Origin of the sequence: Citrobacter sp. RHB35-C17 (genome assembly GCF_013816795.1) — a bacterium.
GTDB classification, from domain to species: domain Bacteria; phylum Pseudomonadota; class Gammaproteobacteria; order Enterobacterales; family Enterobacteriaceae; genus Citrobacter_A; species Citrobacter_A amalonaticus.
In genome coordinates this window covers 4,549,153-4,606,823 of record NZ_CP057150.1, presented here as the reverse complement: position 1 = coordinate 4,606,823, position 57,671 = coordinate 4,549,153, and the positions used below count along the sequence as shown (strand labels likewise).

The window sequence follows — 57,671 nt, the reverse complement described above, 5'->3', positions numbered from 1 at the left end:
AGCGCGAGATTAACCCTGAACTGGCGGAACAGGCCACAACGCAGGATGAAGAGTATCGGTTGCGATCGGTACCTGAAGAGCAGGAAGATGCATCTTATTCCGACGATGACGGGATAAAGCAGCAATCGAATTAGTCCGTTCGGAGTAACCCGGACGGGCAGAAGGGTAGGGCAATGCGCCCCAATCTGTTACACTTCTCGAACAATTTTTTGATGAGCAGGCACTGAGATGGTGGATAATTCACAAGAAACGACGCACTTTGGTTTTCAGACTGTCGCTAAAGAGCATAAAGCGGACATGGTGGCCCACGTTTTTCATTCTGTGGCATCAAAATATGATGTTATGAATGATTTGATGTCTTTTGGCATCCATCGTTTGTGGAAGCGCTTCACCATCGACTGTAGCGGCGTCCGCCGTGGTCAGACAGTACTGGATTTAGCCGGGGGAACCGGCGATCTGACGGCTAAATTCTCCCGTCTGGTCGGGGAGACCGGCAAGGTGATTCTGGCTGACATCAATGACTCAATGCTCAAAATGGGTCGTGAAAAGCTGCGCAATATCGGCGTGATTGGCAACGTAGAATATGTTCAGGCCAATGCGGAAGCGCTGCCGTTCCCGGACAATACGTTTGACTGCATCACTATTTCCTTCGGTTTGCGTAACGTCACGGACAAAGACAAAGCCCTGCGCTCGATGTTCCGTGTCCTGAAGCCAGGTGGTCGTCTGCTGGTGCTGGAATTCTCTAAACCGATTATCGAGCCACTGAGCAAAGCGTACGACGCCTACTCGTTCCATATCCTGCCGCGTATCGGTTCAATGGTCGCCAATGATGCCGATAGCTATCGTTATCTGGCGGAATCCATCCGTATGCATCCCGATCAGGACACCTTGAAAGCGATGATGCAGGACGCCGGGTTCGAAAGTGTCGACTATTACAACCTGACAGCGGGTGTGGTTGCGCTACATCGCGGCTATAAGTTCTGACAGGAGAACGGGGATGCCTTTTAAACCCTTAGTGACTGCAGGAATGGAAAGTTTGCTTAATTCATTCCTGTATCGTTCGTCGGCGTTGAAAACGGCGCGAGCGCGTCTGCTGGGAAAAGTGCTGCGTGTAGAGCTAAAAGGCTTTTCGACATCATTAATTCTGTTGTTCAGCGAACGCCAGGTTGACGTGCTGGGCGAGTGGGCTGGCGAGGCCGATTGTACGGTGATCACTCATGCCAGCGTATTGCCAAAATTACGTGACCGCCAGCAACTGGCTGCGCTGATTCGCAGTGGCGAACTGGAAGTGCAGGGTGATATTCAGGTTGTGCAAAATTTCGTTGCCCTTGCCGACCTGGCGGAATTCGATCCTGCTGAACTGCTGGCGCCTTATACCGGCGACATCGCGGCGGAAGGGATCAGCAAAGCCCTGCGCGGCGGGGCAAAATTTCTCCGTCACGGGATCCAACGTCAGCAACGTTATGTTGCCGAAGCCATTACGGAAGAGTGGCGAATGGCACCCGGACCGTTAGAGGTTGCCTGGTTCGCGGAAGAAACGGCAGCGGTGGAACGCGCTGTCGATGCGCTGACCCGGCGGCTGGAAAAACTGGAGGCTAAATGACGCCAGGTGAAGTACGGCGCCTGTATTTCATCATTCGCACTTTTTTAAGTTACGGACTTGATGAACTCATCCCCAAAATGCGGATCACGCTGCCGCTGCGGTTATGGCGTTACTGCCTGTTCTGGATGCCAAACCGGCATAAAGACAAATTATTGGGAGAGCGACTGAGACTGGCTCTGCAGGAGTTAGGGCCGGTGTGGATCAAGTTTGGTCAAATGCTCTCAACTCGCCGCGATCTCTTCCCTCCGCATATCGCCGATCAACTGGCGTTGTTACAGGACAAAGTCGCCCCCTTCGATGGCAAGCTGGCGAAAGCGCAAATCGAAGAAGCGATGGGCGGACTGCCCGTTGAAGCCTGGTTTGATGAATTCGAGATTCAGCCGCTGGCGTCGGCGTCAATTGCTCAGGTGCATACGGCGAGACTGAAATCGAACGGCAAAGAGGTCGTCATCAAAGTCATACGTCCTGACATCCTGCCGGTTATCAAAGCGGATCTACGACTGATTTATCGTCTTGCCCGCTGGGTGCCGCGCTTGCTACCGGACGGTCGCCGTCTGCGCCCGACGGAAGTGGTGCGGGAATATGAAAAAACACTGATTGATGAGCTGAACCTGTTGCGCGAATCGGCCAACGCCATTCAGCTACGGCGGAACTTTGAAGACAGCCCCATGCTCTACATCCCGGAAGTTTATTCTGACTACTGCAGTGAGAATATGATGGTGATGGAACGCATCTATGGCATCCCGGTTTCCGATGTGGTGACGCTGGAGAAAAACGGCACCAACATGAAGTTGCTGGCGGAGCGCGGCGTGCAGGTTTTCTTCACTCAGGTGTTTCGCGACAGCTTTTTCCACGCGGATATGCATCCCGGAAACATCTTTGTCAGTTATGAACACCCCGAAAACCCGAAATATATTGGCATTGATTGCGGCATTGTCGGCTCCTTAAATAAGGAAGATAAGCGTTACCTGGCGGAGAACTTTATCGCGTTCTTTAATCGTGATTACCGCAAGGTTGCGGAACTGCATGTTGATTCAGGCTGGGTTCCGCCGGATACCAACGTTGAAGAGTTTGAGTTTGCGATTCGTACCGTATGCGAGCCTATCTTCGAGAAACCGCTAGCAGAAATCTCGTTTGGTCACGTTTTGTTAAACCTTTTCAATACGGCGCGTCGATTTAACATGGAAGTGCAGCCTCAACTGGTATTGTTGCAGAAGACATTACTGTATGTTGAGGGCGTAGGACGTCAGCTGTATCCGCAGTTGGATCTCTGGAAAACGGCGAAGCCTTTTCTGGAATCATGGATTAAAGATCAGGTCGGTATTCCGGCGCTGGTCAGGGCATTTAAGGAAAAAGCGCCGTTCTGGGTCGAAAAAATGCCAGAACTCCCTGAACTGGTGTACGACAGTTTGCGCCAGGGCAAATATTTACAGCACAGTGTTGATAAGATTGCGCGCGAGCTTCAGGAGAATCATGTGCGTCAGGGCCAATCCCGTTACTTATTGGGAATTGGAGCCACGTTACTATTGAGTGGGACATTCCTGTTGATTAATCGTCCTGAATGGGGCTATATGCCCGGCTGGTTGATGGCAGGCGGTCTGGTCGCCTGGATTGTCGGCTGGCGCAAAACTCGCTGATTTTTTCATCGCTCAAGGCAGGCCGGGTAACGTATACTACGGCCTTATTAATTCATCATCTATCACAGAGGAACATGTATGGGTGGTATCAGTATTTGGCAGTTGGTGATCATTGCCGTCATCGTTGTACTGTTGTTTGGCACCAAGAAGCTCGGCTCCATCGGTTCCGATCTTGGCGCATCCATCAAAGGCTTCAAAAAAGCCATGAGTGATGATGATGCTAAACAGGATAAAGCCAGTCAGGACGCTGACTTTACCGCGAAGTCTATTACTGACAAACCGGCAGACGCTGCTAAAGAAACGGCGAAAAAAGAAGACGCGAAAAGCCACGATAAAGAGCAGGTGTAATTCGTGTTTGATATCGGCTTTAGCGAACTGTTACTGGTGTTTATTATCGGCCTCGTCGTACTGGGGCCGCAGCGATTGCCGGTAGCCGTCAAAACGATAGCTGGCTGGGTACGCGCATTGCGATCCCTTGCGACCACCGTTCAGAATGAACTGACCCAGGAGCTTAAGCTCCAGGAGTTTCAGGACAGCCTGAAAAAGGTTGAGAAAGCGAGCCTGGAAAATCTGACTCCCGAGCTGAAAGCCTCAATGGATGAACTGCGCCAGGCGGCGGAGTCAATGAAACGTTCCTATAGCGCGAACGAGCCCGAAAAAGCGAGCGACGAAGCGCACACCATCCATAACCCGGTGGTGAAAGGGAACGAAGAACAGCATGAAGGGGTCACGCCCGCTACTGCTGAAGTCCAGGCCAGCGCACCGGAACAGGCTCCTGAGATTGTCGGGGAGACGTCTCCTGCCGTCAACGTGAAGGACGCTGAACCGAAAACCGCTGCCCCTGTTGCTGGCTCCTCCCCTACGTCGAGTGATAAACCGTAAACATGGCTGTAGAAGATACTCAACCGCTTATCACGCACCTGATTGAGCTGCGTAAACGTCTGCTTAACTGCATTATTGCGGTTATCGTGATTTTTCTGGCATTGGTCTATTTTGCCAATGACATCTATCACCTGGTTTCCTCGCCGCTTATCAAACAGTTGCCGCAGGGCGCAACCATGATCGCGACGGATGTCGCATCACCGTTCTTCACCCCGATCAAATTAACCTTCATGGTGTCGCTGATCCTGTCAGCGCCGGTGATCCTTTATCAGGTCTGGGCGTTTATCGCGCCAGCGCTGTATAAGCATGAACGCCGCATGGTGGTGCCGTTACTGATCTCCAGCTCGTTACTGTTCTATATCGGCATGGCGTTTGCCTACTTTGTCGTGTTCCCGCTGGCGTTTGGCTTCCTTGCCAATACCGCGCCGGAAGGCGTGCAGGTCTCGACGGATATTGCCAGCTATCTGAGCTTTGTCATGGCGCTGTTTATGGCGTTCGGGGTCTCGTTTGAGGTGCCCGTTGCCATCGTGCTGCTTTGCTGGATGGGGGTGACGACACCGGAAGATTTGCGTAAAAAACGGCCTTATGTGTTAGTTGGCGCGTTTGTGGTAGGGATGTTGCTGACGCCGCCGGATGTTTTTTCGCAGACGTTACTGGCGATTCCGATGTACTTCCTGTTTGAGGTCGGCGTTTTCTTCTCACGTTTCTATGTCGGTAAGCGACAGACACGGGATGAAGATAACGAGGCGGAATCAGAAGCCGAAGCTGAGAAAGCCGAGAAGACAGAAGAGTAAATTCAACCGCCCGCCAGGGCGGTTGTCATATGGAGCGAAGCATGTTTGATATCGGCGTTAATTTAACCAGCTCGCAGTTTTTAAAAGACCGTGATGAGGTTGTGGCTCGCGCGAGGGCCGCTGGCGTGAAGGGCCTGCTTCTCACCGGAACAAACCTGCATGAAAGCCAACAGGCGCAACGACTGGCGCACATTTATCCTCACTGTTGGTCGACGGCCGGTGTTCACCCGCACGACAGTAGCCAGTGGCAGCCTGCCACAGAGGAGGCGATTGTGGCGCTGGCGTCAATGCCTGAGGTCGTGGCGATTGGCGAATGTGGCCTTGATTTCAATCGTAATTTTTCCACTCCGCAGGAACAAGAGCGGGCGTTTGACGCGCAGTTGCGTATCGCTGCTGAGTTACAGATGCCGGTTTTTATGCATTGTCGTGATGCGCATGCACGATTTCTGACGCTGCTGGATCCGTGGCTGGACAAACTCCCGGGTGCGGTGCTGCACTGCTTTACCGGCACGCGTGAAGAAATGCAGGACTGTATCGACAGAGGATTACATATCGGCATTACAGGCTGGGTCTGTGATGAGCGTCGTGGGCTGGAACTGCGCGAATTGCTACCGTTTATTCCGGCCGAACAGTTGCTGATTGAAACCGATGCGCCGTATCTGTTGCCGCGCGATCTCTCGCCGAAACCCGCATCGCGACGTAACGAACCGGCATATCTGCCACATATTCTTGAGCGTATCGCCCACGGGCGCGGAGACGATCCGCAGTGGCTTTCCGCCACAACGGATGCGAACGTCAGGAAACTGTTTGGAATGTCGTTTTAAGTCGCCGTTAAAGCTTACGGAAACCGGTGTTTTTCACGCTCTGCTTCACCTCTTTATTCAACAGGTTGAGCAGCAGCATGGAACGCGCTTCACCGTCCGGTTCAGTGAAGATCGCCTGCAGGCCTTCAAAAGCCCCTTCCGTGATGACCACTCGGTCGCCGGGGTAAGGCGTTTCAGGGTCGACAATGCCTTCTGGCTTATAGACGGAGAGCTGGTGAATCACCGTAGCAGGGACAATTGCCGGTGATGCGCCAAAGCGGACAAAATGGCTGACGCCGCGCGTGGCATTGATCGTCGTGGTATGAATCACTTCCGGGTCAAATTCCACGAACAGATAGTTAGGGAACAGGGGTTCGCTGACTGCAGTACGTTTTCCACGCACCATTTTTTCCAGAGTGATCATCGGTGTCAGGCAGCTCACTGCCTGTCTTTCGAGGTGTTCCTGAGCACGCTGAAGTTGCCCGCGTTTGCAGTACAGTAAATACCAGGATTGCATAATGGCTCTTATCCGCTTATTCGGGGCGCAAGCATAGCAAATGTAAGGCGTGAAGTTAATTATAATCCCGGTGGCGGCGGTGGGCCGCCAGAGTTCACGCTAATTTAACAAAAATACAGCATCACGATGATGAACGCCGTATAATGAGGCGCTTACGAAGAGGCCACAATGGACGCCATGAAATATCACGATTTACGCGACTTCCTGACGCTGCTTGAACAACAGGGTGAACTCAAACGCATTACGCTTGAAGTGGATCCATATCTGGAAATCACAGAAATTGCCGACCGCACGTTACGTGCCGGTGGCCCTGCGCTGCTGTTTGAAAACCCCAAAGGCTATTCAATGCCAGTGTTGTGTAACCTGTTTGGTACGCCAAAGCGTGTCGCGATGGGCATGGGGCAGGATGATGTCTCTGCGCTGCGGGAAGTGGGTAAATTACTGGCCTTTTTGAAAGAACCGGAGCCGCCGAAGGGCTTCCGCGATCTGTTTGATAAACTGCCGCAGTTCAAACAGGTGCTGAATATGCCGACGAAGCGACTGCGCGGTGCGCCTTGTCAGCAAAAAATCATCTCTGGCGATGACGTCGATTTAAACCGAATTCCCATTATGACCTGCTGGCCAGAAGATGCCGCGCCGCTCATCACCTGGGGGCTGACCGTCACGCGTGGCCCGCATAAAGAGCGGCAGAATCTGGGGATTTATCGCCAGCAGTTGATTGGCAAAAATAAATTGATCATGCGCTGGCTGTCCCATCGTGGCGGCGCGCTTGATTATCAGGAGTGGTGTGCGGCGCATCCGGGTGAACGTTTCCCGGTGTCTGTCGCCTTAGGCGCCGATCCTGCCACCATTCTTGGCGCGGTGACGCCGGTACCAGACACACTCTCAGAGTACGCCTTTGCCGGTCTGCTGCGCGGTACGAAAACCGAAGTGGTTAAATGCCTGTCTAACGATCTTGAAGTGCCTGCCAGTGCGGAAATTGTGTTGGAAGGGTATATCGATCCGGGTGAAATGGCGCCGGAAGGCCCGTATGGCGACCATACGGGGTATTACAATGAAGTGGATAGCTTCCCGGTCTTTACCGTCACGCATATTACCCAGCGTGAAGATGCGATTTACCATTCGACCTACACCGGTCGTCCGCCGGATGAGCCTGCCGTACTTGGCGTTGCGCTAAATGAAGTGTTTGTGCCGATTCTGCAAAAACAGTTCCCGGAAATCGTCGATTTTTACCTGCCGCCGGAAGGGTGCTCTTATCGCCTTGCCGTCGTCACGATTAAAAAACAGTACGCGGGGCATGCGAAACGCGTCATGATGGGTGTCTGGTCATTTTTACGCCAGTTTATGTACACCAAATTTGTTATCGTCTGTGATGATGACGTCAATGCACGCGACTGGAACGATGTGATTTGGGCGATTACCACCCGTATGGACCCGGCCAGGGACACGGTGCTGGTAGAAAATACGCCAATTGATTATCTGGATTTTGCCTCGCCGGTCTCCGGTCTGGGTTCAAAAATGGGGCTGGATGCCACGAACAAATGGCCAGGTGAAACCCAACGCGAGTGGGGACGTCCAATTAAAAAAGACCCCGACGTGACCGCCCGCATTGATGCGATTTGGGATGAACTGGCCATCTTTAATGACGGTAAAGGCGCCTGAGGCGCTCGTTTTGCCCTACAGACCCATAGAGGGAGCGCATGACAACCTTAAGCTGTAAAGTGACCTCGGTAGAAGCTATCACTGATACCGTATACCGTGTTCGTTTAGTACCCGACGCGGCATTTTCCTTTCGTGCCGGTCAATATTTGATGGTCGTGATGGATGAGCGGGATAAACGTCCGTTCTCGATGGCCTCTACGCCGGATGAGCAGGGTTTTATTGAGCTCCACATTGGCGCGTCAGAAATTAATCTCTATGCCAAAGCAGTGATGGATCGCATCCTGAAAGACCATGAGATAACGATAGATATCCCGCACGGCGACGCATGGCTGCGTGACGATGAAGAGCGTCCGCTGATCCTGATTGCTGGTGGTACGGGTTTTTCCTACGCCCGTTCCATTCTGCTGACGGCGCTGGCGCATAATCCTAATCGTGAGGTCACGATTTACTGGGGGGGACGTGAAGAGAAGCATCTCTACGATCTCTCTGAACTTGAAGCGCTCTCTGTCAACCATCCCAATCTGCGCGTCGAAGCCGTGGTGGAACAACCGGAAGCCGGCTGGCGTGGACGTACAGGGACGGTCTTAACGGCGGTGATGCAGGATCACGGAACGCTGGCCGATCATGACATCTACATTGCCGGACGTTTTGAGATGGCGAAAATCGCGCGTGACCTGTTCTGTAATGAGCGCAGCGCACGTGAAGATCGTCTGTTTGGCGATGCGTTCTCATTTATCTAAGAAGAGAAACGAAGAAGAAAAAACCCGCCCCTGACAGGCGGGAAGAACGGCAACTAAATGGTTATACCGTGACGTTTTCGTTGTAGGCCGGATGAGATGCTTTAGCGTCGCCATCCGGCAATCGAGCCGGGGGCGCTTCGCTTACCCGGCCGACAATGAGTGAATATCTTTACACCCGCTCAAACACGGTCGCGATACCCTGACCCAACCCAATACACATCGTCGCCAGGCCGAACTGGACATCTTTGCGTTCCATCAGGTTCAACAACGTGGTGCTGATACGCGCGCCAGAACAACCCAACGGGTGACCGAGCGCGATCGCGCCGCCGTTAAGGTTGATCTTCTCGTCAATCTGCTCCATTAACCCCAGATCTTTAATACACGGCAGGATCTGCGCAGCAAACGCTTCGTTCATCTCAAACAAACCGATATCACTGGCCGAAAGCCCCGCTTTTTTCAGCGCCAGTTTCGACGCCGGAACCGGACCGTATCCCATGATGGAAGGATCACAACCGACCACCGCCATTGAGCGCACGCGGGCGCGTGGTTTCAGACCTAACTCGCGTGCACGACTCGCGCTCATCACCAGCATGGCGGCGGCACCATCGGAGAGTGCAGAAGAGGTTCCTGCGGTGACCGTGCCGCTGACCGGGTCAAACGCCGGACGCAGGGTAGATAACGCTTCAACCGTGGTTTCCGGACGGATCACTTCGTCGTAGTTAAACTGCTTCAGCACGCCATCGGCGTCATGCCCACCGGTTGGGATAATTTCGTTCTTAAACGCGCCGGACTGCGTGGCGGCCCAGGCGCGGGCGTGTGAACGTGCGGCAAAGGCATCCTGCATTTCACGGCTGATGCCGTGCATGCGTGAGAGCATCTCCGCCGTTAGTCCCATCATGCCCGCCGCTTTGGCGACGTTACGGCTCAGACCTGGGTGAAAATCGACGCCGTGGCTCATCGGCACATGGCCCATATGCTCCACGCCACCCACCAGACAGGCCTGCGCATCACCGGTCATGATCATTCGTGCGGCGTCATGCAATGCCTGCATGGAAGAGCCGCACAGACGGTTGACGGTCACCGCCGGAACGGAGTGTGGAACTTCCGCCAGCAGCGCCGCGTTACGGGCGATGTTAAAGCCCTGCTCCAGCGTCTGCTGCACGCAACCCCAGTAGATGTCATCAAGCGCCGCCGCTTCAAGCGCCGGATTACGCGCCAGCAGACTACGCATCAAATGTGCGGAGAGATCTTCCGCACGCACGTTGCGAAACGCGCCCCCTTTCGAACGGCCCATCGGGGTACGGATCGCATCAACAATTACAACCTGTTCCATTGTGACTCCTTAAGCCGTTTTCAGGTCGCCGACCGGACGGGCAGGCTCAACCGGGGGATAATACGGTTCGTTATGACGCGCTTTATTACGCAGACCTTCCGGAACGTCGTATAACGGACCGAGGTGCTGATACTGTTGCGCCATATCGAGAAACTTCGCGCTGCCGAGCGTATCCAGCCAGCGGAACGCGCCGCCGTGGAACGGAGGGAAGCCCAGACCGTAAACCAGTGCCATATCGGCCTCTGCCGGACTGGCGATAATGCCTTCTTCGAGACAGCGCACCACTTCGTTGACCATCGGGATCATCATACGGGCGATAATTTCGTCTTCGCTGAAATCACGCTTCGCGTTACTGACGTCAGCCAGCAGGTCATCAACGGTGGCATCCTCTTCTTTCTTCGGCTTACCTTTGTTGTCTTCTTTATAGCGCCAGAAGCCCAGACCGTTTTTCTGACCAAAACGACTGGCGTCAAACAGCGCATCGATCGCGTCGCGATAATCTTTTTGCATCCGCTGCGGGAAGCCTGCGGACATCACGGCCTGCGCGTGATGCGCTGTATCAATGCCGACAACATCAAGCAGGTATGCCGGGCCCATCGGCCAGCCGAACTGTTTTTCCATGACCTTGTCGACTTTGCGGAAGTCCGCTCCGTCGCGCAGCAACTGGCTGAATCCCGCGAAGTAAGCGAACAGTACGCGGTTTACAAAGAAGCCAGGGCAGTCGTTCACCACAATCGGTGTTTTGCCCATTTTGCTTGCCCAGGCGACTACTTTCGCGATGGTTTCATCGGCGCTTTTCTCGCCACGAATGATCTCAACCAGCGGCATCCGGTGAACCGGGTTAAAGAAATGCATCCCGCAGAAATTTTCCGGGCGTTTCAGCACGCTTGCCAGTTCACTGATGGGAATGGTGGAGGTGTTAGAGGCCAGCACGGTATCCGGGCGAACCTTGTCTTCCGTTTCGGACAGCACCGCTTTTTTGACTTTCGGGTTTTCAACCACGGCTTCGACCACGACGTCCACGCGATCAAAACCGGCATAGTCCAGCGTAGGGTGAATGGTCGAAATCACGCCCGCCATCTTCAGACCGTCAATTTTGCCGCGCTCAAGCTGTTTGTTCAGCAGCTTAGCCGCTTCGGTCATTCCGAGGGTCAGGGATTTGTCGTTGATATCTTTCATGATAACCGGCACGCCTTTCCACGCCGACTGATACGCGATACCGCCGCCCATAATGCCTGCGCCCAGCACAGCAGCCTGTTTTGGCGTCTCAACGTCTTTGGTCAGCTTCTTCGCTTTGCCTTTCACATATTGGTCGTTAAGGAAGATACCGACCAACGCGCGGGCTTCATTGGTGTGCGCCAGCGGAACAAAACTTTTGTTTTCCAGATTAAGCGCTTCTTCACGGCCAAAACGCGCGGCGGCTTCAATGGTTTTCACTGCAGTCATCGGGGCCGGGTAATGTTTGCCTGCCGTTTGCGCGACCATGCCTTTGGCAATGGTGAAGCTCATGGCAGCTTCAATTTTGCTGAGCTTCAGCGGTTCCAGCTTCGGCTGACGCTTCGCTTTCCAGTCCAGATCGCCGCTGATGGCCTGACGTAAAACTGCTTTTGCGCCTTCAATCAGTTTTTCCGCTTTCACGACGCCATCGACCAGACCGATTTTCAGCGCCTGTTCAGCACCAACGTCTTTACCGGCAGCAATGATCTCCAGTGCGCTGTCCGCGCCTAACATGCGCGGCATACGTACGGAACCGCCAAAGCCTGGCATGATGCCCAGCTTTGTTTCTGGCAGACCGATACGCAGATCCGGCGTCGCCAGGCGGTAATCGGTCGCCAGTACGCATTCGCAGCCGCCACCTAACGCATAGCCGTTAACCGCAGAGAGAGTGGGGACCGGCAGATCTTCCAGACGGTTAAAGACGCTGTTGGCGAAATGCAACCACTGGCTGAGCTGTTCTTCGGGAACGAGAAACAGCGAAAGGAATTCGGTGATATCGGCACCGACGATAAAGGCTGCTTTATTCGAACGCAGCAGCAGCCCTTTTAAATCTGTTTGTTTTTCCAGTACGTCCAGCGCCTGGCCGAGGCTGGCGACGGTTGCCGTGTCGAGTTTGTTCACTGAGCCTGGGGCATCGAACACCAGTTCGGCGATGCCATCTTCCAGCCAGTCGAGGTACAGGTTGTCGCCTTTGTAAAGCATGTCAGTCTCCTGAATCCGCAAGGTGATCTGGTCATACCAGATGAAGCGAAGTGTGTATTTTATGTTAATAAAATGCAAATGACTGATTAAAAAAATGCCGATCCGATCACACCTGGTAGAAATCACGCTCTCGTGAATCGATGTGCTAAGATGCGGAGACTTGAGGTCGAAAAAAACAGAAGGATAGAAAATGGAATCACTGGCCGCACTCTATAAAAATCATATCGTTACCTTACAAGAACGGACGCGTGATGCGTTGGAACGCTTTAAGCTTGATGCGCTGCTTATTCACTCCGGCGAGCTGGTTAACGTTTTTCTCGACGATCATCCTTACCCGTTTAAGGTTAATCCGCAGTTTAAAGCCTGGGTGCCGGTGACTCAGGTTCCCAACTGCTGGTTGCTGGTTGATGGGGTGAACAAACCCAAACTGTGGTTTTACTTGCCGGTCGATTACTGGCACAACGTTGAACCGCTGCCGACCTCCTTCTGGACTGAAGAAGTTGAGGTGATTGCCCTGCCGAAGGCGGATGGCATTGGCAGTCAACTGCCTGCCGCGCGCGGCAATATTGGTTATATCGGCCCGGTTCCAGAGCGTGCGTTGCAACTGGAGATCGCCGCCAGCAATATCAACCCGAAAGGGGTGATCGACTATCTGCACTATTACCGCGCCTACAAAACGGACTACGAACTGGCCTGCATGCGCGAAGCGCAGAAAATGGCGGTGAATGGACACCGTGCGGCGGAAGAAGCCTTCCGTTCGGGGATGAGCGAGTTCGATATCAACCTGGCCTATCTGACTGCGACCGGTCACCGCGACACCGATGTGCCGTACAGCAATATCGTGGCGCTGAACGAGCATGCGTCGGTTTTGCATTATACGAAGCTGGATCATCAGGCACCGTCTGAAATCCGCAGCTTCTTGCTGGATGCCGGTGCGGAGTACAACGGTTATGCCGCAGACCTGACCCGTACCTGGTCGGCGAAAAGCGACAATGAGTATGCGCAGTTAGTGAAAGATGTGAATGACGAACAGCTGGCGCTGATTGCCACCATGAAAGCGGGTGTCAGCTATGTGGATTATCATGTTCAGTTCCATCAGCGTATTGCAAAACTGCTGCGTAAGCATCAGCTCGTCACCGACATGAGCGAAGAGGCGATGGTCGAAAACGATCTCACCGGACCGTTTATGCCGCACGGGATCGGCCATCCGCTGGGCCTGCAGGTGCATGATGTTGCGGGCTTTATGCAGGATGACACCGGTACGCATCTCGCCGCGCCGTCCAAATATCCGTATCTGCGCTGCACCCGTGTGCTCCAGCCGGGCATGGTGTTGACCATTGAACCGGGCTTTTACTTCATCGAATCGCTGCTCGCGCCGTGGCGTGAAGGGCAGTTCAGCAAACACTTCAACTGGCAGAAAATTGAAGCGCTGAAACCGTTTGGTGGTATTCGTATTGAAGATAACGTGGTGATCCACGAGAACAACGTTGAAAACATGACGCGGGATCTGAAACTGGCGTAATGGACAGTTGGTTAATCCCTGCGGCGCCGGTCACCGTTGTCGAAGAGATCAAAAAAAGCCGCTTCATTACGTTGTTGGCGCATACCGATGGCGTAGAGGCGGCAAAAGCGTTTGTGGAATCAGTCAGAGCGGAGCACCCGGACGCCCGTCACCATTGCGTGGCGTGGGTGGCGGGAGCGCCGGATGATTCGCAGCAATTGGGCTTTTCAGATGATGGTGAACCGGCGGGAACGGCAGGCAAGCCGATGCTCGCGCAGTTGATGGGCAGCGGCGTTGGGGAAATTACCGCCGTTGTGGTGCGCTATTACGGCGGGATCTTACTCGGCACCGGCGGACTGGTTAAAGCCTACGGCGGTGGCGTAAACCAGGCATTGCGTCAGTTAACGACACAGCGCAAGACGCCATTAACCGAATATACTTTGCAGTGTGAGTACGCGCAGTTGGCTGGCGTTGAAGCACTTCTGGGTCAATATGGCGGCAAAATCGTCACCAGTGATTACCAGGCATTCGTTCGGTTACGGGTGGCGCTTCCTTATGCGAAAGTGGATGAATTTTCAGCAAAGCTGGCGGATTTTAGTCGTGGTTCATTGCAATTGTTAGCGATTGAAGAATAATCCCCACCTCATTTTGAAGAACTAAGGAAGCGGCAGAGATGCATTTTCGCGCCATTACCCGAATTGTAGGACTACTGGTTATCTTATTTTCGGGCACGATGATCCTCCCGGGGCTGGTAGCGCTTATCTATCGTGATGGGGCGGGACGCGCATTTACGCAAACCTTTTTTGTCGCACTGGTGATTGGCTCCATGTTGTGGTGGCCGAACCGTCGTGAGAAAGGCGAACTGAAATCCCGTGAAGGGTTTCTGATCGTGGTACTGTTCTGGACCGTGTTGGGTAGCGTGGGTGCTTTACCCTTCATTTTTTCTGAAAGCCCGAACCTCACGATTACCGATGCGTTTTTCGAATCATTCTCCGGACTGACCACGACCGGCGCTACCACGCTGGTGGGGCTGGATTCGCTGCCGCATGCGATCCTCTTTTATCGCCAGATGCTGCAATGGTTCGGTGGGATGGGAATCATTGTGCTGGCCGTCGCGATCTTGCCGATACTCGGCGTCGGTGGGATGCAACTCTATCGCGCTGAAATGCCAGGGCCTCTGAAAGATAACAAGATGCGCCCGCGTATTGCCGAAACGGCAAAAACGCTGTGGCTGATCTACGTCCTGCTGACGGTCGCCTGCGCGCTGGCGCTGTGGTTTGCCGGCATGCCAGCGTTTGACGCCATCGGACACAGTTTCGCTACTATCGCGATCGGCGGGTTTTCTACCCATGATGCCAGCGTGGGTTATTTTGACAGCCCAACGATTAACACTATCATCGCTATCTTCTTATTAATCTCCGGCTGTAACTATGGTCTGCACTTCTCGTTACTGAGTGGCCGCAGCCTGAAGGTTTACTGGCGTGACCCCGAATTTCGCATGTTCATTGGCGTCCAACTGACACTGGTGGTCATCTGCACATTAGTGCTCTGGTTCCATAACATCTATAACTCCGCACTGACGACGCTCAATCAGGCCTTTTTCCAGGTGGTGTCGATGGCGACTACGGCCGGATTTACCACCGACAGTATTGCGCGCTGGCCGCTTTTCCTGCCGGTATTGCTGCTATGTTCTGCGTTTATCGGCGGCTGTGCAGGGTCAACGGGCGGGGGACTGAAGGTTATCCGTATCCTCTTGCTGTTCAAACAGGGGAACCGCGAGCTGAAGCGCCTGGTGCATCCCAATGCGGTCTATAGCATCAAACTGGGGAATCGCGCGCTGCCGGAGCGTATTCTTGAAGCGGTCTGGGGATTTTTCTCGGCGTATGCGCTGGTTTTTATTGTCAGTATGCTGGCGATTATCGCGACTGGTGTGGACGATTTCTCGGCCTTTGCTTCCGTGGTGGCGACGTTGAACAACCTTGGGCCCGGACTGGGCGTCGTGGCGGACAACTTTGCCAGTATGAATCCAGTGGCAAAATGGATCCTGATTGCCAATATGCTGTTCGGTCGTCTGGAAGTCTTCACTTTGCTGGTACTTTTTACCCCGACCTTCTGGCGTGAATAATGGAGTAACACGTGAAAACACTGATTCTTTTCTCATCTCGCGATGGACAGACCCGGGAAATCGCCGCTTATCTGGCGTCAGAACTCAAAGAGCTTGGCGTTTGTACGGATGTCGTTAATCTGCATCGTACCGAAGAGCCTGACTGGGAACGCTATGATCGTGTAGTTATTGGCGCATCCATTCGTTATGGACATTATCATTCTGCATTTCTCGAGTTTGTGAAAAAACATGCGACGCGACTGAATCACATGCCAAGCGCGTTTTACTCCGTCAACCTGGTGGCGCGTAAACCGGAAAAGCGGACGCCGCAGACCAACAGCTACGCGCGCAAGTTTTTAATGAACTCACAGTGGCGGCCAGACCGTTCTGCGGTTATCGCCGGGGCGCTGCTGTACCCACGCTATCGCTGGTATGATCGCATGATGATTCAACTCATTATGAAAATGTCGGGCGGCGAAACGGATACGCGCAAAGAAGTTATCTATACCGACTGGGAGCAAGTGGCGAGTTTTGCCCGCGAAATCGCCCAGTTAACCCCCGATTCGGTGGTTAAATAAACGCAAAGAATAAAAAATGCGCACTCGGAAAATTATTTTAAATTTCCCCTTGTCAGCCCGAAATAACTCCCTATAATGCGCCTCCACTGACACGGAACAACGGCACGCAAGCCGCCGGGTCAGCAGGGTTCTCCGGTGAAAACCAGTGATGAACACCGACAGAGAAAAGCAAAATAAATGCTTGACTCTGAAGCGGGAAAGCGTATTATGCACACCCCGCGCCGCTGAGAAAAAGCGAAGCGGCACTGCTCTTTAACAATTTATCAGACAATCTGTGTGGGCACTCAGAGTGACATGGATTCTTAACGTCGCAAGACGAAAAATGAATACCAAGTCTCAAAGAGTGAACACGTAATTCATTACGACGTTTAATTCTAAGAGCATCAAACTTAAATTGAAGAGTTTGATCATGGCTCAGATTGAACGCTGGCGGCAGGCCTAACACATGCAAGTCGAACGGTAACAGGAAGCAGCTTGCTGCTTTGCTGACGAGTGGCGGACGGGTGAGTAATGTCTGGGAAACTGCCCGATGGAGGGGGATAACTACTGGAAACGGTAGCTAATACCGCATAATGTCGCAAGACCAAAGAGGGGGACCTTCGGGCCTCTTGCCATCGGATGTGCCCAGATGGGATTAGCTTGTTGGTGAGGTAACGGCTCACCAAGGCGACGATCCCTAGCTGGTCTGAGAGGATGACCAGCCACACTGGAACTGAGACACGGTCCAGACTCCTACGGGAGGCAGCAGTGGGGAATATTGCACAATGGGCGCAAGCCTGATGCAGCCATGCCGCGTGTATGAAGAAGGCCTTCGGGTTGTAAAGTACTTTCAGCGGGGAGGAAGGGGTTAAGGTTAATAACCTTAGCCATTGACGTTACCCGCAGAAGAAGCACCGGCTAACTCCGTGCCAGCAGCCGCGGTAATACGGAGGGTGCAAGCGTTAATCGGAATTACTGGGCGTAAAGCGCACGCAGGCGGTCTGTCAAGTCGGATGTGAAATCCCCGGGCTCAACCTGGGAACTGCATTCGAAACTGGCAGGCTTGAGTCTCGTAGAGGGGGGTAGAATTCCAGGTGTAGCGGTGAAATGCGTAGAGATCTGGAGGAATACCGGTGGCGAAGGCGGCCCCCTGGACGAAGACTGACGCTCAGGTGCGAAAGCGTGGGGAGCAAACAGGATTAGATACCCTGGTAGTCCACGCCGTAAACGATGTCTATTTGGAGGTTGTGCCCTTGAGGCGTGGCTTCCGGAGCTAACGCGTTAAATAGACCGCCTGGGGAGTACGGCCGCAAGGTTAAAACTCAAATGAATTGACGGGGGCCCGCACAAGCGGTGGAGCATGTGGTTTAATTCGATGCAACGCGAAGAACCTTACCTGGTCTTGACATCCACAGAACTTGGCAGAGATGCCTTGGTGCCTTCGGGAACTGTGAGACAGGTGCTGCATGGCTGTCGTCAGCTCGTGTTGTGAAATGTTGGGTTAAGTCCCGCAACGAGCGCAACCCTTATCCTTTGTTGCCAGCGGTCCGGCCGGGAACTCAAAGGAGACTGCCAGTGATAAACTGGAGGAAGGTGGGGATGACGTCAAGTCATCATGGCCCTTACGACCAGGGCTACACACGTGCTACAATGGCATATACAAAGAGAAGCGACCTCGCGAGAGCAAGCGGACCTCATAAAGTATGTCGTAGTCCGGATTGGAGTCTGCAACTCGACTCCATGAAGTCGGAATCGCTAGTAATCGTGGATCAGAATGCCACGGTGAATACGTTCCCGGGCCTTGTACACACCGCCCGTCACACCATGGGAGTGGGTTGCAAAAGAAGTAGGTAGCTTAACCTTCGGGAGGGCGCTTACCACTTTGTGATTCATGACTGGGGTGAAGTCGTAACAAGGTAACCGTAGGGGAACCTGCGGTTGGATCACCTCCTTACCTTAAAGAACCTGCCTTTGTAGTGCCCACACAGATTGTCTGATGAAAAACGAGCAGTAAAACCTCTACAGGCTTGTAGCTCAGGTGGTTAGAGCGCACCCCTGATAAGGGTGAGGTCGGTGGTTCAAGTCCACTCAGGCCTACCAAATTTTCCCTGAATACTGCGTTGTGAAACGACTCGCATACTTTAAGTATGCTTCGCCATTCCACGCCTTGTCTCAGGAAAAATTATCGGTACAGAGGTTCTGACTACACTGTATGGGGCTATAGCTCAGCTGGGAGAGCGCCTGCTTTGCACGCAGGAGGTCTGCGGTTCGATCCCGCATAGCTCCACCATACTGTAGAACGTAATCAAGAAAACTTCAGAGTGTACCTGAAAGGGTGCGCTGCGAAGTTTTGCTCTTTAAAAATCTGGATCAAGCTGAAAATTGAAACGACACACTGTTAATGGTGTGTTCGAGTCTCTCAAATTTTCGCAACACGATGATGAATCGAAAGAAACATCTTCGGGTTGTGAGGTTAAGCGACTAAGCGTACACGGTGGATGCCCTGGCAGTCAGAGGCGATGAAGGACGTGCTAATCTGCGAAAAGCGTCGGTAAGGTGATATGAACCGTTATAGCCGGCGATGTCCGAATGGGGAAACCCAGTGCAATTCGTTGCACTATCGTTAACTGAATCCATAGGTTAACGAGGCGAACCGGGGGAACTGAAACATCTAAGTACCCCGAGGAAAAGAAATCAACCGAGATTCCCCCAGTAGCGGCGAGCGAACGGGGAGCAGCCCAGAGCCTGAATCAGCATGTGTGGTAGTGGAACGGTCTGGAAAGGCCGGCGATACAGGGTGACAGCCCCGTACACAAAATTGCATGTGCTGTGAGCTCGATGAGTAGGGCGGGACACGTGGTATCCTGTCTGAATATGGGGGGACCATCCTCCAAGGCTAAATACTCCTGACTGACCGATAGTGAACCAGTACCGTGAGGGAAAGGCGAAAAGAACCCCGGCGAGGGGAGTGAAAAAGAACCTGAAACCGTGTACGTACAAGCAGTGGGAGCCTCTTTATGGGGTGACTGCGTACCTTTTGTATAATGGGTCAGCGACTTATATTCTGTAGCAAGGTTAACCGAATAGGGGAGCCGAAGGGAAACCGAGTCTTAACTGGGCGTTAAGTTGCAGGGTATAGACCCGAAACCCGGTGATCTAGCCATGGGCAGGTTGAAGGTTGGGTAACACTAACTGGAGGACCGAACCGACTAATGTTGAAAAATTAGCGGATGACTTGTGGCTGGGGGTGAAAGGCCAATCAAACCGGGAGATAGCTGGTTCTCCCCGAAAGCTATTTAGGTAGCGCCTCGTGAATTCATCTCCGGGGGTAGAGCACTGTTTCGGCTAGGGGGCCATCCCGGCTTACCAACCCGATGCAAACTGCGAATACCGGAGAATGTTATCACGGGAGACACACGGCGGGTGCTAACGTCCGTCGTGAAGAGGGAAACAACCCAGACCGCCAGCTAAGGTCCCAAAGTCATGGTTAAGTGGGAAACGATGTGGGAAGGCTCAGACAGCCAGGATGTTGGCTTAGAAGCAGCCATCATTTAAAGAAAGCGTAATAGCTCACTGGTCGAGTCGGCCTGCGCGGAAGATGTAACGGGGCTAAACCATGCACCGAAGCTGCGGCAGCGACACTAAGTGTTGTTGGGTAGGGGAGCGTTCTGTAAGCCTGTGAAGGTGTGCTGTGAGGCATGCTGGAGGTATCAGAAGTGCGAATGCTGACATAAGTAACGATAAAGCGGGTGAAAAGCCCGCTCGCCGGAAGACCAAGGGTTCCTGTCCAACGTTAATCGGGGCAGGGTGAGTCGACCCCTAAGGCGAGGCCGAAAGGCGTAGTCGATGGGAAACAGGTTAATATTCCTGTACCAGGTGTTACTGCGAAGGGGGGACGGAGAAGGCTATGTTGGCCGGGCGACGGTTGTCCCGGTTTAAGCGTGTAGGTGTGTGTTCCAGGTAAATCCGGTTCACTTTAACACTGAGGCGTGATGACGAGGCACTACGGTGCTGAAGTGACAAATGCCCTGCTTCCAGGAAAAGCCTCTAAGCATCAGGTAACATCAGATCGTACCCCAAACCGACACAGGTGGTCAGGTAGAGAATACCAAGGCGCTTGAGAGAACTCGGGTGAAGGAACTAGGCAAAATGGTGCCGTAACTTCGGGAGAAGGCACGCTGATATGTAGGTGAAGCGATTTACTCGTGGAGCTGAAATCAGTCGAAGATACCAGCTGGCTGCAACTGTTTATTAAAAACACAGCACTGTGCAAACACGAAAGTGGACGTATACGGTGTGACGCCTGCCCGGTGCCGGAAGGTTAATTGATGGGGTTATCCGTAAGGAGAAGCTCTTGATCGAAGCCCCGGTAAACGGCGGCCGTAACTATAACGGTCCTAAGGTAGCGAAATTCCTTGTCGGGTAAGTTCCGACCTGCACGAATGGCGTAATGATGGCCAGGCTGTCTCCACCCGAGACTCAGTGAAATTGAACTCGCTGTGAAGATGCAGTGTACCCGCGGCAAGACGGAAAGACCCCGTGAACCTTTACTATAGCTTGACACTGAACACTGGTCCTTGATGTGTAGGATAGGTGGGAGGCTTTGAAGCGCGGACGCCAGTTCGTGTGGAGCCATCCTTGAAATACCACCCTTTAATGGCTGGTGTTCTAACGTGGGCCCGTAATCCGGGTTGCGGACAGTGTCTGGTGGGTAGTTTGACTGGGGCGGTCTCCTCCTAAAGAGTAACGGAGGAGCACGAAGGTTAGCTAATCCTGGTCGGACATCAGGAGGTTAGTGCAAAGGCATAAGCTAGCTTGACTGCGAGCGTGACGGCGCGAGCAGGTGCGAAAGCAGGTCTTAGTGATCCGGTGGTTCTGAATGGAAGGGCCATCGCTCAACGGATAAAAGGTACTCCGGGGATAACAGGCTGATACCGCCCAAGAGTTCATATCGACGGCGGTGTTTGGCACCTCGATGTCGGCTCATCACATCCTGGGGCTGAAGTAGGTCCCAAGGGTATGGCTGTTCGCCATTTAAAGTGGTACGCGAGCTGGGTTTAGAACGTCGTGAGACAGTTCGGTCCCTATCTGCCGTGGGCGCTGGAGAATTGAGGGGGGCTGCTCCTAGTACGAGAGGACCGGAGTGGACGCATCACTGGTGTTCGGGTTGTCATGCCAATGGCACTGCCCGGTAGCTAAATGCGGAAGAGATAAGTGCTGAAAGCATCTAAGCACGAAACTTGCCCCGAGATGAGTTCTCCCTGACCCTTTAAGGGTCCTGAAGGAACGTTGAAGACGACGACGTTGATAGGCCGGGTGTGTAAGCGCAGCGATGCGTTGAGCTAACCGGTACTAATGAACCGTGAGGCTTAACCTTACAACGCCGAAGCTGTTTTGGCGGAATTGAGAGAAAATTTTCAGCGTGATTACAGATTAGATTAACCGGCGAAAGGCGGGTTAATAAACAGAATTTGCCTGGCGGCTGTAGCGCGGTGGTCCCACCTGACCCCATGCCGAACTCAGAAGTGAAACGCCGTAGCGCCGATGGTAGTGTGGGGTCTCCCCATGCGAGAGTAGGGAACTGCCAGGCATCAAACAAGTGAAGAGCCCATCCTGACGGATGGGCTTTTTGCGTTTCTGGATCACCGAATTTTGTAGGCCGGGTAAGGCGAAACCGCCACCCGGCAAGTCGTCAGATCGCACTCCACTCCACAATAAACTTCGCAATCACATCCACATCATTTAAATCCAGCACCGGAACTTCAAGCGGCAATACAACATCACTGGCTACCGCAATCACATGCTCATCCAGCGTTAATTCGCTGAAATCATGCCCGGCATCGCTTCTGAACAGCAGGATCTTAGGCACGGCCTCATGCTTAAATCCCTCAATCAGCACCAGATCCAGCGTGGCATGATCCATCCTGCTGACCAGGTACGCCAGATTCAGTTCGGGTTCTTCAGGTGTCTCAGTCATTAATGCCCAACGTTGCTGACTGGCGACCAGCGTTTGCGCCGCTCCTGCTTTGCGTAGCTCGTAGCTGTCTTTGCCTGGCTTATCCACATCCATATCATGATGCGTATGTTTGATAAGTCCGGGGCGGATCCCGGCGGCGCACAGCGCCGGGATTAGCTTCCTGAGCAGCGTCGTTTTTCCCGTTCCGCTCCACGCGGCGATAGCCAGTAGAGGGATCATGGTTTTTCCTGCCATTTATCAAGCTCCTCAAGGGTATTCACATTCACAAATGCTTCCTTGCGGTCGCTGAAGTCAACGGCATGCCCACCTGCCTGACGCATAAAAACCATGACCCGTCGCTCGCCAGACTGTAAATAGCGCTGCAAAAATGGCTGGACTGAACGGTGAACCAGCGCAATGGTGGGATGATCGCGCTCTCCATCATGCACCCATACCACCGGTGCCTGATTGCACCGGGCACGTAAGCGGGCTGCCAGCGTCTGCGGGATAAAAGGGGTATCACAGGGGCAGAACAGAAACCAGTCGCCCGCCTCCTGTTGGAAAACAGAAAGCATGCCCGCCAACGGGCCGGGAAAATCCGCCATCACATCTGAAATGACTTTCAGGCCACCCGAGCGATAAATTTCCTGATGCCGATTGGCATTCACAACCACCGTTTCCAGTTGGGATAACAGCGTATCGGCGACATGTTTCCACAGCGGTTTCCCTTTAAGCTCAAGCAAGCCTTTATCAATGCCCCCCATTCGCCTGGCCTTTCCGCCAGCCAGTACAACCCCTGTTATTGCACTATCCTGATTCACTGATATCGCCTCTTTTATTGTGGGATTGACCCTGCTAACGTGTCTGTCTCAAGAGTAAGGAGCACGACCATGAAATGTAAACGCCTGAATGAAGTTATTGAACTCCTCCAGCCAGCCTGGCAAAAAGAGCCCGACCTTAACCTGATGCAATTTTTGCAGAAACTGGCGAAAGAGTCAGGTTTTGACGGTGAACTGGCGGATTTAACCGACGACATTCTGATCTATCACCTGAAAATGCGCGACTCTGCAAAAGACGCGGTTATTCCCGGTATTCAGAAAGATTACGAGGAAGATTTCAAGACGGCGCTGTTGCGCGCTCGTGGCGTAATTAAAGAGTAAAAGCTTGTAAGCGGGGCCACCGAAGCTGTTATGAAATGATATCCTGAATCATTCGACGTATTTTCCGGATGATGGGATGAATAACAACACTTTCAATTTCCAGACATTACACCCGGATACCATCATGGATGCGCTGTTTGAGCAGGGGATCCGGGTGGATTCTGGTCTTACCCCGCTTAACAGCTATGAAAACCGTGTCTATCAGTTCCAGGATGAAGACCGTCGGCGTTTTGTCGTTAAATTTTATCGCCCTGAGCGCTGGTCAGTTGATCAGATCCTGGAAGAGCATCAGTTTGCGATTGAGCTGCTTGAGGATGAAGTCCCGGTTGCTGCGCCGTTGGCTTTTAATGGTCAGACGCTATTATCGCATCAGGGGTTCCACTACGCGATTTTTCCAAGTGTAGGCGGTCGACAGTTCGAAGCGGACAATATCGATCAAATGGAAGCGGTGGGCCGTTATCTGGGGCGTCTTCATCAGACCGGCCGTAAGCAGCCATTTACCTGGCGACCGACCATCGGGCTGGACGAATACCTCGTCGAGCCGCGTAAACTCTTCGAGCATGCCCAACTCATTCCGTCCGCACAAAAGGCCGCATTTCTGAAAGCGACGGATACGCTGATTGCGGCCGTCATTGAGCGGTGGCATACAAATTTTGACAGCCTTCGTCTACATGGCGACTGCCACGCTGGAAATATCCTCTGGCGCGAGGGGCCGCTGTTTGTCGATTTAGATGATTCCCGCAACGGTCCTGCCATTCAGGATCTGTGGATGCTTCTTAATGGTGATAAAGCTGAGCAACGTATGCAGCTTGAAACGATTATTGAAGCTTATGAAGAAGTTAGTGAGTTCGAAACATCTGAAATTGAACTGATTGAACCTTTACGTGCTATGCGTTTGGTTTATTATCTTGCCTGGCTGATGCGTCGTTGGGACGATCCTGCGTTTCCTAAAAACTTCCCGTGGTTAACTGGGGAAGATTACTGGCAACGACAGACCGCGACATTTATCGAGCAGGCAAAAGTCCTGCAAGAACCCCCATTACAATTAACACCCATGTATTAATCGGAGACGTAATCATGAAAAAGATTTGGCTGGCGCTGGCTGGTATGGTTTTAGCTTTTAGCGCATCGGCAGCGCAATTCGAGGATGGTAAGCAGTATACCACCCTGGAAAAGCCCGTTGCCGGTGAACCGCAGGTGCTGGAGTTCTTCTCTTTCTATTGCCCACACTGCTACCAGTTTGAAGAAGTCCTTCATGTTTCTGAGAATGTGAAGAAAAAACTTCCTGAAGGCGTCAAAATGACCAAATACCACGTTGAGTTCCTGGGCCCGTTGGGCAAGGATCTGACGCAAGCGTGGGCCGTCGCGATGGCACTGGGCGTAGAAGATAAAGTGACTGTGCCGATGTTTGAAGGGGTACAGAAAACCCAGACCGTGCAGAGCGTTGCAGATATCCGTAAAGTGTTCGTGGATGCCGGTATTAAAGGCGAAGATTACGATGCCGCGTGGAACAGCTTTGTCGTGAAATCACTGGTTGCGCAGCAGGAAAAAGCTGCTGCCGATCTGCAACTGCAGGGCGTGCCGGCGATGTTTGTTAACGGTAAATATCAGGTGAATCCGCAGGGCATGGATACCAGCAGCATGGATATCTTTGTTCAGCAATATGCTGACACGGTGAAATACCTGGTCGGTAAGAAATAAAAGCAGCGCCGGTCAGTGACCGGCGTTTTTAGTTGTCGCTTTAATCTCTTCTATTAACACGTCTTTTTCGCTCCATAGCGTATTCAGCCATAGCTGGAAACGACGCTTAAATCCTTTATCGTTAACGTAATCGCCGTGCAGTTCTTCCTGAATGGGTTGCATGTCCACGCGAACCACTATGCGCGTTAGTTTCCCGCTCAGCATATCGAAGAAGGGCGTACGGTCGTTTTCCGGATAGCACAGCGTAACATTAAGTAATTTATCGAACTGCGAACCTAACACATTCAGCGCCATCGCAATGCCCGCCGCCTTTGGTGGCAACAGGTGTTGATACGGCGAGCGGGTCTGCTGACGTTTTTCTTCGGTAAAGCGGGAGCCCTCGACGAAATTAACGATCGTGGTGGGATGTGCGCGGAATTTCTCGCAGGACCGACGGGTAGTCTCGACATCTTTACCGCGGCGTTCCGGGTGGCGCAGGAGATAAGCGCGCGAATAGCGCTTCATAAATGGCATATCCAGTGCCCAGCAGGCGAGGCCGATAAAAGGTACCCAGGCCAACTGTTGCTTAAGGAAGTACTTGTTCATAGGAATGTGCTTGCGAAAGAGTACGCACAGTACCACGATGTCCGCCCAGCTGTGATGATTACACACCAGCAGATACCAGTTTTTCTTGCTCAGTCCTTCCAGGCCCTGCACATCCCATTTCAGCCATGGATTGAGATGCAACAGCAGGGCGAGGCCTTCACACCAGCAATACATCATGAAATTACAAAACAGAGATACCTTGCGCCAGACGAACGGAACGGGCAGCAGGAGCTTTACCAGTCCGGCCAGAATGATCGGTACGGAGCACAAAATTGTGACCACAATGGTCAATGCAATGCTCAGCAACAGGGTGACTGTAGCGAGTAATCTCGCCATGATTAAATTATTCAAAGGATTAGCCATAAACAGTACGCTAAAGTCGCGCAAGGGGGCTGATTTTATCAGAAAATGACTCAAATGACGGTTCTTCGCGACAGAGAAAAACACGCCATATCTATCCACATTCAGTAATTCAATGAAAACATAAAGGGTTTATTCTGTAGTTTTTATAATTAATTGAATTTAAAGAATATTATAAATGATGGTTAACGCATCGTTTTGAAATTAATGCGATGAAAATTAATTATTCACAAAGTTATCCACAGGCGGCTTTGCGAGCGATCCAGAAGATCTGCAAAAGAATTACGACAAATGTGGTGAAAAACTCATGTTTTCATCCTGTCTGTGGCATCCTTTATCCATAATCTGATAAACAGGCACGGACATTATGGTTCAGATCCCAGAAAACCCACTTATCCTTGTAGATGGCTCCTCTTATCTCTATCGCGCATACCATGCGTTTCCGCCGCTGACCAACAGCGCAGGCGAACCGACAGGCGCGATGTACGGTGTCCTCAATATGCTGCGCAGCCTGATCATGCAATATCAGCCAACGCATGCTGCAGTGGTATTTGATGCCAAGGGTAAAACCTTCCGTGACGAATTATTCGAGCATTACAAATCGCATCGCCCGCCGATGCCGGACGATCTGCGGGCGCAGATCGAACCGCTGCATGCCATGGTGAAGGCGATGGGGCTACCGCTGCTGGCTGTATCTGGCGTGGAGGCGGACGATGTTATTGGTACCCTGGCGCGTGAGGCAGAAAAAATGGGGCGCCCGGTGCTGATCAGTACCGGCGATAAAGACATGGCCCAACTGGTCACGCCAAATATCACACTCATCAATACCATGACCAACACCATTCTTGGTCCAGATGAGGTGGTGACAAAATACGGCGTGCCGCCGGAACTGATCATCGATTTCCTGGCGCTAATGGGCGATTCCTCCGATAACATTCCGGGCGTACCGGGGGTCGGGGAAAAGACCGCGCAGGCATTGCTACAGGGGCTGGGCGGCCTGGATACTCTTTATGCTGAGTCCGATAAAATTGCCGGGTTGACGTTCCGTGGTGCGAAAACTATGGCGGGTAAACTTGAGCAAAACAAAGAGGTGGCATACCTCTCCTATAAACTGGCGACGATCAAAACAGACGTTGAGCTGGAACTGACCTGCGAACAACTGGAAGTGCAACAACCCCAGGCTGACGAACTGGTTGGGCTGTTTAAAAAGTATGAATTCAAGCGCTGGACCGCTGATGTCGAAGCGGGCAAGTGGTTACAAGCAAAAGGGGCAAAACCGGCGGTAAAACCGCAGGAAACGATTGTCATTGATGAAGCCCCGGAAGAAGCCGCTGTCGTACTTTCTTATGAGAATTACGTGACCATTCTCGATGAAGCGACGCTGGAAACGTGGATTGCGAAGCTGAAAAAAGCGCCAGTGTTTGCCTTCGATACCGAAACCGACAGTCTGGATAACATCTCCGCCAACCTGGTAGGGCTCTCATTCGCTATTGAGCCGGGAGTGGCGGCTTATGTGCCAGTGGCGCATGACTATCTGGATGCGCCGGATCAAATCTCCCGCGACCGTGCGCTGGCGATGCTCAAGCCGCTCCTGGAAGATGAAAACGCGCGTAAGGTCGGGCAAAATCTCAAGTACGATCGCGGCATTCTGGCGAATTATGGTATCGAACTGCGCGGCATCGCTTTTGATACCATGCTCGAGTCGTACATTCTGAACAGCGTTGCCGGACGTCACGATATGGACAGTTTGTCCGATCGCTGGCTGAAACATAAAACCATCACTTTTGAAGAGATTGCGGGTAAAGGGAAGAACCAACTAACCTTTAATCAGATTGCGCTGGAAGAGGCGGGACGTTACGCGGCAGAAGATGCCGATGTCACCTTACAGCTGCATCTGAAAATGTGGCCAGAGCTGCAGCAGCACAAAGGGCCGCTGAACGTCTTTGAAAACATCGAAATGCCACTGGTACCGGTGTTATCTCGTGTAGAGCGTAACGGTGTGAAGATCGACCCCGCGGTGCTGCACAAGCACTCCGAGGAGATCACGCTCCGTCTGGCGGAGCTGGAACAGAAAGCCCATGAGATTGCAGGAGAAGTATTTAACCTTTCTTCAACCAAGCAGTTGCAGACGATCCTATTCGAAAAACAGGGCATTAAGCCGCTGAAGAAAACCCCAGGCGGCGCGCCGTCAACCTCTGAAGAAGTGCTGGAAGAACTGGCACTGGATTACCCGCTACCTAAAGTGATTCTTGAGTATCGCGGTCTGGCGAAGCTGAAATCGACCTACACCGACAAACTCCCGCTGATGATTAACCCGAAAACCGGGCGTGTGCACACCTCTTATCATCAGGCCGTGACCGCGACGGGCCGTTTGTCATCGACCGATCCGAACCTGCAAAACATTCCGGTACGTAATGAAGAAGGGCGTCGTATCCGCCAGGCATTTATCCCGCCGAAGGATTACCTGATTGTTTCTGCGGACTATTCGCAGATTGAATTGCGTATTATGGCGCACCTTTCACGCGACAAAGGGCTGCTGACGGCGTTTGCCGAAGGGAAGGACATTCACCGTGCCACCGCCGCCGAAGTGTTTGGTCTGCCGCTGGAGACCGTGACCAGCGAACAGCGTCGCAGCGCGAAAGCGATCAACTTTGGTCTGATCTACGGTATGAGTGCGTTCGGTCTGGCGCGCCAGTTGAACATACCGCGTAAAGAAGCGCAGAAATACATGGACCTCTATTTTGAACGTTATCCCGGCGTGCTGGAGTATATGGAACGCACTCGCGCTCAGGCGAAAGAGCAGGGCTACGTTGAAACGCTGGAAGGCCGTCGTCTCTATCTGCCGGATATTAAATCCAGCAACGGCGCGCGTCGAGCGGGTGCGGAGCGTGCGGCGATTAACGCCCCGATGCAAGGAACCGCTGCCGATATTATCAAACGGGCGATGATTGCGGTCGATGGCTGGCTGGAAATGGAAAAACCGCGCGTGCGTATGATCATGCAGGTACACGATGAACTGGTGTTTGAAGTACACAAAGACGACCTGGACACGGTAGCGAAAAAGATCCATCAGTTGATGGAGAACTGCACACGCATTGATGTACCGCTGCTGGTGGAAGTTGGAAGTGGTGAAAACTGGGATCAGGCGCACTAAGTGCTCGCGAGATAACGCGCTTTTTTCGTAATTAAGCAACATAAGTGCGCGATTTTTGTGATGGGTATTGGAATTCCCTATGTAAAGAATGAAAAAAAATTACAAAAAGTGCTTTCTGAGCTGCTCAAAAAAGAGTAAAGTTATTCGCGTAGGGTACAGAGGTAAGATGTTCTATCTTTCAGACCTTTTACTTCACGTAATCGGATTTGGCTGAATATTTTAGCCGCCCCAGTCAGTTTCTGACTGGGGCGTTTTTTATGGGCGAAAGAAAGATAGGGTCGGCGTGCCAAACCGGATAAGACGCACCGCGTCGCTATCCGGCGTCGCGATGAATTACTCCCCGCCCTGATCCTCTTCCACCGGCGCCAGTTCGTTAAACCAACTGTCCAGCTTCTGCCGTAATTTATCCACGCCCTGCTTTTTCAGCGATGAGAAGGTCTCAACCTGCACATCGCCGTTAAAGGCTAATACCGCTTCACGGACCATATTCAGCTGGGCCTTACGCGCCCCGCTCGCCAGTTTGTCCGCTTTCGTCAGCAGCACCAGAACCTGGATGTTGCTCTCGACGGCCCACTGGACCATCTGCTGGTCGAGATCTTTTAGCGGGTGGCGAATATCCATCAGCACCACCAGTCCCTGCAGGCTCTGGCGTTTTTCCAGATATTCACCCAGCGCGCGTTGCCACTTGCGCTTCATCTCTTCCGGCACTTCGGCGTAACCATAGCCGGGCAGGTCAACAAGGCGTTTGCCGTCGACCACTTCAAACAGGTTAATCAATTGAGTGCGGCCAGGCGTTTTCGAAGTCCGCGCCAGGCTCTTCTGATTGGTCAGCGTGTTCAGCGCGCTGGACTTACCTGCGTTGGAACGGCCAGCAAATGCCACTTCAATCCCCGTATCGGAAGGTAAATGGCGAATATCAGGCGCGCTCATCACAAAGTGCGTCTGTTGATAATTCAGGTTAATCAAAGCGGTCGTCTCCGTCAGTCAAAGCTTTGCCGCGATTATACCTGAACAGGAGCAAAAGACTGATTTTTCGACATGGGTCTGTTGTGAGTAAAAACCCTGCATATTGTGAGACATTGCCGATTGTTCTTATACGAAATTTCAGAGTAATTGCAGAGAATATAATTAAATAAATCAACTAAATCATACTATTAAAAGGTATGTAATATTCTGAAAATGGCTGAACTGTGCGACCAACGACTTGTTACTTTACTCCAAAAGAGTAGAGTAACCCCCATAGCGAGGATAGCTGTACAGGAAGACGACTCAGGATGAGGGTCAGGAGCGCCAGGAGGCGAAGACACAGGATTGTCAGGATGACAGGCGTTCGGAGACGTTGGTATACGGAAACGGAAAAGACACGGAATGTTCCAGGCTGACGGAAAAACAGGGTGCGTTGATAGCCGACAGGGAATGTAGGACCCGTTCAGGGTTGTGAGTAAGGTGAAAAGGCGACAGAGCAATCTGTCGCCTTTTTTCTTTATTTCTGCTAGATTCCGGCGCAATTATATACTGAATAAAACAGCCAAAGACGAATCACTATGAAATCCACTTCTACACCACGCGGCAAAGGCCCTGCAAAGGCACGCCGTAAAACCCGCGAAGAGCTGAATCAGGAAGCTCGTGACCGCAAGCGTCAGAAAAAACACCGTGGACACGCGGCGGGTAGCCGTGCGACCGGTGGTGACGCGGCGTCAGGTGGTAAAAACAAGAACCAACAGAAAGATCCACGCATCGGCAGTAAAACCCCTATTCCATTGGGCGTGACCGAAAAAGTCACCAAACAGCACAAACCGAAGAGCGAGAAACCTATGCTTTCACCGCAGGCTGAGTTGGATTTACTGGAAACAGATGAGCGCCTGGATGCGCTGTTAGAACGTCTTGAAGCAGGCGAAACCTTGAGCGCGGAAGATCAGTCCTGGGTGGATGCCAAACTGGATCGCATCGATGAACTGATGCAGAAGCTGGGCCTCTCCTACGATGATGACGAAGAAGAGGAAGATGATGAGAAGCAGGAAGATATGATGCGCCTGCTGCGTGGCGGTAACTAACGGTTTACACCGTGGGCCTGCCCGTCCTGCTTATAACCCTTCCGGTTATATGTTATCTGGTGTGGTTATTCGTTAAACTACAGCGGTTGTCGCGGCGACAGAAGTGGCTGCGCAGCCGGCTTAGTACTCGAAATGGAGTGCGGCCGGTACGCCGTACCCGCCAGAGACGCCATCGGAAGGAGTGAGCATGTCAGAACAACAAATAGACTGGGATCAGGCCCTGATCCAGAAATATAACTATTCCGGGCCGCGCTATACCTCGTACCCGACCGCGCTGGAATTTTCTGATGCGTTTGGCGAACCGGCATTTTTACAGGCTGTCGCGCGCTATCCTGAGCGTCCGCTCTCGCTTTACGTCCATATCCCGTTTTGCCACAAGCTCTGCTACTTCTGCGGCTGCAATAAGATTGTGACCCGTCAGCAGCATAAGGCCGATCAGTATCTGGATGCACTCGAACAGGAAATTCTGCACCGTGCGCCGCTGTTTGCCGGACGCAAGGTCAGCCAACTGCACTGGGGCGGCGGCACGCCGACTTACCTGAATAAAGCGCAAATCAGTCGCCTGATGGCGCTGCTGCGAAATCATTTCCACTTCAATGCGGATGCGGAGATTTCGATCGAAGTCGATCCCCGTGAGATTGAGCTGGATGTGCTCGATCATTTACGCGCGGAAGGCTTTAATCGTCTCAGCATGGGCGTGCAGGACTTCAACAAAGAGGTCCAGCGACTGGTTAACCGTGAGCAGGATGAGGAGTTTATTTTTGCGCTGCTCAATCACGCACGTGACATTGGCTTTACGTCGACCAATATCGATCTGATCTACGGTTTACCTAAACAGACGCCGGAAAGTTTCGCCTTTACCCTGAAGCGGGTTGCGGAATTAAGCCCCGATCGTCTGAGCGTCTTTAACTATGCGCATTTGCCGACGTTGTTTGCCGCGCAGCGCAAAATAAAAGATGCCGATCTGCCCAGCGCGCAGCAGAAGCTGGATATTTTGCAGGAAACCATCTCCTCGCTGACAGAGACCGGCTATCAGTTTATTGGTATGGACCATTTTGCCCGCCCGGATGACGAACTGGCGATTGCCCAGCGCGAAGGCGTTCTCCACCGTAATTTTCAGGGATATACCACCCAGGGTGACACCGATCTGCTGGGGATGGGCGTTTCTGCCATCAGTATGATTGGCGATTGCTATGCCCAGAACCAGAAAGAGCTGAAACTCTACTATCAGCAGGTGGATGAGCAGGGAAATGCCTTATGGCGCGGTATCGCGCTGACTCGCGATGACTGTATCCGTCGTGACGTCATCAAGTCGCTTATCTGCAATTTCCGTCTCGACACTGCCGCAGTTGAGCAGCAGTGGGATCTGAACTTCGCGGATTATTTTGCCGAAGACCTGAAGCTGTTGGCGCCGCTGGCGAAAGATGGGCTGGTGGATGTGACAACGAAGGGGATTCAGGTCACGCCGAAAGGGCGTCTGCTGATTCGCAACATTTGCATGTGCTTTGATGCGTATCTGCGCCAAAAAGCGCGGATGCAGCAGTTCTCACGCGTGATATAAAAACGTTGCCCGGTGGCGCTAACGCTTACCGGGCCTACGATTGATGTTGCCTGTAAGCCAGATAAGCATAGCGCCATCCGGCACAGTGTTAGCTGAACAGCCCAACCAGCGCGGCGCACAGTACTGCGGCAACCGCAGTTTGTGGCGTATGGCTGTCGACCGCTCCGCTTGATAGCAGATTTATAATCGATTCCAGCATGTTTTGTCCCCCGTTTGCCGGGCACGATCATACTGAACTCATCGGAACAGTAAAGTGCAAAATAACGGCAATTTGCGCTCAATTATTAATCTTTACACAACCGTGTGACGTTACTCCATTCCCAGCTCTTTCAACTTACGCGTCAGGGTATTACGCCCCCATCCGAGCAAGCGTGCCGCTTCCTGTTTATGGCCCTGTGTATGGCGTAGTGCTGTGGTCAGCAACGTGCGCTCCATTTCAGGTTGTGCTTCCGACAGCAGGTTTTGATGACCGGATCGCAGCGCCCGATCCGCCCACTGCGCCAGAAGCGTGGCCCAACTGTCCGGCTGGAGATGCGACGGGCTTTCGGGCGCGGTGGCTTCGAACAGTTCAGCGGGGAGATCCTGAATTAATACCTCTTGTCCAGCCGCCATTACGGTTAACCAGCGACAGGTATTTTCCAGTTGGCGAACGTTGCCCGGCCATGCCAGCCGCGTCAGCGCCGCTTCGGTTTCCGGGTGCAATAACTTAGCTTCTACGCCCAGTTCGCGCGCTGCAACCTGCAGGAAGTGGCGGGCCAGGCGCGGAATATCCTCCCGGCGCTCGCGCAACGGCGGCAGGTGTACGCGGATGACGTTCAGACGATGGAATAAATCCTCACGAAACTTGCCTTCCTGCACACGCAGTTCCAGGTTCTGGTGAGTCGCGGCGATGATTCGCACGTCCACCTTCACCGGCGCATAGCCGCCAACGCGATAAAACTGTCCGTCGGCTAATACGCGCAAAAGACGGGTCTGCACATCCAGCGGCATATCGCCAATCTCATCAAGAAACAGCGTGCCACCATCGGCCTGTTCGAAGCGTCCCTGACGAATGGTATTCGCTCCGGTAAATGCCCCTTTTTCATGACCAAACAGCTCGGATTCGATCAAATCTTTCGGAATCGCCGCCATGTTGAGCGCGATAAACGGCGCTTTGGCGCGTGGGCTGTGGCGGTGCAGGGCATGGGCGACCAGTTCTTTACCCGTCCCGGACTCCCCGTTAATCAACACGCTGATGGAGGAACGCGAGAGCCGCCCGATAATACGAAATACATCCTGCATGGCCGGCGCTTCACCGATGATGTCGGTTGTCGGGCCGTTGATCTGAATATTGCGCGGCTGCTGCTGTTCCTGATAATGGCTGATGGCGCGTTCAACCAGCGCTACCGCTTCATCGATATCAAAGGGTTTCGGCAGATAATCAAACGCCCCTTGCTGATAGGCGCTGACGGCAGCATCCAGATCGGAATGCGCAGTCATTATGATGACCGGCAGCATTGGATGACGCTGTTTAATCTGTTTTAACAGCGCCAGTCCGTCCATCCCCGGCATGCGAATGTCGGACAACAGTACGTCCGGCGTTTTGCTCGCCAGCGCGCCCAGCACGTCGTTACCGTTTTCAAAGGTCGTACAACTCAGACCCGCCCCGGCGAGAGCACGTTCAAGCACCCAACGGATGGAACTATCGTCATCGACTACCCAGACTATCCCTCGTTGCATAAGCACCTCTATTTCCGAATCGGCAGATAAACCGAGAACTCGGTATGGCCTGGCCAACTGGTAAATTCAATTTTGCCGGAATGCTGATCGATCAAATTACGGGCGATGGATAATCCCAGCCCGGTGCCGCCTTCGCGGCCGCTGACCATGGGGTAAAACAGCGTATCCTGTAAGTGGGAAGGAATCCCCGGTCCGTTATCTTCGACGTCGATACGCGCCGCCAGGCGATAGCGCTCGCCGTGCAGCGTGAGCTGGAACGCGGTACGGGTACGTAGCACAATCTCCCCACCGTCTGCCCCCAGAGCCTGCAATGCATTACGGACAATATTCAACAACACCTGCTCGATCTGTTCCGGGTCGTGCGGCAATTCCGGTAGGCTGGGATCGTAATCGCGGACCAGCGTGACGTTGGCCGGTAATTCCATAGAAACCAGCGCCACCACGCGCTCTGCCACCTTATGAATGCTTTCCGTGACATGCGTTCCCGGCATCTGCGGGCCCAACAGCCTGTCGACCAGATTACGCAGTCGATCAGCCTGTTCAATAATGACTTTGGTGTATTCCAGCAGCGCCGGGTCGGGCAGGGCTTTACTTAATAGCTGTGCAGCGCCGCGTAAGCCACCGAGCGGGTTTTTAATCTCGTGTGCCAGTCCTCGCACCAGATCGCGCGCAGCGACCTGCTGAGCGTGCTGTAGCTGCTCCTGGCTCAGGCGGCGCTGATTATCCATCGGCGCCATTTCGAGCAGGATCTGGCCGTCTGGCAAACGCTGCGCGGTGAGCGAAAGAATGTGTGAACGCCCATCAATCACCAACGTGACCTCATTGTCGGTAAACCCTTGTCCCGCCTCTAAGCTTTCACGCATCAGTTCGATATTCAAAGAAAAATAGCTCAGGAGTTCAGGAAGCGGCGTACCAAACAGTTTGCGGGAGCTTTGGGCGAGTAACTGCTGCGCGGCCGGGTTGGCGTAATGCACCGCCAGCTCATCGTCGACCAGTAAGATGCTGTTGATTAAAGAATTGAGGATCTGCCCAGCATCGGGCAGCGTGCCTGTTGCCATACAGCAGTCTCCTGAAAAATTTGCACCAATTTAGTGCATTATAGCTTTTTATGTAGAAAAAGCGCGAAGGATCAGATTGTTGACGGTGAAAAAAGCCCATCGTGAGATGGGCTAAAAGTTTCCACGGCAACTAAAAAACACCTGACGTCTTTCACGCCGCTGCTGCGTTGGCTACCTTCGCTCACCCCAGTCACATCGTTATCCTGTTCCTGGGGATTCGCTCCGTTGCCGCCTTGCCGCAACGTGAAATTCGTCGGGCTTTTAAGATACAGTTAAACGCTGTAGTACAGCTCAAACTCTACCGGGTGCGGCGTCATACGTACGCGGTCGTTTTCTTCAATACGCAGCGCGATGTAAGCATCGATAGCTTCATCAGTGAACACGCCGCCCGCTTTCAGGAACTCGCGATCCAGGTTCAGCTCGTTCAGTGCTTCTTCCAGAGAACCTGCAACCTGTGGGATCTCTTTCGCTTCTTCCGGCGGCAGGTCGTACAGGTTTTTGTCCATGGCTTCGCCAGGGTGGATCTTGTTCTTAATGCCGTCAAGACCGGCCATCAGCAGTGCTGCAAAGCACAGGTACGGGTTCGCTGCCGGATCCGGGAAACGGACTTCGATACGACGTGCTTTTGGAGACGCGACCACTGGAATACGGATAGAGGCAGAACGGTTACGGGCAGAGTAAGCCAGCATAACCGGTGCTTCGTAGCCCGGGACCAGACGCTTGTATGAGTTGGTGGTCGGGTTCGCAAGGGCGTTAATCGCTTTAGCGTGTTTGATTACGCCGCCGATGTAGTACAGCGCTTGCTCAGACAGGCCCGCATATTTGTCGCCAGAGAACAGGTTGGTACCGTTCTTGGACAGGGACATGTGGCAGTGCATACCGGAACCGTTATCGCCGAACATCGGTTTTGGCATAAAGGTCGCGGTTTTGCCGAAGCGGTGAGCGACGTTGTGTACCACATATTTGTAGATCTGAATTTCGTCCGCTTTTTTGGTCATGGTGTTGAAGCGGGTTGCCACTTCGTTCTGACCCGCAGTGGCCACTTCATGGTGGTGAGCTTCAACGACCAGGCCCATTTGCTCCATCACCAGACACATTTCAGAACGGATGTCCTGAGCAGAATCTACTGGTGGAACCGGGAAGTAGCCGCCTTTTACTGCCGGACGGTGACCTTTGTTACCACCTTCGTACTGGGTGGAGGAGTTCCAGGCGCCTTCGATGTCATCGATAGCCACGTGAGAACCGGAGATTGACGCGCCGAAACGGATGTCGTCAAACAGGAAGAATTCTGGTTCTGGCCCAAACAGAACGGTATCCGCGATGCCGGTGGAGCGCAGGTATTCTTCAGCACGCTTGGCGATAGAGCGCGGGTCGCGGTCATAGCCTTGCAGGGTGCCAGGTTCCAGGATGTCACAACGGATGATCAGTGTAGAATCCGCGAAGAACGGGTCGATGACTGCGGTAGAAGCATCCGGCATCAGCACCATGTCGGATTCGTTGATGCCTTTCCAGCCACCAATCGAAGAGCCGTCAAACATTTTGCCTTCTTCGAAGAATTCGGCATTTACCTGATGAGCAGGAATCGTGACGTGCTGTTCTTTACCTTTGGTATCAGTGAAGCGCAAATCAACAAACTTCACTTCGTGCTCATTCAGCATCGTCAAAACGTGTTCAGCGGACATACTTAACTCTCCAGATTGGTCATAGTCGTCGTGGTAACGAGGTGTTCAATTCTTTAATCATTGGCCGTGTCGCCGTAAAAAAGATAAAGCGAAATCTGTGCCAACTTTTAAATTGCCCCTAAAAGGCGTTATCATGCGCACCATCGTGCAAAAGGGTTGCACCATGCCGTGTATGTTGCACCAGTATAGTGCTTTAATGTGAACATTAAGCACCATATTGGTGCAATGGACCGTGCATAACCCTTTTAACGCTCCGTGAAAGCGATCACAAAGAAACTCTGCAATACTTGTTTGCGGAGGATGTTTGTGATCCTGTTTTGTAGTGCGATTAATCCGTGTACAATAACGCGCTATTTCTAATGCCTGAGGCAAAGTTGTGATCGAAAATTTGCGTAACATCGCCATCATCGCGCACGTCGACCATGGTAAAACTACCCTGGTTGATAAGCTGCTGCAGCAATCCGGTACGTTCGACTCTCGTGCCGAAACTCAAGAGCGTGTGATGGACTCCAACGATTTGGAGAAAGAGCGTGGGATTACCATCCTCGCGAAAAACACCGCTATCAAATGGAATGATTATCGTATCAACATCGTTGATACCCCTGGGCACGCAGACTTCGGTGGTGAAGTTGAGCGTGTCATGTCCATGGTTGACTCTGTGCTGCTGGTGGTTGACGCATTTGACGGCCCAATGCCGCAGACGCGCTTCGTGACCAAAAAAGCCTTTGCGCATGGCCTGAAGCCGATCGTGGTCATCAACAAAGTTGACCGTCCTGGCGCGCGTCCGGACTGGGTTGTCGATCAGGTATTTGACCTGTTTGTGAACCTCGACGCGACCGACGAACAGCTGGATTTCCCGATCATCTACGCTTCTGCGCTGAACGGTATTGCTGGTCTGGATCACGAAGATATGGCGGAAGACATGACCCCGCTGTATCAGGCGATTGTCGACCACGTACCTGCGCCGGACGTTGACCTTGATGGTCCGTTCCAGATGCAGATCTCTCAGCTGGACTACAACAACTACGTTGGCGTTATCGGTATCGGCCGCATCAAACGCGGTAAAGTGAAGCCGAACCAGCAGATTACTATCGTGGATAGCGAAGGCAAAACTCGCAACGGTAAAGTCGGTAAAGTCCTGACTCACCTGGGTCTGGAGCGTATCGATAGCGATCTGGCAGAAGCAGGCGACATCATCGCGATCACCGGTCTGGGCGAGCTGAACATCTCTGACACCATCTGCGATCCGCAGAATGTGGAAGCGCTGCCGGCACTGTCTGTTGATGAACCGACCGTCACCATGTTCTTCAACGTCAACACCTCTCCGTTCTGTGGCAAAGAAGGTAAATACGTTACCTCTCGTCAGATCCTTGACCGCCTGAACAAAGAGCTGGTGCACAACGTTGCACTGCGTGTTGAAGAAACTGAAGATGCGGACGCGTTCCGTGTATCCGGTCGTGGTGAGCTGCACCTGTCTGTTCTGATCGAAAACATGCGTCGTGAAGGTTTCGAAATGGCGGTTTCCCGTCCGAAAGTTATCTTCCGCGAAATCGATGGTCGTAAACAAGAGCCGTTCGAGAACGTGACGCTGGACGTTGAAGAGCAGCACCAGGGTTCTGTCATGCAGGCACTGGGCGAGCGTAAAGGCGACCTGAAAAATATGAATCCAGATGGCAAAGGCCGCGTACGTCTCGACTACGTGATTCCAAGCCGTGGTCTGATCGGCTTCCGTTCAGAATTCATGACCATGACCTCCGGTACCGGTCTGCTGTACTCCACCTTCAGCCACTACGACGACGTACGTCCGGGTGAAGTGGGTCAGCGCCAGAACGGCGTACTGATCTCCAACGGTCAGGGTAAAGCGGTTGCGTTTGCACTGTTCAGCCTGCAGGACCGCGGTAAGCTGTTCCTGGGTCACGGTGCTGAAGTGTACGAAGGCCAGATCATCGGTATTCATAGCCGTTCTAACGACCTGACGGTAAACTGCCTGACCGGTAAGAAACTGACCAACATGCGTGCTTCCGGTACTGACGAAGCCACGGTTCTGGTTCCACCGGTTAAGATGACTCTGGAACAAGCTCTGGAGTTTATCGATGACGACGAACTGGTAGAAGTGACGCCGCAGTCTATCCGTATTCGTAAACGGCACCTGACGGAAAACGATCGCCGCCGCGCGAACCGTGGTCCGAAAGAAGATTAATTGATAATCTTGTGACGAAAAAAGCCGCTGATTTCAGCGGCTTTTCTTTACCTCAATCTATTCAGAAGAAATATTTAACCCCAACGCGAATCTGATTTTGTTCGCGGTGATAGGGTTCTACGTTCCGGTCCAGCCAGCGCAGTTCGAAGTAGGGCAGCCAGTTCTGGTTGATCCGATAACGGAAGGTATTCGTAATTTCCCAGTGATGATCCTTGCCATTGCTGCTATTAAAATCATTCACCCGCATAAAATAGTGGGGTTCAAAGGTATACGAGAATTTATCGGTAATAATAAAGTTCCAGTAGTTGCCGATCTCATAGGTATCATTATTATCCCGATCGCCATTTAAATCGACCGAGCTGTAATTATTATGGTTGTAGCGGTTACGCACCGTCAGATTAAACCACGGTGTAAACTTGTAATTCACGTCCAGATACACCGCGCCGCTGGAGCCAATACTCTTGTCGGTAATCAACCCGCCAGGTTGGATCGTTAATCTATCCGTGGGTTTGAAGAGCGGATACCAGCCCTCGATCTCGTTATAGCCGTGTTTTAACTCGTCTTCACGCTGGAGCGTATAGGTATTAGTGAGCATAATGCCCGCACCCATGTCAAAGTTATAGCCAACGCGCAGCATGATCTCTTGTTGATCGGATGCCAGATTATACGCCTCCCGGTTTTCGACATAAGCGCCAGCAACTACAGAGGTGGATATCACTGAAGATAACAGAATGAGAGTATGTAATGTTTTCATCATAAATCCATTTTTTAAGCGTAGGGAAGCCGCCATCCATCTGGATGGAAATAGCGGCAAGATTTGTTTAAAGATTTACAGTAGCGATGTTTTTATTGTTATTGGTTACGTCAGAACGAGTGTTGTTCTTTTTTCGTTGATTTATTTCCTCAATAATAAAAGCGAAACGCGCTTCGTTAAGCTTATAAAAGAAACCCATGGTCAGTGCAGCAATAATCGCCAGACCACAGGGCCAGAGAAAAATTAACTGGCGTAATCCCAGTAAGGTCGCGTCGCTTTGCGCGATGTTGGGGATATAACCAATCTGGGTCAACATCATTCCGGGCAGAAACCCCGCCAACGCAGCGGAAATCTTGCGCGAAAAGGTATATCCGGTATAGACGGAACCTTCTGCGCGAATCCCCGTTTTCCATTCGCCGTAATCCACGGTATCCGGCACCAGCGCCCAGTTCAGGCTGTTCACGAAGGCGGTACCGAAGAAGGCTACACAGGAAAAGGTGACGAATAAAAAGGAGGTTCCGCCCCAAAAGAAATTCAGGATATCCCCAACTGCCCAGAGTGTTAGCCCTCCGAGATAAACCTGTTTTTTACCGAAACGCCTTACGGTCATGGGTACTAACAGTACACCTGCCAGAATGCCCCCCATGCTGAAGAAGCCCATCCATGAGAGCAAATGGATATCGTTCAGAACGTACTGTGTGTAATAGACCTGGATCGCCAGTTTGATGTTGAACGCTGCCAGCGTACACAGATTGGCAATACACAGCACTAACAGAGGTGGGTTGCGGAAAATGGCGCAGAACGACTTGAGAATGCCAGGCTTATGGTGATCTGGCACGATTTCGATGTAACGTTCCTTAACGCCACGGAAACACCACCACATACTGAACAGTCCGCACACGGAGAAAATCAGCGCGGCAATTAAATAGCCCAACGATGGCGAACGGGTAAACAACGCCTGAATCGGCATAAAGCCGACGGTACACAGCAGCAGACCAATGGTTGCGCCGCCCTGGCGCCAGGCGGCAAGCTGGGCGCGTTCGTGCGGGTTTTTGGTGATAGCTGGCACCATTGCACCATAAGAGCAGTTCATAAGGCTATAAAACAAACCAAACAGCATAAACAGGAGGGTGGCCAGCGTCGTCTTCACCGTTAAGGTAAAGTCCGTGGCAAAGAACTGCGCGCTGGCAACCAGCGCCACGGGAAAAGAGGCATAAAGTATGAAGGGGCGGAATTTACCCATTACACCAATATTACGGCGTGAATCCAGCAATACACCGGTTAATATATCGGTAAAGGCAGTAAAGAACTTCGCCACCAGGAAGATTATGCCGCCGTAATACGCAGGCATCCCCAGCACATCGGTATAAAACTTAAGCAGATACAGCGTCCCGATACACAGCATCAGGTTTGAGCCGAAATCACCTATGCCGTAGGCGCACTTCTCACGCAGGCTCAGTTTCAGCGTTAGCGGATCATGGTCAGACATAATCGCCTCTCATAACGCCCCGTAGGGCGTTGGATATTATTGTTTTAAATCGTTTGTTTACGGGCTTCGATTTCGCCAACGATACGGATATACATTTTTTCGTTGAGGTTGTAGAAACAGCCCATTGCAATGATGGTGACGACCGCCAGCGCACAGGGATAAATAAAGATCAGCTGCCGTAACCCCTCGACCGTTCCCGCCGATTGCACCACGTTAGGCACATAGCCAATTTGGGTCAGCATCCATCCCGGGAAGAAGCCGGCCAGCGCCTGTGAAACCTTACGGAAGAACGTAAAACCGGTGTAAACCGTCCCTTCAGAACGCACGCCAGTTCGCCATTCGCCGTATTCCACCGTGTCGGAAACCAGCGCCCAGTTCAGGCTGTTCACAAACGCAGAGCCGAAGAATGCCAGGCAGGAGAACGCGACAAAACTGACCGAGCCTCCGCCGAAGAGGTAGTTGAGGAGATCGCCTGCAACCCAGATCAGCAGGCCACCGATATAGACCTTTTTCTTGCCAAAGCGACGCACCATCCCCGGCATTAAAAAGACGCCGATGAAGATACAGCCCATGCTGAAAAAGCCCATCCACGACAGCAAAATCGGATCGTTCAGCACGTACTGGGTGTAATAAACCTGGATCGCCAGCTTGACGTTAAATGCGCCGAGCGTGCAGAGATTGGCAATACACAGGATGAAAAGCGGACGGTTACCGGCGATGGCACGAAAGGACTGCAATAATCCCGGTTTTTGCGCCGCGTCGACAGGTTTCACTTCGACATAGCGCTCTTTCACCCCGGCATAGCAGCACCACATAAAGAACAACCCGAACAGCGAGAACAGCGTCGCGGCGAAGATATACCCCAGTTGCGAATTGCCTTCGATCAGGTTCATGACCGGCACAAAACCGACGGTGCACAGCAGCAGGCCAAGCGTCGCGCCACCCTGCCGCCAGGCGGCGAGCGAGGCGCGTTCGTCCGGGTTTTTGGTGATGGCGGGCACCATTGCGCCATAGGAACAGTTCATCATGCTGAAGAACAGCCCGTAGAGCATAAACAGGACGGTCGCCATGACCGTTTTTCCGGTGATTTCAAACGGTGTACCGACAAAGTTAGCGATAGCCAGCAGGGTCACCGGAAACGCAGCGTACATAACAAAAGGACGGAATTTACCTTTTGGACCGATTTTACGCCGTGAATCGAGCATAATACCGGTTCCCATATCGGTAAACGCGGTAAAAAACTTGGCAATAAGAAAAATGATACCGCCATAGGTGCCCGGTAAACCGAGAACATCGGTATAAAACTTCAGTAAATAGAGCGTACCGATATCCAGAAGAATATTGGAACCTAAGTCACCCATCCCGTAGGCGAGTTTTTCCTTAAAGGGCAAGCGTAGGGTTGCCGGGTTGGTTATGTTTTGACTCATGATTATCCCTCATTTGCCCATGAGTTTTCCCATGGGCGAGCCTTATTAGATGTGGCGTAAAGATACAAACAGCGACGCCCACTCACTTTTCGCGCGATAAAAGACTGGCGGTTTACCTAATGGCGCATCCACGGTTACCTCGCCGCCACTTTGCGTTTCACCTGTCCAGAGATTCACCCAATGATCCTCCGGCAGATACAGCGTCCAGTCGCTGCGGCCCTGCTCATGTACCGGAGCGACCAGCAGGTCTTGCCCCAGCAGGTACTGGTATTTCAGGGTGTAGGTGCGCGCATCGTTTTCGTAATGCAGGAACAACGGACGCATAACTGGCAAGCCAGTTGCGGCGTTTTGCGCGACGGCTTGCTTAAGGTACGGCTTCAACGTCGTAAACACGGTCGTCATTCTGGCGAAATGGGCGATGGTTTCCTCATCACTGTCAAACTGCCAGTTATCACCGGGACGGTTACCTTCGTGGGTGCGCATCATGGGCGTGAAAGCATTGAAATCACACCAGCGCAGCAGCAACTCTTTGCTGCGTTTCATCTCAAACAAGGTGGTATAGCCGCCAATATCGCTGTGGTGCAGGCCGTGACCGCTCATAGCCAGCGACAGGGCAGCGGGAATAACGGAGGCGAGTCCATCGTCCAGACTCCAGTCCACGTTCTGGTCACCCGCCCACATCATGGTCGAGTATTTCTGACTGCCGGTATAACCTGCGCGCATAAAGAACAAGATCTCGCCGAGTTTGCCGGTTTCCTGTAATGCCTCGTAGTTACATTTTGCCCACAGCGCAGGCCAGGCGTTATGCATGATCTCCGCGCTGACGCCGTTATGCAGAACCGTGTCGGTCGGCAGATATTCGCCAAAGTCCGCCATCCAGCCGCCGCAGCCGAGTGCGATCATATTTTTCTTGATGACGTCTTTGAACCAGTCGTAGGCCGCCGGGTTGGTCAAATCAACCACGCCGCCGTAAAACTCACCAAATTCAACAAGGTAATCATTACCTGACATATCTTTTGCCAGATAGCCGTGCTTTGCCGCTTCGGCGCACAGGTCTTTATCGCTGGCGACATACGGGTTGATATATGAAAGGAATTTCACGCCTTCGGCATTCCACTGTTTGATACGGCTGTCCAGTTGTGGATAGTTGTCGCTGTTCCATTTCCAGTTCCACATCACGCGCTTACCGAATGAAGTCATGCGGATCCCGGACCAGTCCTGCGCCCAGATGCCGTTTACCTTCACGCCAGCACGGCGCATCGTATCCAGTTTTTTCTGGCAAACGTCGGTGCCGCCCTGAATGCCCAGTGTGACGCCATCATAAATCCAGTCTGGTAACTCGGGTTGACGACCTAACAGCGCGGTCAGTTTTTCCAGCAGCGCGATATAGGTGTCGGCGCATTCAATTCGCAGGGTGGTTTTATCCTCCCACAATGCCAGTTCGTGATAATCCGGCGCGCTGAAGTCAAAATTCATGTAGCAGCTATTATCAACGTGGCAGTAATACTTCTGCGTACTGACAAACGTGGGTTGTGGGAAGAAGGTCCAGTAGTAGTCGCCGCCTGCGTTCTCTTTGCAGTCGGCCTGCCAGGTGACGTAGCTGGTTTTGTTACGGCCCACCCCCTGTTCGCTGGTCCACAGTGGAAACGGTTTGCCACGCAGATCGAAGTAAGAGAACTGCTCGCCGCAACCGTAGATATGGTCATTCGGGTTAGCCGCCAGTTTCAGCCAGATACGGTTATGGTCGGGATTGTCATTGTGCAGATCCAGTTGCAAACGACCCGCTTCATCGGTGGAGATGCGTAGCGTCGCCGTGACGGCATCACCACGACTAAAGCGTACTCGCCAGCCGTCGGCTGATTCACTGACAGTGGCATCGGTCAGGGCAATTTTCTCGTTAAGTTTGTCTTTAATGCTGAAGTTGCCACGAAACATGTCGATATCGGCGACGCCAGTACCAACCCACAGACAGGGGGCTGCTTCGCTGTGACGTAAAATTAATCGCTGGTGGTACGTAAGCGTAAATCCATTCTGTAACGTCGTCAGCTCTAATGGGGTTGACCGTTGTTGTAACGAATTCATCATCGTCTCCGTAATAAATAGGGTAATTCGGTAATTTGTCGGAAATCTTTTATTCGCTGCCGATGAGAAAATGCATCTGATGTGTTTCTCCTGGCGCGAGATAAATCAGGCCTGTTCCGGAGTTAAAGGCATCGGGTGGGCAGGTCATCGGTTCCACTGCAAGACCACGCCTTGCTAATTTCTCGCCGGTATATACCTGCAGCCAGGGTTGATGGCTGCGTAAAAAAGTCGTTATGTTTTGTGAGGCACAGGTCATCCTGACTTCCCACTCAACCTCAGGTGTCAAGACCCTGAATGTATGATCGATAGAGGTTCCTGCAATGCGTCGCGGCGTTGTGAAATCCCGTTCACTACCTGTTTCTTCACTCGCAGGAAGCGTCAATTCACAACCATCAATGGGGTGCAGATTGCAGGTCAAATAGGGATGGGCTCCGGCACCATACGGTGCGATTTCGTCACTCAGATTCTGCGTACGAATAAAGACATGCAGCCCGTGTGTTTCCTCCAGTCGATAAATCACCTCTGAAACCAGCGCAAAGGGATAACCATAAGAAGGCGGCAGAAAAATCGTCAGTGACGCTTCCGTTTTAGACTGCTGATTAATCTGCCAGTCCCGCCAGGCCAGTAATCCATGAATAGCGCTATGCGTAACCGGATCGTTAATGGCAAGCTGGAAGCGCTTGCCGTTATGTTGATAGCAGCCTTTTGCCACGCGATTTGGCCAGGGTATTAGCACTTTTCCCAAATGCGCCAACGGTATCTCTTCCGGCTTATGGGGAATAACGACGTGACGCCCACGGTGCGTCAATTCTGCTAATCCGGCGCCAACGGTGACTATTTTCGCGCAGTAGTGCCCGGCCTGAAGATGAAGTGTTTTTCCACCGCTATGCATGGCTGCTATCCTCGTTGCTTACCTGGCGTTGATATCCAGAAGACCGGCAGCAACCGCAGGAGCAAGGCCCGGTGCCAGCGGTAAACGTGGGATAACCAGACAGTGCAACAGGTGATAAATATCCTGTTTACCGTCCCATACCCGGGTTGTGACCTTGTTGTCCGCATCCAGCTCCTGCCACCAGGAACCATTTTCGTAATCCATCAGGTACTTAATGCAGTATTCCCACCAGGTCTGATACCAGGTTTCGTACTGGCGATCGCCCGTGACCGTATATAGCGCATAGGCGGTACCCATTGCTTCTACAATCGGCCAGCGCACCCGTTCACGAACAATGGGTTTGCCATCCCAGTCAACGGTGTACACGATGCCGTCAGCGCCGTCGGGCGCCCAGGCATCACGAATGGTGGCGTGGAAAAGACCTTTTGCGTCTTCCAGTAACCAGGCGGGCGGTTGTTCGCTTCTCGCTTCTAACGCGGCGTGGATATGCAGCATCAGACGGCCCCACTCAATCCAGTGGCCTGGCGTGCCGCCATAGGCGCGGAAACGGTGGGCGGGATTGTCTTTGTTGTAGTCGCGGACCGGGTTCCAGTTCACGTCGAAATGCTCATTGACCCGGTATTCCCCTTTGCGGGCGACATCGTGAATGATGACCGAGGCGATGTGGATCGCACGATCCAGCCATTTTTTGTCATGGGTGACGTCGTAAACAATCAGGAAGGCTTCAACGGCGTGCATATTGGCATTGCCGCCGCGATAGTCTTCGGTTTTGCTAAACGCTTCATCCCAGGATTCCAGGCACATTTGCTCTTCTTCACTCCAGAAGTATTTCTCAATGACTTCAATGGTGTAATCGAGCAGTTTCCTGGCCTCAGGGTGTCCGGTGGTGACCGCGCTGGCAGCGCCCAGCAGTGCAAAAAAGTGTTGGTATCCCTGTTTGGAGGCATCTACCACGCCTTCATCATTCACGCAGGCGTACCAGCCACCGTATTTTTTATCCCGCAGCGCGCCGTTCATGGCCTTAATACCGTGATCGACCAGGCTGTAAGCGCCCGGTCTGCCCATCGCTGCGGCGACGGAATAGACGTGCAGCATGCGGGCGGTGATCCACAGGTGCGTGCCCATCTCTTCTTTGATCTGTCCTTTATTACCCAGCCAGCCGAATCCGGTTGGCACCGCCGCGTTCTTACCAAAATTGAAGATGCGATCGGTTTCTTGCTCCAGCCAGCGGTTGTGGCTCATGGTGTTAAACCATTTCATGCTTTGATCCTCGTATTAACGGCGGCGGGCCATCATTTCATCGACAATTTCACCTAAGCGTTGCAATTTAGGTGCAGACACATCACGCAGCATCATCTCGCTGTCCGGCAGGCCAATCACCGATGACCAGACCGCACGACCGGCCAGGAAGCCAGAAGCGCCTGCGCTCATCGCAACGCTGACCGCGCGTGGAAACAGCTTTTCATCAACGCCGGAAGAGAGAATGACCCACGGCATATTGATGTGTTCGTTCAGGTGTTGAGACGCGCGGAGCAGGGCTTGCTGCGTGCCTTTACCCTGCAGCGGCATTTCGACCTTATAGAGATCGGCGCCGCTGTCGCCCAGTTCTTTGGCGGCATCGATAATCGCCTGTTCGCGATCGAATTGATCGCCGCGACGCGGCGGACGAACTACCGGTTCGATGATGCTCAACAGACCATGGCTATGGCACAACGTATTAAATTCTTTCACCATTTCAAGACGTTGCTGCGCGTCTTCATCACTGCGCCAGAGCACCAGCAGCTTTAAGGCTTTCGCGCCATCCTGCTTGACGGCTTGCGGATTGATGGTTTTATCAATCACTACGCTGTCGACGGGGATGCCATTACCCGGGATGAAGGCGTCGGCGGCGACAATCATGGCGCAGCTTTTGGCAACGGCGTTCTGCTCTACCGCCTGGCGGTAGCAAAACTGTTGGTCAAGCAGGATCGCGGAGGCATACGGCGAGAGAATTTTTGCAGCATTGACTTTAAAATCAGTAAGATGCTGATCGGTGACCGGCGTTGGCGTGCCTGCGGCGGCAAACATCAGGCGCATTGCTTCACGCTGGTCAACGGCCAGCATGGCGAAACCGCCGGAAGGTCTGGTGATATCTTTCAGGGTGTACGTGGTCATTCTTCAGTCCTTTTTACCTGTCAATGGTGGTTTTTCAGTCCGGCAGAAGTGCGAACCTGTTCGAGAATGGCGGTCCAGTCTTCCCGCCCACGGCCAGCGGCTCGCGCCTGGTTATAAACTTCCCTGGACGCCGCGCCGAGCGGCATAGGAACGTGCAGCTGGTTGGCGACATCCAGCGCGATGCCGAGATCTTTGTGGGCCAGGTCGATCATAAAGGCCGGGGAAAGATCGCCTTTCAGCACTTTGTTCGGCCACGAGGTGGTGAAGTGACCTTTACCTGCGGGTGTCCCGCTCATGACCTGTAGCGCGACATCGAAGGAGAGACCCAGCGCTTCACACAGCACGGCGGCTTCGGCTGACAGGGCATTCAGCGCAATGCTCATGTAGTTGTTAATCAACTTCACGCGGATCCCCATCCCGGGACCTCCGGCGTTAATCAGTTCATTGCCCATTGCCATCAGTACCGGTGTGGCGCGCTCGACCTGGTCTGGTGTGCCGCCCGCCAGCAACAGCAATGTACCGGCAACGGCGTGATCCGAGGTTCTCCCGACCGGGACATCCATCATGGCGAAGCCTTTAGCGCGAAGGTCGGCGATCAGCTTGTCAGTCTGCAAGGGATGGATGGTTGACATATCGATCACCAGCGCTTGTGGGGAGAGGCGTTCGCAAACGCCGTTTTCGCCCAATAACACGCTGCGCACCAGATCGCCGTTGGGCAGCATCGTGATGACAAACTCAGCGCCTTCTGCGGCCTGTGCTGGAGAGCGGGCGGATTGTGCCCCTTTTTCGACCAGACGTTGGACGGCATCGGGGTTAACGTCAAAAACGCTAAGTTGGTGACCCTGTTTGAGTAAGTTGCTCGCCATTGGGGCGCCCATCTGTCCTAATCCGATAAATGCGATGACTGCCATATCGTTCTCCTGAGACGGTGGTGTCATTTTTTGTCAATTATGACCGGTTGTTTCTGTCTGTTTTTGATCGTATTTGTAATTTATGGTCAAAAAATTGACAGCCGTCACTTTTTAAACATTTTGTGGAATTAAAATAATCTCATCCCGAAATGCTTAAGGAATGACCATGATTCGTATTGCTTGTGTAGGTATTACCGTGCTGGATCGCATCTATTACGTAGAAACGTTACCGGCTGTAGGCGGTAAATATGTGGCGCGTCGTTATACCGAGGTGGGCGGTGGACCAGCCGCCACTGCCGCAGTGGCAGCGGCGAAGTTAGGGGCACAGGTAAACTTTATTGGCCGTGTGGGCGATGACGACACCGGAAAACACCTGTTGGCGGAGCTGGAATCTCTGGGGGTCAATACCCGTTACACCCGGCGCTATGCGGGGGCAAAGTCGTCGCAATCGGCTATCATGGTTGATGCTCAAGGGGAGCGGATTATCGTCAATTTCCCGAGCCCCGATTTGCCGGCGGAGGCCGACTGGCTCAATGACATCGACTTTTCCCAGTGGGATATCGTACTGGCGGACGTTCGCTGGCATGAAGGGGCAAAGCAGGCCTTTACGCTGGCGCATCAGGCGGGCGTGGAGACGCTGCTGGATGGTGATGTGACGCCTCAGGACATCAGCGAGCTGGTGGCCTTAAGCGATCATGCTGTGTTTTCGGCCCCGGGTCTGGCGCGCCTGACGGGCATCAATGAGACCGCCAATGCGTTGAAACAATCACAAACGCTCACAAATGGACATGTCTACGTCACGCAAGGTAGTGAAGGGTGTGACTGGATAGAAAATGGCACGCTGCAACACCAGGCCGGTTTTGCAGTGGATGTGGTGGATACAACCGGGGCAGGCGACGTTTTCCACGGTGCGCTGGCATTCAGCCTCGCATCAGGAAGCGAACTGAAAGACGCGGTCAGGTTCGCCAGTGGGGTGGCGGCACTGAAGTGTACCCGACCGGGTGGACGTGCAGGAATTCCTGACTGTGATCAAACCCGATCTTTTCTGTCACTTTTTGTATAAAATGCAGGGCAATGGTTTTTCGAGGAATTTTCATGAGTTTTACCGAACTGACCGGTAACCCACGGCATGATCAATTGCTATCGCTCGTTGGTGAGCGTGGGTATATGAACATTGACGAACTGGCGGGTTTACTGGATGTCTCTACGCAGACGGTGCGCCGTGATATCCGTAAATTAAGCGAACAGGGGCTGATTACCCGTCATCACGGTGGCGCTGGCCGCGCGTCCAGCGTGGTTAACACTGCCTTTGAGCAACGTGAAGTCTCGTGGACGCAAGAGAAAAAAGCCATCGCGGAAGCGGTGGCGGACTACATTCCAGATGGTTCAACGGTGTTTATCACCATTGGTACTACCGTAGAGCAAGTGGCGCGGGCGTTGTTGAACCACAATCATCTGCGCATCATCACCAACAGCCTTCGGGTTGCGCATATTCTCTATAACAATCCCCGTTTCGAAGTGATGGTCCCCGGTGGAACGCTGCGTCCACATAACAGCGGGATTATTGGCCCTTCTGCGACTGCGTTTGTCGCTGATTTCCGGGCGGACTACCTCGTCACCAGCGTCGGGGCGATTGAAAGCGATGGCGCGATGCTGGAATTTGACGTCAATGAGGCCAGTGTGGTGAAGACGATGATGGCTCACTCCCGCCATATTCTGCTTGCTGCCGATCATACGAAATACCACGCCTCGGCGGCGGTAGAAATTGGCAATGTTTCTGCGGTAACCGCGTTGTTTACTGATGAACTCCCTGGCCCGGCTCTGCATACGCTTCTTCAGACTCATCAGGTTGAAATCGTTCAGGTGAGCCCAGACCAGGATGATGGCGTTTCTTCGTAACAGACTCCTTTCAAAATAAACCGCCGTTCAGGCGGTTCTTATCACAAAAAATATAAATAGTTAAACGTCCTGGTATTATGTATAAAAATCCTAAAACTCGCATGAAGTATCAAATTGTGCTTTTAATGCGCATTGATTCGTAAGCTTTTTTTACCCTCGTTACGCACTCTTTTTATTCATTAAAAAAACACCCAGGAATAATATAAATAAATGGATGTCATTTTATTATTTTTGCTTTTTCGTCAGTTCAACCCCCGTTGACATAACCTTTGAATAACTGTATTAATCGCGCAAAAGGAAAGATTTATAATTTTAAGGTAAGTGAATCTTTAGGTTTTAAAGATGAACGGACCCGCTTTGCCTTTTAATTAATTTTTACTGCGTCTTTTATGCTCTTATCCGAAAAAAGAGTAGTACGGAAAAGGTATTCCTATGAAAACACAAAAAATGAAATGCAAACCACCCTCACCGGGGAAATTGGCTCTCTGTATCGCCAGTGCGCTGGCGCTCGGAGGATTCAGCGGGCAAGCGGTTTCCGCGGGGTGTAGTTACACGACTACGGCACAGTTCTTATGTGATGACCAGACGATTTACTATAGTGGTAATCCTCTGATGTCAAATAGTCGGGACTATACGACATTTAACGAAACCATGATTAATACCAGCCAAAACGGAACAACTACACCTTTGCAAGGTTGGGGTGTATACCTCGATAGCGTAGGCTATAAATTTAAAAATCTGGTAATTAATACAACCGGTTCGGAAGCAGATGGTATCCACTCAAAAAATGCGGGTGGCAGACTGGAAGCTGAAAATATCTCTATTATTACTACCGGAACGAGTTCCGACGGGATTAACCTCGGACGTGAGTTGAGCAACGCATCCTCCGTTGTGGAAGTGAGCGGTAACGTGAGGGTGGATGCCGAAAATGGTATGGGGTTGCGCGCAAATATATCCAGAGCAAATACCAGCGCACAGTCATCAATTATTGTTCATGGGAATGCGGATATTGTTACCCGTGGTTCTGGGGGCGCGAACTCTGGATACGGGATCTATGCTGGTAAGGATCTCGGTGACTTATTTGGCAGTGCTGCGGGAATCGCGGATGTCACGATTGGCGGTACTGCAACCATTACCACTTCCGGTTCGAATGCTCATGGTGTTTACGCAGGGAGGAAAGGTGAGGTCAACCTCAATAACGTCAATATCACAACCACTGGTAGTGGCGCGAATGGTATCTATGCTTACGCCAGCAGTGATTTTGCCACAGTGAATTTGGGTGGGGACACCACCATTAAGGCGACAGGCAATAATGCCAATGCAATGTATGCCTATCAAAGTAAAGGCCTCATTCGCTCCTGGGATGCCACTACGGACACTGCAAGCTCTGGTGTCTATAACATTGAGGGCAACCTTTATGCACGCTATAGCGGCATTATTGACCTGACAATGGATGATGGAAGCCATTTCGTGGGCACCGCCAACTCTTCGCAACTGGAAAATACAGCATCTTACCGTGCGACTATTAATCTGGATATGAAGGGTGCCAGCAGTGAATGGACGATGACTGGAAATTCCGTGGTCTCTAATCTGACGCTGGATCAGGCGACGCTGCGCTACAGTCCTGACGGCGTGTCTCGCGATGATGCGGGAACCTTCAAAACATTGACTGTGATAGGAAACTACATCGGGACCAACGCGCTGTTAGTGCTGAATACCGTACTGGAAGGTGACGGTTCATTAACTGACATGCTGAAAGTGAATGGCGATACCTCCGGTAATACCAAAGTGGGGATCAACAACATTGGTGGTGTGGGTGAACTGACCGTCGATGGGATTAAAATTGTTGAGGTTGCCGGAAACTCTGACGGTACCTTTACCAAATCAGGGCGTATCGTCGCCGGTGCGTACGACTATGACGTGGTGAAAAAAGCCAGTGACTGGTATCTGACCAGCGAGCTGTCACCGGTGGATCCGCCGCCAGTGGAGCCGCCTCCGCCACCACCGACTGAGCCGGATCCCGATCCCGCGCAGCCAGACCCAACTGATCCTCCAGGACCGCCAGTATATCCGGGTCCCGTCGAGCACCAGTATCGCCCTGAATTCGGGAGTTATCTGGCGAACAACTATGCGGCCAATACGATGTTTATCACCCGTCTGCATGACCGTCTGGGTGAGACTCAGTATACCGATATGCTGACTGGCGAAGAAAAAGTCACCACCATGTGGATGCGTAATGTAGGTGGCCATAATCGCTTTACTGACGGCAGCGGGCAGTTGAAAACCAACGCTAACCGTTATGTTCTGCAGTTAGGCGGCGACCTGGCACAGTGGAGTAGCGACGGCCTCGATCGCTGGCATCTGGGTGCCATGGCGGGTTATGCCAACCAGAAAAGTAAAACCCGTAACAGTTACACTGGCTATTCGTCTCGTGGGCAGGTAGATGGTTACAGCGTCGGTCTGTATGCCACCTGGTATGCCAATGAAGCGGATAAGACCGGGACCTATCTGGATAGCTGGGTACTGTATAACTGGTTTGATAACACCGTTAGTGGCGAACATCTGGCCAGCGAAAACTACAAATCCGACGGTATCACGGCGTCTGTTGAAGGCGGTTATAGCTTCCTGGTCGGGGAAAGTGAAAATAAAACCTACTGGATCCAACCGAAAGCGCAGGTTATCTGGATGGACGTGCAGGCCGATTCACACCGTGAGCACAACGGGACGGTGGTTAAAGACAAAACTGACGGCAACCTGATGACTCGCCTCGGCGTCCGTGCTTACCTGAAAGGTCATGCGGAGAAAGATACCGATAAAGGCCGTGATTTCCAGCCGTTCATTGAAGCGAACTGGATCCACAACACCAATAACCAGACCGTACAGATGGGCTCCATCAAGGATGACATCAGCGGGACACGTAACATTGGTGAGCTGAAAGTGGGTATTGAAGGGCAAATCAATCCGCGTCTGCAGGTGTGGGGTAACGTGGCGCAGCAAATGGGCGACAACAGCTACAGCGATACCTCTGCGATGCTCGGGGTGAAATACAGCTTCTAAGAAACCGAGAAATATCACACCAGAACAAGGCGATGCTCTCAGGGCATCGCCTTTTTTTCCTTCATCTTTCCCTGACGGGTACATAGTCAAAACGCCCCTTTCCCGCTACAGTTATTCATCCACGGCAAGTAAGGAGAAGGGACATGCTCTATATCTTTGATTTAGGTAATGTGATTGTCGATATCGACTTCAACCGCGTATTAGGTACCTGGAGCGATCTGAGCCGTGTGCCGCTGGCGTCGTTAAAGCAGAGCTTTACGATGGGTGAGGCCTTCCATCAGCACGAACGGGGAGAAATCACCGATGAAGCATTTGCCGAGGCCCTTTGTCATGAGATGGATCTGTCGCTGAGCTACGAACAGTTTTCCCATGGCTGGCAGGCCGTTTTTGTCGCGCTACGGCCTGAGGTTATCGATATCATGCAGAAACTGCGTGAGCAGGGGCATCGCGTGGTCGTCCTGTCGAACACCAACCGGCTGCATACGACGTTCTGGCCAGAGGAATATCCAGAAATTCGCCAGGCGGCGGACCATATTTATTTGTCGCAGGATCTGGGGATGCGCAAGCCGGAGACACGGATTTATCAGCATGTGTTACAGCAAGAGGGTTTTTCAGCGAGCGACACGGTCTTTTTTGACGACAACATCGATAATATAGAAGGGGCCAACCAGTTGGGGATAACCAGCATTCTGGTGACCGATAAAACCGTCATTCCTGAGTATTTCGCGAAGTTGTTATGCTAAAAACCGTGCATCAAAAAGCCAGGCATCATACCCGACCGATCTGGGCCTGGCTGAAGCTCCTCTGGAAGCGCATTGATGAGGACAATATGACGACCCTGGCAGGGAATCTTGCCTACGTCTCGTTGCTCTCATTAGTGCCGCTGATCGCCGTTGTATTTGCGCTTTTCGCCGCTTTTCCGATGTTTTCCGATGTCAGCGTCCAGTTGCGACACTTTATTTTTGCCAACTTTATCCCGGCAACGGGCGATGTGATTCAACGTTACATTGAGCAGTTTGTCGCCAACTCCAACAAAATGACGGCGGTGGGGGCCTGCGGATTAATCGTCACCGCGCTGCTGTTGATGTATGCCATTGATAGCGCGCTGAATACTATCTGGCGCAGCACGCGCACGCGGCCAAAAGTGTACTCCTTTGCCGTGTACTGGATGATTTTGACGCTGGGACCATTACTGGCAGGGGCCAGTCTGGCGATCAGTTCCTATCTTCTCTCATTACGCTGGGCCAGCGATCTCAATACCGTGATTGATGATGTGCTGCGTCTCTTCCCGCTGATCCTCTCCTGGCTCTCATTCTGGCTCCTCTACAGCGTGGTGCCGACCACGCGCGTACCGAATCGGGATGCGATTGTCGGCGCCTTTGTCGCTGCGGTCCTGTTCGAGGCCGGAAAGAAAGGTTTCGCGCTTTATATCACCATGTTCCCGTCATATCAGCTTATTTACGGCGTGTTAGCGGTGGTACCCATTTTGTTTGTCTGGGTGTACTGGACGTGGTGTATCGTCTTGCTTGGTGCGGAAATAACTGTCACTCTCGGGGAATACCGCAAACTCAAACAAGCCGCAGAACAAGAAGAAGCAGACCAACCATGATTGCATTAATTCAGCGCGTAACCCGTGCCAGCGTCACCGTGGAGGACGAAGTGACGGGTGAAATTGGCTCAGGACTTTTAGTGTTGTTGGGTGTCGAAAAGGATGACGACGAGCAGAAAGCGAATCGCCTGTGTGAACGTGTGCTTGGCTACCGTATTTTTAGCGATGCCGAAGGCAAAATGAACCTGAACGTGCAACAGGCGGGCGGGAGTGTGCTGGTGGTTTCACAATTTACGCTGGCGGCGGATACCGAACGCGGCATGCGTCCGGGGTTCTCTAAAGGGGCGACGCCGGAGCGGGCGGAGGCCCTGTACGATTATTTCGTCGAACGCTGCCGCCAGCAGGACATGAATACGCAGACCGGACGCTTCGCTGCGGATATGCAGGTTGCGCTGGTGAATGACGGCCCCGTGACGTTCTGGTTACAGGTATGAATCAGCTTCCGGCGTGGCCGCGGGTTACAAGAGAGAGTACCGCTATGTATCATCTTCGAGTACCGCAAACAGAAGAAGAATTAGAGCGTTACTATCAGTTTCGCTGGGAAATGCTGCGCAAGCCGCTGCATCAACCGAAGGGTTCCGAGCGAGATGCCTGGGACGCAATGGCGCACCACCAGATGGTGGTCGATGAAGAGGGCAATCTGGTTGCCGTCGGGCGGTTGTACATCAATGCCGATAATGAGGCTTCCATCCGTTTCATGGCTGTCGATCCCACCGTGCAGGAAAAGGGGCTGGGAACGCTGATGGCAATGACGCTGGAGTCCGTCGCACGTCAGGAAGGGGTCAAACGAGTGACCTGTAGCGCACGGGAAGACGCTGTCGAATTCTTCGCCAAACTGGGTTTTGTCAATCAGGGCGAAATCACCACGCCGCAAACTACGCCGGTTCGCCACTTTTTGATGATCAAACCGATTGCCTCGCTCGATGACATTTTGCATCGCGGCGACTGGTGCGGACAGCTACAGCAGGCGTGGTATGAGCACATCCCGCTGAGCGAGAAGATGGGTGTACGTATTCAGCAGTACACCGGGCAAAAATTTATTACCACCATGCCGGAGACGGGCAATCAAAATCCGCACCACACGCTGTTTGCCGGGAGCCTGTTTTCGCTGGCTACGCTGACCGGCTGGGGGCTTATCTGGCTGATGCTGCGTGAGCGCCATCTTGGGGGCACGATCATTCTCGCTGACGCCCATATCCGCTATAGCAAACCTATCAGCGGCAGACCCGCCGCGGTTGCCGATCTCGGCTCGTTGAGCGGCGATCTTGACCGTCTGGCGCGTGGGAAAAAGGCGCGAGTTCAACTGCAGGTAGAGCTGCTGGGCAATGACACACCGGGCGCTATTTTTGAAGGTATTTACATCGTCCTGCCCGCCAAACCGTTTGGTCCCTATGAAGAAGGCGGAAACGAGGAAGAGTAGGGGGAACTCCCTTCTCTATTCTTCGCTAACGGACGGGATAGTCACGCGCCAGGCGATATCCTGCATTGCGCTGCGCGCCGCATGGCTGACGCCAGCTAGCTGGAAAAAACCATGAATCACGCCGAGGTAGCGCTGGCAGGTGCAGTCGACGTGTTGGGTCGTCAGTCGCTCATACAAAAGTTCGCCTTCGTCGCACAGCGGATCAAATTCAGCGGTGATGATGTGCGTAGGCGGTAAGCCGCTGAGATCATCTCGCCAGAGCGGGCTGGCTTCGGGATGCTGGCGATCGGTATGGGGCATATACATCTCATACCCGGTTAGCAACGTGTCGCGGGTAATGAGGTAGTCCAGACCGTTGCGGGTATAGCTCTCACATTTTGCGGTCGCGTCGAGCATCGGGTAGATCAGCATCAATTGTGCGGGCAGCCATTGCTTTGCTGCCTTCAGGCGCAATG

At 52.7% G+C, this 57,671-nt stretch carries 48 protein-coding genes, 2 tRNA genes, 3 rRNA genes and 1 pseudogene (2 of these 54 only partly in view); 34 read left to right on the top strand and 20 right to left on the bottom strand.

Features of this window, described 5'->3' with window-relative positions; genetic code table 11:
* The 8 genes from rmuC to tatD all read left to right on the top strand — a co-directional run.
* Positions 1-134, top strand: partial view of a DNA recombination protein RmuC gene (gene rmuC, locus HVZ37_RS21865; protein WP_181627967.1) — the 3' portion only. The gene continues 1,294 nt to the left of window position 1, outside the view; only the last 134 of its 1,428 coding nucleotides appear in the window; its start codon lies beyond the left edge, outside the window; its stop codon occupies positions 132-134.
* A gap of 94 nt (positions 135-228) precedes the next feature.
* Positions 229-984 carry a bifunctional demethylmenaquinone methyltransferase/2-methoxy-6-polyprenyl-1,4-benzoquinol methylase UbiE gene (gene ubiE, locus HVZ37_RS21860; RefSeq protein WP_042326162.1) on the top strand — a complete coding sequence of 252 codons (756 nt, stop codon included), beginning with the start codon at positions 229-231 and terminating at the stop codon, positions 982-984.
* A 13-nt stretch (positions 985-997) separates the two neighbouring features.
* Positions 998-1,603, top strand: a complete 606-nt coding sequence (gene ubiJ, locus HVZ37_RS21855) for a ubiquinone biosynthesis protein UbiJ (RefSeq protein WP_044327203.1) — start codon at positions 998-1,000, stop codon at positions 1,601-1,603.
* The gene (gene ubiB / locus HVZ37_RS21850; protein WP_044258310.1) at positions 1,600-3,240 is read left to right on the top strand and encodes a ubiquinone biosynthesis regulatory protein kinase UbiB; all 1,641 of its coding nucleotides are present in this window, start codon (positions 1,600-1,602) and stop codon (positions 3,238-3,240) included. Before ubiJ ends, ubiB begins: the two co-directional genes overlap by 4 nt.
* 78 nt (positions 3,241-3,318) lie before the next feature.
* A complete protein-coding gene (gene tatA / locus HVZ37_RS21845) occupies positions 3,319-3,588 on the top strand; it encodes a Sec-independent protein translocase subunit TatA (RefSeq protein WP_042998827.1) in 270 nt (89 codons plus the stop codon).
* A gap of 3 nt (positions 3,589-3,591) precedes the next feature.
* On the top strand, positions 3,592-4,122 hold the full coding sequence (gene tatB / locus HVZ37_RS21840; protein ID WP_042998828.1) for a Sec-independent protein translocase protein TatB: 531 nt from the start codon (positions 3,592-3,594) through the stop codon (positions 4,120-4,122).
* A gap of 2 nt (positions 4,123-4,124) precedes the next feature.
* On the top strand, positions 4,125-4,916 hold the full coding sequence (gene tatC, locus HVZ37_RS21835) for a Sec-independent protein translocase subunit TatC (protein WP_042998829.1): 792 nt from the start codon (positions 4,125-4,127) through the stop codon (positions 4,914-4,916).
* A 41-nt stretch (positions 4,917-4,957) separates the two neighbouring features.
* On the top strand, positions 4,958-5,740 hold the full coding sequence (gene tatD / locus HVZ37_RS21830) for a 3'-5' ssDNA/RNA exonuclease TatD (protein ID WP_181627966.1): 783 nt from the start codon (positions 4,958-4,960) through the stop codon (positions 5,738-5,740).
* 7 nt (positions 5,741-5,747) lie between these two features.
* On the opposite strand, the gene rfaH is transcribed toward tatD, so the two are convergent.
* Complete coding sequence (rfaH, locus tag HVZ37_RS21825; RefSeq protein ID WP_042998831.1) at positions 5,748-6,236, bottom strand: transcription/translation regulatory transformer protein RfaH; 489 nt, start codon at positions 6,234-6,236, stop codon at positions 5,748-5,750.
* Between the two features lie 168 nt (positions 6,237-6,404).
* Here rfaH and ubiD point away from each other — a divergent pair, with 168 nt between their 5' ends.
* Positions 6,405-7,898, top strand: a complete 1,494-nt coding sequence (gene ubiD / locus HVZ37_RS21820; protein ID WP_044327658.1) for a 4-hydroxy-3-polyprenylbenzoate decarboxylase — start codon at positions 6,405-6,407, stop codon at positions 7,896-7,898.
* A gap of 38 nt (positions 7,899-7,936) precedes the next feature.
* The gene (fre, locus tag HVZ37_RS21815) at positions 7,937-8,638 is read left to right on the top strand and encodes an NAD(P)H-flavin reductase (RefSeq protein ID WP_044258316.1); all 702 of its coding nucleotides are present in this window, start codon (positions 7,937-7,939) and stop codon (positions 8,636-8,638) included.
* Positions 8,639-8,807: 169 nt separating this feature from the next.
* On the opposite strand, the gene fadA is transcribed toward fre, so the two are convergent.
* Entirely contained in the window at positions 8,808-9,971 is a 1,164-nt protein-coding gene (gene fadA, locus HVZ37_RS21810; protein WP_046402115.1) for an acetyl-CoA C-acyltransferase FadA, read from the bottom strand.
* A 9-nt stretch (positions 9,972-9,980) separates the two neighbouring features.
* Entirely contained in the window at positions 9,981-12,170 is a 2,190-nt protein-coding gene (gene fadB / locus HVZ37_RS21805) for a fatty acid oxidation complex subunit alpha FadB (RefSeq protein WP_181627965.1), read from the bottom strand.
* A gap of 190 nt (positions 12,171-12,360) precedes the next feature.
* On the opposite strand from fadB, the gene pepQ reads away from it, so the two are divergent.
* The 9 genes from pepQ (at position 12,361) to rrf (ending at position 21,922) form a co-directional block, all read left to right on the top strand.
* Positions 12,361-13,692: a Xaa-Pro dipeptidase gene (gene pepQ / locus HVZ37_RS21800; RefSeq protein ID WP_042998835.1), complete on the top strand. Its 1,332-nt coding sequence runs from the start codon at positions 12,361-12,363 to the stop codon at positions 13,690-13,692.
* Entirely contained in the window at positions 13,692-14,306 is a 615-nt protein-coding gene (locus tag HVZ37_RS21795) for an IMPACT family protein (RefSeq protein WP_042998836.1), read from the top strand. Before pepQ ends, HVZ37_RS21795 begins: the two co-directional genes overlap by 1 nt.
* A gap of 38 nt (positions 14,307-14,344) precedes the next feature.
* Positions 14,345-15,796 (top strand): Trk system potassium transporter TrkH, encoded by a 1,452-nt coding sequence (gene trkH, locus HVZ37_RS21790; protein WP_042998837.1) that lies wholly within the window; start codon positions 14,345-14,347, stop codon positions 15,794-15,796.
* 11 nt (positions 15,797-15,807) lie between these two features.
* Positions 15,808-16,353 carry a menaquinone-dependent protoporphyrinogen IX dehydrogenase gene (gene hemG / locus HVZ37_RS21785; protein WP_042998838.1) on the top strand — a complete coding sequence of 182 codons (546 nt, stop codon included), beginning with the start codon at positions 15,808-15,810 and terminating at the stop codon, positions 16,351-16,353.
* A 391-nt stretch (positions 16,354-16,744) separates the two neighbouring features.
* Positions 16,745-18,286: ribosomal RNA gene (locus HVZ37_RS21780) — 16S ribosomal RNA — on the top strand.
* 69 nt (positions 18,287-18,355) lie between these two features.
* Positions 18,356-18,432, top strand: a tRNA-Ile gene (locus HVZ37_RS21775).
* A 114-nt stretch (positions 18,433-18,546) separates the two neighbouring features.
* A tRNA-Ala gene (locus HVZ37_RS21770) sits at positions 18,547-18,622 on the top strand.
* Positions 18,623-18,803: 181 nt separating this feature from the next.
* Positions 18,804-21,709, top strand: a 23S ribosomal RNA gene (locus tag HVZ37_RS21765).
* Between the two features lie 97 nt (positions 21,710-21,806).
* A 5S ribosomal RNA gene (rrf, locus tag HVZ37_RS21760) occupies positions 21,807-21,922 on the top strand.
* Together the 16S, 23S and 5S rRNA genes with 2 tRNA genes alongside form the textbook arrangement of a ribosomal RNA operon.
* Before the next feature lie 102 nt (positions 21,923-22,024).
* Here the strand turns inward: rrf and mobB are convergent.
* Entirely contained in the window at positions 22,025-22,528 is a 504-nt protein-coding gene (gene mobB / locus HVZ37_RS21755; RefSeq protein WP_072040083.1) for a molybdopterin-guanine dinucleotide biosynthesis protein MobB, read from the bottom strand.
* Positions 22,525-23,109 (bottom strand): molybdenum cofactor guanylyltransferase MobA, encoded by a 585-nt coding sequence (gene mobA, locus HVZ37_RS21750; protein WP_072040084.1) that lies wholly within the window; start codon positions 23,107-23,109, stop codon positions 22,525-22,527. The genes mobB and mobA overlap by 4 nt, the downstream gene beginning before the upstream one ends.
* A gap of 69 nt (positions 23,110-23,178) precedes the next feature.
* Between mobA and HVZ37_RS21745 the strand changes: the two genes are divergently transcribed.
* From HVZ37_RS21745 to dsbA, 3 genes are all read left to right on the top strand, one after another.
* Positions 23,179-23,448, top strand: coding sequence for a YihD family protein (locus tag HVZ37_RS21745; protein WP_042325406.1), 270 nt, complete (start codon positions 23,179-23,181; stop codon positions 23,446-23,448).
* A gap of 76 nt (positions 23,449-23,524) precedes the next feature.
* Positions 23,525-24,511, top strand: coding sequence for a serine/threonine protein kinase (locus tag HVZ37_RS21740; protein ID WP_044257145.1), 987 nt, complete (start codon positions 23,525-23,527; stop codon positions 24,509-24,511).
* A 14-nt stretch (positions 24,512-24,525) separates the two neighbouring features.
* Positions 24,526-25,149 carry a thiol:disulfide interchange protein DsbA gene (gene dsbA, locus HVZ37_RS21735; RefSeq protein ID WP_042325410.1) on the top strand — a complete coding sequence of 208 codons (624 nt, stop codon included), beginning with the start codon at positions 24,526-24,528 and terminating at the stop codon, positions 25,147-25,149.
* Between the two features lie 12 nt (positions 25,150-25,161).
* On the opposite strand, the gene HVZ37_RS21730 is transcribed toward dsbA, so the two are convergent.
* Positions 25,162-26,097: an acyltransferase gene (locus HVZ37_RS21730; RefSeq protein ID WP_043001789.1), complete on the bottom strand. Its 936-nt coding sequence runs from the start codon at positions 26,095-26,097 to the stop codon at positions 25,162-25,164.
* Between the two features lie 364 nt (positions 26,098-26,461).
* On the opposite strand from HVZ37_RS21730, the gene polA reads away from it, so the two are divergent.
* Positions 26,462-29,248 carry a DNA polymerase I gene (gene polA, locus HVZ37_RS21725; protein WP_042998842.1) on the top strand — a complete coding sequence of 929 codons (2,787 nt, stop codon included), beginning with the start codon at positions 26,462-26,464 and terminating at the stop codon, positions 29,246-29,248.
* 333 nt (positions 29,249-29,581) lie between these two features.
* Here the strand turns inward: polA and yihA are convergent, their stop codons facing one another.
* Complete coding sequence (gene yihA, locus HVZ37_RS21720; protein ID WP_042998843.1) at positions 29,582-30,214, bottom strand: ribosome biogenesis GTP-binding protein YihA/YsxC; 633 nt, start codon at positions 30,212-30,214, stop codon at positions 29,582-29,584.
* Positions 30,215-30,427: 213 nt separating this feature from the next.
* Here yihA and HVZ37_RS23290 point away from each other — a divergent pair.
* From HVZ37_RS23290 to hemN, 3 genes and pseudogenes are all read left to right on the top strand, one after another.
* Positions 30,428-30,689, top strand: a pseudogene (locus HVZ37_RS23290) (hypothetical protein).
* A gap of 103 nt (positions 30,690-30,792) precedes the next feature.
* A complete protein-coding gene (yihI, locus tag HVZ37_RS21715) occupies positions 30,793-31,302 on the top strand; it encodes a Der GTPase-activating protein YihI (protein ID WP_042998845.1) in 510 nt (169 codons plus the stop codon).
* 187 nt (positions 31,303-31,489) lie between these two features.
* Positions 31,490-32,863 carry an oxygen-independent coproporphyrinogen III oxidase gene (gene hemN / locus HVZ37_RS21710; protein WP_044257149.1) on the top strand — a complete coding sequence of 458 codons (1,374 nt, stop codon included), beginning with the start codon at positions 31,490-31,492 and terminating at the stop codon, positions 32,861-32,863.
* A gap of 88 nt (positions 32,864-32,951) precedes the next feature.
* Here the strand turns inward: hemN and HVZ37_RS21705 are convergent, their stop codons facing one another.
* From HVZ37_RS21705 to glnA, 4 genes are all read right to left on the bottom strand, one after another.
* Complete coding sequence (locus tag HVZ37_RS21705; RefSeq protein WP_090050632.1) at positions 32,952-33,062, bottom strand: YshB family small membrane protein; 111 nt, start codon at positions 33,060-33,062, stop codon at positions 32,952-32,954.
* Between the two features lie 110 nt (positions 33,063-33,172).
* A complete protein-coding gene (glnG, locus tag HVZ37_RS21700; RefSeq protein ID WP_042998847.1) occupies positions 33,173-34,582 on the bottom strand; it encodes a nitrogen regulation protein NR(I) in 1,410 nt (469 codons plus the stop codon).
* A gap of 8 nt (positions 34,583-34,590) precedes the next feature.
* Positions 34,591-35,640 carry a nitrogen regulation protein NR(II) gene (gene glnL / locus HVZ37_RS21695; RefSeq protein ID WP_042998848.1) on the bottom strand — a complete coding sequence of 350 codons (1,050 nt, stop codon included), beginning with the start codon at positions 35,638-35,640 and terminating at the stop codon, positions 34,591-34,593.
* Between the two features lie 272 nt (positions 35,641-35,912).
* Positions 35,913-37,322: a glutamate--ammonia ligase gene (glnA, locus tag HVZ37_RS21690; RefSeq protein WP_042325425.1), complete on the bottom strand. Its 1,410-nt coding sequence runs from the start codon at positions 37,320-37,322 to the stop codon at positions 35,913-35,915.
* A 376-nt stretch (positions 37,323-37,698) separates the two neighbouring features.
* Between glnA and typA the strand changes: the two genes are divergently transcribed.
* Positions 37,699-39,522, top strand: coding sequence for a ribosome-dependent GTPase TypA (gene typA / locus HVZ37_RS21685; protein ID WP_042325427.1), 1,824 nt, complete (start codon positions 37,699-37,701; stop codon positions 39,520-39,522).
* A 61-nt stretch (positions 39,523-39,583) separates the two neighbouring features.
* On the opposite strand, the gene ompL is transcribed toward typA, so the two are convergent.
* The 8 genes from ompL to yihU all read right to left on the bottom strand — a co-directional run bounded on the left by ompL (position 39,584) and on the right by yihU (position 49,231).
* Positions 39,584-40,276, bottom strand: coding sequence for a porin OmpL (ompL, locus tag HVZ37_RS21680; protein ID WP_099433478.1), 693 nt, complete (start codon positions 40,274-40,276; stop codon positions 39,584-39,586).
* A 67-nt stretch (positions 40,277-40,343) separates the two neighbouring features.
* Positions 40,344-41,765: an MFS transporter gene (locus HVZ37_RS21675; protein WP_181627964.1), complete on the bottom strand. Its 1,422-nt coding sequence runs from the start codon at positions 41,763-41,765 to the stop codon at positions 40,344-40,346.
* Between the two features lie 44 nt (positions 41,766-41,809).
* Positions 41,810-43,192 (bottom strand): MFS transporter, encoded by a 1,383-nt coding sequence (locus HVZ37_RS21670; RefSeq protein ID WP_042998851.1) that lies wholly within the window; start codon positions 43,190-43,192, stop codon positions 41,810-41,812.
* Positions 43,193-43,237: 45 nt separating this feature from the next.
* On the bottom strand, positions 43,238-45,274 hold the full coding sequence (locus tag HVZ37_RS21665) for an alpha-glucosidase (RefSeq protein ID WP_181628501.1): 2,037 nt from the start codon (positions 45,272-45,274) through the stop codon (positions 43,238-43,240).
* A gap of 49 nt (positions 45,275-45,323) precedes the next feature.
* On the bottom strand, positions 45,324-46,166 hold the full coding sequence (locus tag HVZ37_RS21660) for an aldose-1-epimerase (RefSeq protein WP_042998853.1): 843 nt from the start codon (positions 46,164-46,166) through the stop codon (positions 45,324-45,326).
* Positions 46,167-46,184: 18 nt separating this feature from the next.
* Entirely contained in the window at positions 46,185-47,426 is a 1,242-nt protein-coding gene (gene yihS, locus HVZ37_RS21655) for a sulfoquinovose isomerase (protein WP_044326763.1), read from the bottom strand.
* Between the two features lie 15 nt (positions 47,427-47,441).
* Positions 47,442-48,320, bottom strand: a complete 879-nt coding sequence (gene yihT, locus HVZ37_RS21650) for a sulfofructosephosphate aldolase (protein ID WP_044326764.1) — start codon at positions 48,318-48,320, stop codon at positions 47,442-47,444.
* Between the two features lie 20 nt (positions 48,321-48,340).
* Positions 48,341-49,231, bottom strand: coding sequence for a sulfolactaldehyde 3-reductase (gene yihU, locus HVZ37_RS21645; RefSeq protein ID WP_181627963.1), 891 nt, complete (start codon positions 49,229-49,231; stop codon positions 48,341-48,343).
* Between the two features lie 166 nt (positions 49,232-49,397).
* On the opposite strand from yihU, the gene HVZ37_RS21640 reads away from it, so the two are divergent.
* From HVZ37_RS21640 to fabY, 7 genes are all read left to right on the top strand, one after another.
* Positions 49,398-50,294, top strand: a complete 897-nt coding sequence (locus tag HVZ37_RS21640) for a sugar kinase (protein WP_044265147.1) — start codon at positions 49,398-49,400, stop codon at positions 50,292-50,294.
* Positions 50,295-50,326: 32 nt separating this feature from the next.
* A complete protein-coding gene (locus HVZ37_RS21635) occupies positions 50,327-51,130 on the top strand; it encodes a DeoR/GlpR family DNA-binding transcription regulator (RefSeq protein WP_044265149.1) in 804 nt (267 codons plus the stop codon).
* A gap of 612 nt (positions 51,131-51,742) precedes the next feature.
* Entirely contained in the window at positions 51,743-54,187 is a 2,445-nt protein-coding gene (locus tag HVZ37_RS21630; protein WP_313900416.1) for an autotransporter outer membrane beta-barrel domain-containing protein, read from the top strand.
* 143 nt (positions 54,188-54,330) lie between these two features.
* Positions 54,331-54,930: a glucose-1-phosphatase gene (gene yihX, locus HVZ37_RS21625; RefSeq protein WP_044265152.1), complete on the top strand. Its 600-nt coding sequence runs from the start codon at positions 54,331-54,333 to the stop codon at positions 54,928-54,930.
* A complete protein-coding gene (locus HVZ37_RS21620) occupies positions 54,924-55,796 on the top strand; it encodes a virulence factor BrkB family protein (protein ID WP_044257165.1) in 873 nt (290 codons plus the stop codon). The genes yihX and HVZ37_RS21620 overlap by 7 nt, the downstream gene beginning before the upstream one ends.
* The gene (gene dtd, locus HVZ37_RS21615; RefSeq protein WP_044265155.1) at positions 55,793-56,230 is read left to right on the top strand and encodes a D-aminoacyl-tRNA deacylase; all 438 of its coding nucleotides are present in this window, start codon (positions 55,793-55,795) and stop codon (positions 56,228-56,230) included. The genes HVZ37_RS21620 and dtd overlap by 4 nt, the downstream gene beginning before the upstream one ends.
* Before the next feature lie 44 nt (positions 56,231-56,274).
* Positions 56,275-57,216, top strand: coding sequence for a fatty acid biosynthesis protein FabY (gene fabY / locus HVZ37_RS21610; protein WP_042998862.1), 942 nt, complete (start codon positions 56,275-56,277; stop codon positions 57,214-57,216).
* Between the two features lie 15 nt (positions 57,217-57,231).
* Here fabY and HVZ37_RS21605 read toward each other — a convergent pair whose 3' ends face one another.
* Positions 57,232-57,671, bottom strand: partial view of an alpha/beta hydrolase gene (locus HVZ37_RS21605; RefSeq protein WP_181627961.1) — the 3' portion only. 487 nt of this gene lie beyond the right edge of the window; only the last 440 of its 927 coding nucleotides appear in the window; its start codon lies beyond the right edge, outside the window; it ends in the stop codon at positions 57,232-57,234.

What these genes read in the sequence shown, in the direction of transcription:
- ubiE (WP_042326162.1), top strand. Translation starts at nt 229, where the DNA reads ATGGTGGATAATTCACAAGAAACGACGCACTTTGGTTTTCAGACTGTC.
- ubiJ (WP_044327203.1), top strand. Translation starts at nt 998, where the DNA reads ATGCCTTTTAAACCCTTAGTGACTGCAGGAATGGAAAGTTTGCTTAAT.
- ubiB (WP_044258310.1), top strand. Translation starts at nt 1,600, where the DNA reads ATGACGCCAGGTGAAGTACGGCGCCTGTATTTCATCATTCGCACTTTT.
- tatA (WP_042998827.1), top strand. Translation starts at nt 3,319, where the DNA reads ATGGGTGGTATCAGTATTTGGCAGTTGGTGATCATTGCCGTCATCGTT.
- tatC (WP_042998829.1), top strand. Translation starts at nt 4,125, where the DNA reads ATGGCTGTAGAAGATACTCAACCGCTTATCACGCACCTGATTGAGCTG.
- tatD (WP_181627966.1), top strand. Translation starts at nt 4,958, where the DNA reads ATGTTTGATATCGGCGTTAATTTAACCAGCTCGCAGTTTTTAAAAGAC.
- rfaH (WP_042998831.1), bottom strand. Translation starts at nt 6,236, where the DNA reads ATGCAATCCTGGTATTTACTGTACTGCAAACGCGGGCAACTTCAGCGT.
- ubiD (WP_044327658.1), top strand. Translation starts at nt 6,405, where the DNA reads ATGGACGCCATGAAATATCACGATTTACGCGACTTCCTGACGCTGCTT.
- fre (WP_044258316.1), top strand. Translation starts at nt 7,937, where the DNA reads ATGACAACCTTAAGCTGTAAAGTGACCTCGGTAGAAGCTATCACTGAT.
- fadA (WP_046402115.1), bottom strand. Translation starts at nt 9,971, where the DNA reads ATGGAACAGGTTGTAATTGTTGATGCGATCCGTACCCCGATGGGCCGT.
- fadB (WP_181627965.1), bottom strand. Translation starts at nt 12,170, where the DNA reads ATGCTTTACAAAGGCGACAACCTGTACCTCGACTGGCTGGAAGATGGC.
- pepQ (WP_042998835.1), top strand. Translation starts at nt 12,361, where the DNA reads ATGGAATCACTGGCCGCACTCTATAAAAATCATATCGTTACCTTACAA.
- HVZ37_RS21795 (WP_042998836.1), top strand. Translation starts at nt 13,692, where the DNA reads ATGGACAGTTGGTTAATCCCTGCGGCGCCGGTCACCGTTGTCGAAGAG.
- trkH (WP_042998837.1), top strand. Translation starts at nt 14,345, where the DNA reads ATGCATTTTCGCGCCATTACCCGAATTGTAGGACTACTGGTTATCTTA.
- mobB (WP_072040083.1), bottom strand. Translation starts at nt 22,528, where the DNA reads ATGATCCCTCTACTGGCTATCGCCGCGTGGAGCGGAACGGGAAAAACG.
- HVZ37_RS21745 (WP_042325406.1), top strand. Translation starts at nt 23,179, where the DNA reads ATGAAATGTAAACGCCTGAATGAAGTTATTGAACTCCTCCAGCCAGCC.
- HVZ37_RS21740 (WP_044257145.1), top strand. Translation starts at nt 23,525, where the DNA reads ATGAATAACAACACTTTCAATTTCCAGACATTACACCCGGATACCATC.
- dsbA (WP_042325410.1), top strand. Translation starts at nt 24,526, where the DNA reads ATGAAAAAGATTTGGCTGGCGCTGGCTGGTATGGTTTTAGCTTTTAGC.
- HVZ37_RS21730 (WP_043001789.1), bottom strand. Translation starts at nt 26,097, where the DNA reads ATGGCTAATCCTTTGAATAATTTAATCATGGCGAGATTACTCGCTACA.
- polA (WP_042998842.1), top strand. Translation starts at nt 26,462, where the DNA reads ATGGTTCAGATCCCAGAAAACCCACTTATCCTTGTAGATGGCTCCTCT.
- yihI (WP_042998845.1), top strand. Translation starts at nt 30,793, where the DNA reads ATGAAATCCACTTCTACACCACGCGGCAAAGGCCCTGCAAAGGCACGC.
- hemN (WP_044257149.1), top strand. Translation starts at nt 31,490, where the DNA reads ATGTCAGAACAACAAATAGACTGGGATCAGGCCCTGATCCAGAAATAT.
- HVZ37_RS21705 (WP_090050632.1), bottom strand. Translation starts at nt 33,062, where the DNA reads ATGCTGGAATCGATTATAAATCTGCTATCAAGCGGAGCGGTCGACAGC.
- glnG (WP_042998847.1), bottom strand. Translation starts at nt 34,582, where the DNA reads ATGCAACGAGGGATAGTCTGGGTAGTCGATGACGATAGTTCCATCCGT.
- glnL (WP_042998848.1), bottom strand. Translation starts at nt 35,640, where the DNA reads ATGGCAACAGGCACGCTGCCCGATGCTGGGCAGATCCTCAATTCTTTA.
- glnA (WP_042325425.1), bottom strand. Translation starts at nt 37,322, where the DNA reads ATGTCCGCTGAACACGTTTTGACGATGCTGAATGAGCACGAAGTGAAG.
- ompL (WP_099433478.1), bottom strand. Translation starts at nt 40,276, where the DNA reads ATGAAAACATTACATACTCTCATTCTGTTATCTTCAGTGATATCCACC.
- HVZ37_RS21675 (WP_181627964.1), bottom strand. Translation starts at nt 41,765, where the DNA reads ATGTCTGACCATGATCCGCTAACGCTGAAACTGAGCCTGCGTGAGAAG.
- HVZ37_RS21670 (WP_042998851.1), bottom strand. Translation starts at nt 43,192, where the DNA reads ATGAGTCAAAACATAACCAACCCGGCAACCCTACGCTTGCCCTTTAAG.
- HVZ37_RS21665 (WP_181628501.1), bottom strand. Translation starts at nt 45,274, where the DNA reads ATGAATTCGTTACAACAACGGTCAACCCCATTAGAGCTGACGACGTTA.
- HVZ37_RS21660 (WP_042998853.1), bottom strand. Translation starts at nt 46,166, where the DNA reads ATGCATAGCGGTGGAAAAACACTTCATCTTCAGGCCGGGCACTACTGC.
- yihS (WP_044326763.1), bottom strand. Translation starts at nt 47,426, where the DNA reads ATGAAATGGTTTAACACCATGAGCCACAACCGCTGGCTGGAGCAAGAA.
- yihT (WP_044326764.1), bottom strand. Translation starts at nt 48,320, where the DNA reads ATGACCACGTACACCCTGAAAGATATCACCAGACCTTCCGGCGGTTTC.
- yihU (WP_181627963.1), bottom strand. Translation starts at nt 49,231, where the DNA reads ATGGCAGTCATCGCATTTATCGGATTAGGACAGATGGGCGCCCCAATG.
- HVZ37_RS21640 (WP_044265147.1), top strand. Translation starts at nt 49,398, where the DNA reads ATGATTCGTATTGCTTGTGTAGGTATTACCGTGCTGGATCGCATCTAT.
- HVZ37_RS21635 (WP_044265149.1), top strand. Translation starts at nt 50,327, where the DNA reads ATGAGTTTTACCGAACTGACCGGTAACCCACGGCATGATCAATTGCTA.
- HVZ37_RS21630 (WP_313900416.1), top strand. Translation starts at nt 51,743, where the DNA reads ATGTCAAATAGTCGGGACTATACGACATTTAACGAAACCATGATTAAT.
- yihX (WP_044265152.1), top strand. Translation starts at nt 54,331, where the DNA reads ATGCTCTATATCTTTGATTTAGGTAATGTGATTGTCGATATCGACTTC.
- HVZ37_RS21620 (WP_044257165.1), top strand. Translation starts at nt 54,924, where the DNA reads ATGCTAAAAACCGTGCATCAAAAAGCCAGGCATCATACCCGACCGATC.
- dtd (WP_044265155.1), top strand. Translation starts at nt 55,793, where the DNA reads ATGATTGCATTAATTCAGCGCGTAACCCGTGCCAGCGTCACCGTGGAG.
- fabY (WP_042998862.1), top strand. Translation starts at nt 56,275, where the DNA reads ATGTATCATCTTCGAGTACCGCAAACAGAAGAAGAATTAGAGCGTTAC.